A 57,671-nucleotide genomic window follows, 5' to 3' on the forward strand; every position below is an offset into this window, starting at 1 on the left:
TGATTGTGATTATGCTAGGTCTTGCTATCGGTGCGATGTTTGTGCGTTCGATGACGATCTTCTTGGTAGACAAAGGCACGCTGGATGAGTTCATCTATCTTGAACACGGCGCGCATTATGCCATCGGGGCTTTAGCCATTATTATGCTATTGTCAGTAAAATTCCATGTGCCAGAGCTTATCACTGGCCTTATCGGTATTACCTTTATTGGCTGGGCATTCGTTGCGTCACTTAATTATCGTAAGCGAGAAGCAAAGTCGATTACTTAATCTTAGTTTGAGTTTTAGTAATAACGTCAAATTAAGTAAAAAGTGCTTTGGTAGAAAATCGTAGTAATGACAGGTTATATCAAACAATTGGTATAACCTGTTTTTATTTTCTAAGATGGCTCTTATTAAACCGCTTTTATCCAATAGCTTTTAAAATTATAAATAGCGCTTAAGAAAAAGCTGTTAGAGAATCATTCTTATAGTTAATTCACTGTAAAACCGATACGAGTGCTACTGGAATAAATTTTTCGCAGCCTCTGTCACGCTTGCGAACAACCAGCAAGAAAATTTTATAACAGTAGCACGTGGCTACCAACGTATCGATTTTATGTAGAACTGCCTATAGTCTCTTCAAGCTTTTCGCACTACCATCTATCTATAGCAGCTGATAATTAACTCACTTCGCTTTTAATAACAATACCTTACTTACTATAGCTTAGCGTGTTAAAAAAGTATCTGCTATACAAGGCTTTTATGTTGCTTAGTAAGCACACAAAATTCACCTTGCTTACTATCAATCTGCTTAGTATAGTAAAACGTAACGATATGCAGGACGTGGCTTAGCATTCATGTAATATTGTTTTTGAGCTCAATTCTCATACTATTAAAAAATAAAATCATTTAATTAATAAACCAAAGGACATTCATATGGCTATTAGCTTAACGAAAGGCGGCAACGTAAACTTATCAAAAGAAGCGCCAGGCTTAACCAATATTACCGTCGGTCTAGGCTGGGATCCACGCGCGACCGACGGTCAAGATTTTGACTTAGACGCTATCGGCTTCTTGGTTGATGAATCTGGCAAAGTCCGTAATGACCAAGACTTTATCTTTTTCAATAACTTAAAATCAGACAACGGCGCGGTTGAGCATACCGGTGATAACCGTACTGGCGAAGGTGACGGCGATGATGAAGCCATCAAAGTCAATTTAGCGAGCATCCCAGCTGACGTTAGCAAAGTTGCCTTATGTGCCATCATTTATGAAGGTCAGACCCGTAACCAAAACTTTGGTCAAGTTGGCGATGCTTACATCCGTGTCGTGAATGACAACGGCGCAGCTGAAATTGCCCGTTATGACTTATCAGAAGATGGTAGCACTGAAACGGCCATGATTTTTGGTGAATTATACCGTCATGGTAGTGACTGGAAATTCCGCGCAGTGGGTCAAGGCTTTAGCGGCGGTCTAGGTCCATTAGCTGCTTCTTATGGCGTCAATGTCTAAGTTTGATTGAGCTAAAAAATATCCTATAGTAAACGGATACAAGCAGACGACTGAATGTATCCAATAAGCTATCAAGTGTGCTCTACTATCACATTTGATGGCTTTAAAATTAATTGGCTATCGAAATTATATGTAAAAAACATATTAAAGAATTAAAATAAGGATTTGCACCCCATGGCCGCAACATTTAGCTTAATCGGTACGATTGAACCCTTTTTACATTGTAACCTTAAAAAAGGTGATTCGATATATTGCGAAGCCAATGCAATGGTGATGATGGAGTCGAACCTTGAGCTTAAAGGTAAGCTGCAAGGGGGATTAATGCAATCCTTGATGCGGCGCTTTGCCAATGACGAATCATTATTTCAGCAACAAATTGAGGCTGTGAATGGCGAAGGTGATTGTCTACTTGCACCAACGCTCGATGGTGATATGCAGATACTCGATGTTGGCTCACAACAATATACACTCAGTGACGGCGCATTTGTAGCAGCACAAACGGGTGTTGATGTGAAAGCTAAGATTCAGCGCAATCTAGGCGGAGCTGTATTTGGCGACACCGGCGGCTTTATGGTGATGCAAACTCAAGGTAATGGTCAAGTGGTGGTGTCAGGCTTTGGCTCATTGTTCGAGATTGATGTCGAACCCGGTAAAGATGTCATCATTGATAATGGTCATGTGGTCTGCTGGGACTCGCGTTTGGAATACAAGCTATCGGTCGCAACCAGCAAGAAAAAAGGCTTTATGGGCAATATCATCAATTCGGTCACCAGTGGCGAAGGTATGGTTTTGAACTTCTCTGGTACGGGCAAAGTTATTATTTGCTCGCGTAATCGTGACAGTTATCAAGGTTGGCTACAAAGCATCTTGGGTACTAGCTCAGGTGGTCGCGGCGGCAATAGCGGATTACTTGGCAATATTCTATAGCACTTTTTTAAATAACTATGATTTTTAAATAACTATTATAAGGACAGTCACATGGCAGTTAGCTTACAAAAAGGTCAGAAAATATCCCTAAGCAAAGAAGCTGGTGGTACGCTTACCCAAGTAAAACTAGGTCTTGGTTGGGATGTTGCGCAAGGTCCACAAGATAAAAAAGGTGGTTTTTTAGGTAAATTATTCGGCGGCGGTAGTGGTGGCGATTCTATCGACTTGGATGCCTCTTGTATCATGTTTGATAGCAATAAGCAGCCGGTCGATGCTATTTGGTTCAGTCAGCTTAAGTCAAAAGACGGCAGTGTCGTGCATACCGGTGATAACCGTACTGGTGACGGCGATGGCGATGACGAAGTGATCAACGTTGACCTATCGAAAGTGCCAGCTAGTGTGGTGTCATTGGTATTTACCGTTAATAGCTTTACCGGACAGACGTTTGAGACAGTCGAGAATGCATTTTGCCGTATCGTTAACGCCAATAATAATAGTGAAGTCGCGCGTTATAACTTATCGTCACAAGGTACTCATACGGCGATGATTATGGCAAAAGTTTATCGTCATAATGACGAATGGAAAATGCACGCGATTGGCGAAACCGCTTCAGGTCGTACCTTTCATGACTTAATGCCTGCTATTACACCGCATGCTTAATTAGCTTAATAACGTTTATAAGCACTGTTAGTTATCAATAAGCAATCAGCCCCTCTATTATTAGTAATAGAGGGGCTGATTTTTTGGTTTTAATACTTTACTTTGACATTAATATCGAAAAAATTATTTACTACCACGCTTCCAGCTAAAGCCCCAATTAAAGGCCTTATCCATCTCTTGGTGTCCTTTAAAGTATTCGTTAATACGCTCAACGTTAATACTACCATTTTGATTGACCAAACGAGCAATGGCACACATAGGCAAATTACCCGCACCTTCTGTCAGGCGTGTTTCAATCGGTGGCTGTTCAGGGACATGAATAGTGACCACGCCATCCGTTTGCGCCCAATTGGGTGCGCCTTCATAAATGAAAGCAAAGATAAAGACCTCTTCAATCTGCGACCACTGTTGACCATTAATATCCAGCCATTCGCCGCCACTGGTCTGCCCCGTTCTATCATCTGCGCGCAAACACACATACGGCGCTGACGTTAAACTACCAAAGCGATTGCCCAATGCTTGAATGAGTGTTTTCTCACCATTTTTAAGATGAATCATCGCGCCAACATCAAGATCAATCCCGCCAGCTTTGTGTTGTTTAAACAAATCGCCTAATAAGCCTTTTTTAGGTGCCTGCTTGCTGGTATCTGGACGCTGATTCCAGTTAAGATTGACAGAGATTTTACCAAAGTCATCACGCTTAGTTAGGTTAATACTAGATTGATTTTTAGTTAAGGTGATTTTGCTTAAGTTAATCGAAGATGCGCTGGTATTACCAGCAGGAATCGGTGGTGGACTGCTAGCTTGCCCTGTACTCGCTGGCTTTTGCGTATTGATAGACGCATTATTAGCGGGCGACGCTTGAACCGGAGCCTCATCAGCAATTTCAACGCCGAAATGCTCCGATAACGGCTTAAGACCGCCTTCAAAACCTTGGGCAATAAAACGAAATTTCCAACTGCCCTGTCGGCGATAGCATTCTGCTAGGATAATGGCTTTTTCGTTGCGACCAGCAGCATTAAGCTGACAAGTCAGCAGCACTTGACTGCCTTGCAAGACTTGGATATCAACATCACCCAGCTGCGCTAAAGTTTGACTGCTAGAGAATGCTAAGGCAATCTTGTCAATAGCAGCAGATTGTGCGGGCAAATTAATATCAAAAAAACCGTCGCTATCATGACCACGGAAGCTGACACTACCATCATCACTACGTGTCTGACCATAAAAAATCATATCGCCGTCACCGCGAACGCGACCAGCTGTCGTCAAGCGGTAGGCTGCGCAATCGATAGAGTTTTGGCTCATAATTCGGATACTGATATTATCGTTCGGTAGCGGTGCGTTTGCTCCGGCAATCAAGGTTTGGCTCATTATTTATCCTTAATATTAATTATAATTTGTTATGTTGACTATCGCCATATAGTAGCATGGATATTGGCTATTTTTTAATCGGTACTGTGGCTAAGACAATCCTATTACGCCATTAACGATATTTCTGACAAGTATTTATATCTTGTCGCATTTGTATATAATGGCGATCATATAAAGTATTGAAAGAATTATCAAAAAAATATTTTTACTAATAACTGACGATAGCGCTGAGAGAATTATGGATAATCAAATCAATAATAATAGCAATGATAATGGAACTGGAACTGGAACTGGAACTGAGAATACCCGCACCAGTAACCGCCAAATTAATCCATCAGCGGTTTGGTTGGCTGAGGGTCAGTCAAGCCAGCGCGATATGCTAGCCAGTCTACAGGCACTAAAAGCCCAATCTAATACACCCTTTACCATCATTGCTTCACACCGCCACGATAGACCGGAGATTTTTGAATTTGCGGACAAAATTTATTATGAACCTTCTAATACTGTCGCTGATAGCGATGAATATTTAGGCATTGAACCGCCAATTTTACCTACAGCAACGATACCGCGCTGGCAGTTCGTATTAGAACAAGCTAAGCAAGATAAGGTCAAAGTATTATTAACGGGACGCAATGGTATTGATTATGAAGCCCATCGTGCGGTATTTAGCGCAGCTGGCATTCGCTTATTAACAGGTGCGAACAGCGTTGGCGCATTAGAATCGATAGATGATAAGTTTGCCTTTATGCAGCAGTGTCATCAGCACGATATCCCTGTCGCAGATGCTTGGCGCTTTGATAATGTCGCAGAGCTTGAAGCATTACTCGCTCAGCATGGTCATCAGCCATTGTGCGTTAAACCAGTCACAGGTATCTTTGCACAAGGATTTTGGCGTTTGGGCAAGGATAAGGAAGCGGGTAAAGAAACAGGCGAGCAATACGATAGCTTTGAGCATTTATACTTTACTGAAGAGAAAAAAATCAGCACTGCTCAGTTTATAAGTGCCTATACAAACAGTCAAATGGTCCATGAGCGCCCTATCCCCATGCTACTGATGCCTTATCTGGCAGGGCAAGAATACTCTATCGATGTGGTGTGCGAATATGGTGAAGTATTGGCCGCCATCACTCGTTATAAAACAGGGAAAATCCAGCATATTGGCTACGAGCAATCGGTCATGGATGTGGTCATTCCACTCATTAAAGCATTCGGCTGTGATGGTATCGTCAGCGTACAGACCAAGGCCGACGATGACGGTCAGCACCGTGCGCTTGAGATTAACAGTCGCCCCTCTGGTGGCATCGATTACACTACCCATAGCGGTGTGGACTTAACGCAAGTAGGATTTGGCTACTGGCTGGGCTTAACTGATAAACCTAAGCTAGCAGACATCATTCAGCAGATTATACCTTGTCAGGTACGCTCAGTTATGGTGAGTGTAAAGATTGAAGAACAATCTATAGAATGAATCTATTAGATGAAGTGATGAGTTGAATAAAGTTATGAAATAAAACCATTAATTACTATCAATCGTAATCAAGATAAAAAATCTATAGTGCCTAAAATCTTCTCATTTCACATCGTATAGCATCGCTAGATGATGTGAAAATTCTGACCCACGCCGTTTATAAAACCGTTACTATAAGCGTATATTAACAGTACTACTCACCAGAGTAACCACTAAAAAACCTTATTATAATATGGCATAATATTGACTAGAGGCCGGGCGATGACAGCACAGACGACGTTAGTGTTAGGCGCGAATACAATTATCGAGCAAGCGCAATGTTCAGTCGCCTTTGCTACTACAAATCAGCTAAAATTTGGTCAACAGCTGGGGCTAATATGGCTACCTTTAGATGAGCAGCGTAAGGCTGCCTGTAGTCCAGCCTACTTGCATGAACCCAAAGACTGGGCGCGTCTTGATAGTACCGACACACCGAGCGAATGGCAGCTAAATTTGCAGATGCTGTTCGGTACACAAGGCATCAGTTTTTTACAATTAATAGTCTATGTCTATGCAGAGCCAAGCCTCAACTTGCCTGCGGTCGAACTAAATGCTGTTAGCTTGAACCTAAATAATAGCGCTATCTGTTATGACTTTACCGCGATGGAACGTCATGTGAAAGCCGCTATCGTGCTTGAGATATACCAGCGTAACGGCCAGTTTAAATGTCGTGCTCTTGGTGAAAGCTCGACCCAAGGGCTGGTAAGTTTGGAGCATCGGGTGCAAGTTAGCCTTGATACCCGTCCACCAGATACCCATGCACTGATTCAAGAAGCCCAACGTCAACAAAATCAGCAGGGACAAAATAATAACGAATCACGCCCTCCTCGGCAAGTACAAGCCGGTGAAACATGGACGGGCACTGCCTTTGCCATAGACGCTTATCACCTGCTAACCTGCTATCACGTGATTGAATCAGCCGCGATGATTGGTATACGTCAGCAAGGACAGCCTGACCGTGAGGCACAAGTAGTGCTCAGCGATATCGGTAGCGACTCGGCGATTATTAGGGTGAGCGAGCCGCTGTCAAGTTATCTACCATTGGCGCAACAGTGTGCTGATATCTTGGGCGAGACCGTGACTACCTTGGGTTTTCCGCTATCTGGCGTGAGCAGTCAGTTACAGGTAACTCAAGGCTGCGTCTCGGGTCTGACCGGCTGCGGCGATGATATTCGCTATATGCAATTCACCGCGCCCATTCAACCCGGCTCTAGTGGCAGTCCTCTGCTATTACCAACGGGTGAAGTTGTCGGCATGGTAACGGCGAGCCTTAATCATGAACATGCACAAAATATGAACTATGCCGTGAAATTTCAGTTATTATCTGCGCTCTTGACCAGCGCCGGAATTAGCCTTGCTGATTTAACTAATAATCAAAACTCGTCCTCAATGGTTGCAAGTGTGCCATTGTCGACACCACAGCTCAGCAAGCAAAGCCGCGGGGCGCTATGGCTGGTCGGCTGTCAGGGTTAGTAGCTGTTAGTTAATAATTTTGCTAACAATAATAACAACACCTAAAATAATATGAGAACAGCGACTTCGTCAGAAGTCTGTTAAGGAATATGAATGTCTAATGAAAAATACACTGCGACCATCACCCTACCACGCGGCACTCTTGATCTAACCTATCAAATAAATACTGCCACCAAACGAATAGAAGATGAATCATACCAGCTAGAAGACCTGCTTGGTTTTGCCCAGCGTATTAACCCCAAACGGGCGTTTTTGTTTGTCTCAAAAGTACTAGGTCGTCATATTCCAGTTGCGCCCAGCACCATGCGTAGTGCCTTTACTGATTTGGCTGACTTAGTCCCTAATGATTTACCTGAGCCTATTTTGGTCATTGGTATGGCCGAAACTGCCGTTGGCTTATCTGCTGGCGTTCATCAAGCACTTCAGACGCGATACCCGAATGCATTACTGCTCAACTCTACTCGTCACGCACAGCATAATGACAGTGATATCGATGCTTTATTGACAACTTTTAGCGAAGACCACAGCCATGCCAGCCAGCATTTAATTTATCAAAGTAAAGATAAAGTCACCCAAGCGCAACTACTTGCCAGCAAAACCCTTATTATGGTCGACGACGAAGCATCAACAGGTAATACTTGCGTCAATGTCGTCACTGCGCTACGTAACGCAGGGCTGACGCAATTGGAGCAGGTGCATTTAACGACATTGGTTGATTGGTCACTAGCTCAGAATCAGGGTGAAGCCGACGCGGATGATGCTGTGTCTGATCAAGTCGCGAAACGCTTGCCAAATATTGATTTTTATCGTCATCATCTGCTATCTGGCGCTTGGACATGGACGGATGCGCCCAATCCTGAGCCAATTACCATGCCGTCGGTCGATACGACCGAAGCTGGCAGTCACGCTTTAGGTAATACCGGTAATTGGGGACGTTTTCCAACGCTAAATAGCAAAGATGGTTTTGATAATTATCTGGCGAATTTTCAAACTACATTTGAATTATTTAACAAACAAACGCCGTTTGATAAAGCTCAGTTACCAAAAAAGATATTAGTATTGGGCAGCAATGAATTTGTTTGGTTACCATTCTTATTGGCTGAATGGTTAGAAAACCAAGCAATAGCGCAATCTCAAGACTCTGGAACTATCTCTATTGTTAATTTTAGTGCGTTGACGCGCTCGCCGATTGCCATTGGTGGTGCGATTACCACCATGTTAAGCTTTAGCGATAATTATGGACTTGGCATGACCAACTTTGCTTATAATGTTGATCCCAATGAATGGGACTTAATTGTGTTGTGCGTAGAGACGTCAGCTGATAGCGTCGATGGCATGTGGAAAGGTTTGGATAATGTGTTGGTGGTGAGTCCTTAGTCTTAAGTCACGCTCTAATCTTTCAACCCATCATTTACGGACAACTTAATGACTACCCCATTTTTCCAACCCAATCCAAATATCATCAAACCTTACGCACTAATGGATTTGGACGATACTTTATTTCAGACCCAGCGGAAAATTGACGCATGGGAATTACCAACGACTGAGCCTAAAAACTTAGTTTGCGCCACAGTCAATAAACAAGATGAGCCGTTAAGTTTTATGAGTCAGCGCCAAGCAGTATTTTTTAACTGGCTCCTTGCCAGCACAGAATTAATAGCCGTCACAGCACGTGATCGTCATGAAATTAAGCGTGTTAAGTTGCCCTTTAATAGCTGGCAAGTATTGACCCATGGCGCAGTAATTTTAAAGGCTGATGGCGCGTTACTAAACACATGGCAACAGCATATGTATAGTGCCCTTGCCCCGCTACAGGATACCTTAAATCAGCTGACTGATTGGATTCATAAGTATAGTCAAAAAAATGATCTTGCCAATGATGACTTAAAATTTACGCCGCATACAGATACTTTTGTTGACCGCGAACTAACCATTTATCTGGCGATCAAACACGTAGAAAAAAACCATCAAATATTGGCAGATCTGGCCGAACAGTTACCAATATTTATACCAAATTTTGATGAACACTTTTATGTGCATGTGAATGCTAATAATTTAGCGATATTGCCGCATGGAGTTCATAAACGCCATGCAGTACAGTTTTTATTAGAACAGCATTTGGACAGTCAGCGCCCAAGCTTCGGTTTTGGCGACAGTCTGGCAGACTTACCATTTTTGCAATTACTTGACTGGTACGGTATGCCCAATCATGGGCAGCTCCATGAGCAATTTTAAGCTTAATAATATACCCTTTATTCTCATTGCAATCATACCGTCATCACCATTCCATCATATTGTCATTAAGTGAGTGCTAATATTTCTACCATGACCTCAAATAACCCTAATACAAAAACAGTCGATTTAAAACGTTACGGCTCAGGTAGCTATCTTGCCAGCGATGTCACTGTGCTGCTCGATATTGTCGATAAAGACGCCGTTGCCGATGTGCCTGTTAGCCAAAAAGAAGCGTTAATCCAAAGTGGTCAGCGTCATTATTCTGATATGTTAACGTTAGAGAGCTCACCAAGTGCCATGCACGAGCAGCTATATATCGAGGCGTTAGAGCAAGGCAAGATAAGAGCAGCGACTGATATTGCCAATTTGGCTTATACGCTAAAGCATGTTTTTCAGAAAACAGTCAATAATGAATGCCCGTTAATATTGGTTAGCTTAGTGCGAGCAGGTTTGCCGATTGGCGTATTATTACAGCGCGCGTTGGCAGATATTAATAGCAGCTATTCTTTACCAAGTGTGCATTACGGCGTCAGTATCATTCGCGATCGCGGTCTTGATCCAGTTGCTTTGCAGATGATATTGGACAGACACCCAGACAGTCCCATCGTATTTATCGATGGTTGGACCGGTAAGGGAGCCATTTATCAAGAGTTAGCGCATAGCTTAGAAGCATTTGCCGATCCTAGCCATACCAATTTTGCCAACATTTTCCATCAAGGGGCTGCTGATCAAAGCAATCCTGATAATACTGCGGTTATCCCGCTGCTTACCCTTGCTGATCCGGCTGGTGTTGTTTGGCTTGCCGCTAGCGAGGAAGACTGGTTGATTCCATCAGGTTTATTAAATAGTACGGTGTCTGGATTGATCTCACGTAGCTTATATACCGAGCCGCAATCGGGGCTACATCGCAGTGTCTTTTATGATAACTTAATAGAGGTAGATCATAGCTTAGCATTCGTCGATCATATCGATGCCGTAAGGTGTACATTGAGCACGCCTTTACAATGCTTGCCAACATATAAACAACCTCGCTACCAGACCGCGGACTTAATCGATAAGCTGGCAGCAGAATACAACATCACCAATCGCAACCGTATTAAACCGACCATTGCCGAGGCGACAAGAGCGATATTGCGCCGCGATCCAGAGCGTATTTTGCTGGCCAGCGCTGAGCATCCCGATACCGTATTATTACGACATTTATGTGCGCAACGACATATCGCTATCAGTGTATTAGGTGATAAAATACTACCCTATCAAGCAATTACCCTTATCAAGCAGCGCGCCACAGATCGTTAATAATTTATCGTCTTAGCGCTGGCGTTTTTACCGTATCACTTTCTCTCTCTAATCATTCATTTATCACTATTTACGATGCCCATTATGTCAGACATACCAAACAACGAGTCCAACCTTTATCAGAATACCCAGTCTTATGCGCATCTCATCACTGAGCGTCATGCCATGATCAAGCCTCATGCGCATCATCCGTACCAGTTGGGCGCCAGCTTATATATGCCAGCGACGCGCCAAGATATTTGGCAAGTGATTAAGCGTGATAAATTACCGACGATTAACAGTATTATTATCTGCTTAGAAGATGCCGTCAGCCACAATGATGTTGAGCTGGCACTCATGCGTCTGCAAACCTTGCTGCATACATGGGCGGCGCATGTCGATAGCATCAATGAGCCATCAAAAGAGGCGGATATTCATACCGAGCAACCAACCAGACCATTGGTATTTGTGCGCCCGCGTCATCCGGCAATGTTAGAACAGCTATCGCATTTTGCGCATATCGATTTGATTGATGGTTTTGTCATGCCCAAAGTCGATATGTATAGCTTGTCTAATTGGCGTATGGCTTGTCAGAATTTAAATACTGACATGCTATTGATGCCGACACTTGAGACCGCAGCGCTATTTAATCCGCATCATAATCAAGAGTTGGCCATTGCTTTTAAAGAAGCATTTAGCCAGCCCGTATTTACCTTGCGTATCGGTGGCAATGATTTGTTTGCGGCGCTGCGTTTGCGTCGTCCTAAGAATAGCATTGTCTATGACACGCCCGTTGGTACGCTAGCCTACCAGCTACTTGGCTGTTTTGTGCCGCATGGTTTTTATTTGTCTGCACCGGTATTTGAATATTTGGATGAGCCAACGTTATTTATGCAAGAGCTGACCCGTGATGTGAGCTTAGGACTGGTTGGCAAAACCGTTATCCATCCAAGCCAAATTGCTTTGGTACAACAAGCCTATTGCGTACCGCTTAGTATCTTAGATGAGGCGCAGGCAATCTTGCATAGCGAGGCAAAAGCAGTATTTAAATATAATAATACGATGTTAGAGCCTGCTACGCATCGCGCTTGGGCAACTGAGATAGTTAATAGAGCCGACGTGTTTGGCACCATTAACGATGGCAATAATGACTATACTTCGCGGCTATAACTCAAAGCTATTAGTCGAATCTATGAATTAAAGCTTTAAAACCCCTGAAAAAAAGCCGTTATCAAATCAATGATAACGGCTTTTTTCTAATAAACTTTACCTATACTGATAAATGCTGTACCGATAAATACTATACAAAATTTGCTAAGAATTTATTAATGACTTTATTCACCTGTTCAGGTTCTTCGACTGTCGCCGTATGCCCAGCGCCTTTAATCACCACCAACTTAGAGCCTGCTATCGCAAAATGCATGCGCTCAGCTTTTGCATACGGTGTTGCTGCATCTTCATCGCCAACGATAATGAGTGTGGGCGTTTTAATATCACTTAGCTGATCATAAGTTGCCGTGCGCTCAATGACACCCGTGGTCGCCTTAATGACCCCATCTTTACGGTTGCTTTGTAATATAGACAACCATTCTCTACGGTCAGCCTTACGCGACTTATCAGCTAAAAAACTGCTGCCAAACATAATAGGCATCACTTTTTGGCTGACACGCTTCATACCCAACCAACGAATGGCCTTCATAAGCTTGCGGTACTGTGGCACGTTTTTTGGGTCTTCAGGATCGGCTGATGTTTCAAGTAGCGTGAGCGATAGCAATAATTCAGGACGTTTTAGAGCGATACGCTGGGCGACAAAACCACCCATTGACAAGCCTAAAAAATGACACTTATTGATATCTAGCGCATCCAGTAGCGCAAGCGTGTCCTCCGTTAGTGTCTCCATATCATAGCCAGACTTGGTAATTTCAGACTGACCTTGTCCACGAAAATCAAAGGCAATACAGCGGTAGCCGGCTTTAAAATATTCGACTTGCTTGTCATACATACTCGTATTCCATAGCAAACCATGAGCAAACACCATGACTGGCTTTTGCTTGTCATTGGGCGCACTGTCTTCATAATAAATATCGACATTATTCACATTAATCGTTGGCATAACCACTTCCTTGTTTGTTTAATAAATTAAAAATAAGCACATTATCGAGCAAGTCCCTCACCCTTATAACCTACAACCCTTTAAAACACAGCCTTTTGAAACACAGCCTTTTGAAACACAGCCTTCTAGCATAATTTAACCACCCTACAGTTAGTAGCCTTATTTTTGAACGGTAAGGTTTTATACCTTTATCAATAAATATAACTGCAAATAAAAAAATTGCTTTAAGCGTGTCTTCAGCGCCCACAAAACCAGCTTTTATAATAATCCCAAACTGCTATAGTAATCAGCATTGCATTATTTGTCACACTTATTGCCAACCTCTATTTTTTACCAACAACGTTTATATAGAAAATTTAACTAAGGATATCGAAATGTCACAAGCTCTCGTTGAATACCAAGCAGAAAATCATATCGCTACCATCACGATGAACGACCCAAAAACGCTTAATGCTTTTAGCACTCTACTCAAGAATGCGATGGTAGATGCGCTTAATAAAGCAGATGAAGATGAGCAAGTACGAGTCATTATTTTACAGGGCGCAGGTGGTCATTTCTCAAGTGGCGGTCATATCGGTGAGATGTTAGAGAATGGCATGGAAAGCGACGCATTATCTGACAAGCTAAATTTTATGGTCGGTGAAGTGGCTGAGATTAGCTTAAAGCTGCGCAATATTCATAAACCAATTATCGCCAAACTAGAAGGTGCTGTCGCTGGCGCTGGTATGAATCTTGCCCTTACTTGTGACTTTCGTATCGCTGCTGATAACGCTAAGTTTGTACAAGCTTTTGTTAATATTGGTCTCATTCCAGATGCTGGCGGTATTTATTTATTGAATCAGTTGATTGGTGTGGCAAAAACCACTGAGATGGTCATGCTCGGTGATAAGCTTAAAGCGGAAGATATGGCACGCTTAAACTTGGTCAATGAAGTCGTCAGCGCAGAGGATTTGGATGCAAGTGTACTGGCTTTAGCAACACGTCTAAGCAATCTACCTGGAAAAGCATTGGCATCAATGAAGCATATGATTAACACGCATGCGTATATGGGGTTGAATGAAGCGCTCGATATGGAAGTGGATCAACAAACCATGCTCGCCAAAACAGATGACTTTAAAGAAGGTATTACCGCCTTTATGGAGAAGCGTAAGCCGGTTTATCAGGGTAAGTAAGACCTTAGTTAAGGTAATACTGGCGCTTCCTTAACGCCAGTATTCAACTTTTTTTAATTAAGTAATTTACTATGTGAAAACTCACTCGAACCCAGTTTCTTTATTTTGGTTTATTTTATATTTAAATGATACAGATGATTTTTCTGCTCCATGGCTTCTAGCTTTTATATTACCAAATTTAATAGTAGCAAAAAAACCACTTCGGTTGACCAAAACAACAAATTCACCTGTTTTAGGGGTTATTGAATCTGATGTATAATCAAACGCTAAAGCATCATTTATATCTGAAAAACAACTAACTCCATATGCTAAAGCTAGGCCTTCTATATTTGCTGGATTCTTATAAACATGTATTGATCCATTGCTTGCACTAGAAAACTTTAACTCAAATTGCATATTACCCGCGCCAATTATGTAATGACCATTATTCTTGTCATAATCAAATTCAACCACACCCCTAAAATTCGGATTACAATGTTGGCTTTTACTAATTTCAATCGAAGATGCTATTTGACTCTCAGATATTTCAAAAGGATTATTACCTAGTGCCGGACGAGCTTTAATGGATTCTCCATGTATTTCTTTTATCAATTCGATATACTTTTTTTCGTAATCAGTTTCATTACGAAAATCTAGATAGTTTTTCGTCTGAAGAAATACTGGAGTAACTTCAATTGCAATATTATTCTTTATAAGAGGTATGATTTTTTCAGAGTTTATATTTTTCATCAGTCCTGATGTTAAAATCATTTTTTCGTAGCCAACACCACCAGAACTCATATTAGCTTTTGAAACATACGTCTCTGTACAAACACATATCACTCGATCTACTTCAGTTAATCCACGTTCCATAAAAAATGGAAGGTCACCACCTAATCTCATATCCCATTGATCTAGTATTACATCTACTCCGTTATTTACTAATCTTGTAGCAAGCTTTAATACCCATTCTTTATGAGCCTCATCATCATGGGAATACGAGATAAAACACTTTGGAATTAGATTCATTTATTTCTCTTTTTTCATAATAGTTGATAGAAGAATGATGCACTCAGAAACACTTTTTGTATTGCCATACATTTTACTCCATAAAAAACCCCGCATCATGACGATACGGGGCTTATTTTTAAAAACTAAAAACGTTTAAATTAACGGCTTAGGTTAACTGAGCAACGTTGATTTTATCCGCTTCTTCAGTATAGGTTTCCATACGGTCGAAGTTCATGTATTGATACACTTCTTCGCCCATGCTATCAAGCATACCAGCGTACTGCTGATATTCTTCGTTGGTTGGTAATTTACCCAATACCGCAGCGACAGAAGCCAATTCAGCAGAGGCTAGATAGACGTTAGCACCTTGACCGAGACGGTTCGGGAAGTTACGCGTTGACGTCGAAACGGCTGTAGAGTTCGGTGCGATACGTGCTTGGTTACCCATACATAATGAACAACCTGGCATTTCAGTACGAGCGCCGGCTTGTGCATAGATGTTGTAGTAACCTTCTTCCATCAACTGACGCGCATCCATTTTGGTTGGTGGCGCAATCCATAGACGAGTTTGCAAGCTACCTGCTGGAACATCTTTTAGCAATTTACCAGCAGCGCGGAAATGACCGATATTGGTCATACATGAACCAATGAATACTTCATCAATGGTATCACCAGCCACATCTGCCAATGTTTTTGCATCGTCTGGATCATTCGGGCAGCAAAGAATCGGCTCTTTGATCTCAGACATATCGATGGTCATATCGATGGTATATTCTGCATCTTCGTCAGCGCGCATCAGGCTTGGATTAGCCAGCCACTCTTGCATACCTTCGATACGACGGCTAATAGTACGCGCATCGCCGTAACCTTCTGAAATCATCCATTTTAACAAGGTGATGTTCGAAGTCAGATACTCGGCAACTGACGCTTCAGATAGAGTAATCGTACAACCAGCCGCACTACGCTCAGCTGAGGCATCAGATAATTCAAACGCTTGCTCAGCGGTTAAATCCTCTAAACCTTCGATTTCTAGAATACGACCGTTAAACTCGTTGATTTTACCTTTTTTATCAACGGTCAACAGACCTTCTTTAATCGCTTGGTAAGGAATGGCATGAACTAGGTCACGTAGCGTGATACCAGCTTGACGCTCACCGATGAAACGTACACGGACAGACTCAGGCATATCCAGTGGCATAACACCAGTCGCAGCAGCAAAAGCAACTAGACCAGAACCCGCTGGGAACGAGATACCAATTGGGAAACGCGTGTGCGAGTCACCACCAGTACCAACGGTATCTGGAAGTAGCATACGGTTCAACCATGAGTGAATAATACCATCACCTGGACGTAAGCTCACGCCGCCACGATTCATGATAAAGTCAGGAAGCGTATGCTGAGTTTCGATATCAACTGGCTTTGGATAAGCAGCGGTATGACAGAATGACTGCATCACTAAATCTGCTTGGAAACCTAGGCAAGCTAAGTCTTTTAGCTCATCACGGGTCATCGGACCAGTGGTATCTTGACTACCGACAGTGGTGATTTTTGGTTCGCAGTACATACCAGGACGTACGCCTGCTAGACCACACGCTTTACCAACCATTTTTTGCGCTAGGGTAAAGCCTTTACCCGTATCTGCTGGCTCTTCTGGCTTAGCAAAGACGTCTGAATGACCTAGACCCATATATTCACGAGCACGATTGGTCAAACCACGACCAACGATTAATGGAATACGACCACCCGCACGAACTTCATCAAGCAAGGTTGGTGAGTTTAGTTTAAACATTGACAATACTTCGTCAGAATCATGCTTAGTAATTTTGCCATCATACGGATAGATATCAAATACATCACCCATATTTAGGTTATCAACCGCAACTTTTTCGATTGGTAATGCGCCAGAATCTTCCATAGTATTAAAGAAGATAGGTGCAATGTTATTACCTAATACTAGACCGCCACCGCGTTTGTTTGGCACGTTCGGGATATCATCGCCCATCAACCATAGTACTGAGTTAGTCGCAGATTTACGGCTAGAACCGGTACCTACCACGTCACCAACATAAGCAAGCGGATGACCTTTTTCTTTTAACGCTTCGATCTGCTTCATTGGACCAATTTCACCCTCAACATCGGCAGTAATGCCGTCGCGAGAGTTTTTATGCATGGCTAATGAATGCAATGGGATATCAGGACGGCTCCACGCATCTTGCGCAGGAGACAAGTCATCGGTATTGGTTTCGCCCGTTACTTTAAACGTCGTATATGTGGTCTTTTCTGGTACTGCAGCACGGCTCAAGAACCACTCAGCATCAGCCCAAGATTGAACGACTTCTTTGGCGATAGTATTGCCCGCTTCGGCTTTTTCAGTCACGTCATTGAACGCGTCAAATACTAGCAATGTTTTTTTCAAAGCTTCAGCGGCTTCTTGTGCGACTTCTGCGTCATCTAATGCAGCAACGAGTGGCTGTACATTATAGCCACCTTGCATAGTACCCAAAATTTCGACAGCTTTTTTCTTGCTTACTAATGAAGAGGTCGCTTCGCCTTTCACGATAGCAGCTAAAAATGCCGCTTTAACATAGGCAGCTTGGTCAACACCGGCAGGAATACGATTTTCTAACAAATCCATTAAGAACGCATCTTCGCCCGCTGGTGGGGTTTTAAGTAGCTCAACCAATTCTGCTACCTGCTTCTCATTTAGTGGAAGTGGTACAGTACCTAGCTCAGCACGTTCTGCGACATGTTTACGATAAGCTTCTAACACAATAGTCGTCCTCGTCGGTTGGTGACCAGTACATCACGTGAGTAGTCAGGATGACAGCCTACATCGATGTACTGCATTGAATAATTATTCGTGCAATCATAGCTTAAAACGCTCAAAATGTTAATGGCTCAGCCAATAAAAGGCTCAGAATAGAGCCATATTGGACATTTATTATAAAAATAGTGCCATAAATAATATGACTAATGGTGCCTATATCATAAATTCTGAAATTTTCATACTGAGGATTTATTTTGCCGCTCAACATTCAAAATATATGTTCGTAGTAAAGTGCTGTTAAGACCGTTTATTCACTTAAAAAAGAATACGGCATTGCTACTTTAGGACATTGTTATTGTTACACGTTGTTATCGCTGTATGAAATAAACTATATCTCGATTAACAGTTAAATAAAACGCGCTCGACTGGTATACTATTTAATAACTAAACCTCAATGAGGCGCACTATATTTACTCACAACATCAAGGATGATAATGGAAAACAAAGAGACGGAAGCTAATAGTATTAGTCACAATGCCAATCAAAGCACCAATCAAAATGCCAATTATGAAAACGGTTTAAAAGTTCGCACCGAAGTAATGGGCGCAGAGCATGTCAAACGCTCTCTTGACTCAGCCACAGCGTTTACTCAACCCTTGCAAGACTGGATTATTGAGCACGCTTGGGGCAGTACGTGGCAAGACGATTCAGTTTTACCGCGCAAATATCGCTCCTTAATCACCATCGCTTTTTTAATTGCACAAAAGAGCCCAAGTGAGCTAAAAGGGCATATCCGAGGTGCGATTAATAATGGCGCCAGTGTCGCTGAGATTCGAGAAGTCTTGATGCATAGTTTGCCTTATTGCGGCGCACCTACCACTCAAGAAGCGTTTCGTGCCGCCATAGAAGTGCTGAATGACTTAGATATTGATATCAATAATTAAAACTACGCTAAAGAGTTCATCCATAGTAGCCTTAACAAGGTCGCTCTCATACGATTGTCTAAAAATTACTGACCTGATATCTGCTATAATAACTCGATTCATAAAACATTCTAATAATGCCATAAACCCTTATCCTATCAAGGGTTAAGAGATAATTTGATTATGACAAACGCCGCCGTACAAACGCACACGCCTGCTGCTCGGGCAAAACCAAAAAAAGCCATCCAAGGTGAAAAGCTACGTGGCTATGATAAAGTTGCACGCATCCCAATTAAAGTAATCCCGACCATCGAGGCGAAGAAAAAGCCAGATTGGATTCGGGTTAAGCTGTCCTCACCTGCTGAAGTAGCACGTATTAAAGCCACCTTACGTGAGCAAAAGCTCTATACCGTTTGTGAAGAAGCCGCCTGCCCTAACTTAGCGCAGTGTTTCTCTGATGGTACAGCCACCTTTATGATTATGGGTGATATCTGTACGCGTCGTTGCCCGTTCTGTGATGTCGGTCATGGTCGCCCAAATGAGCTGGATAAAGATGAGCCGCGCCATACTGCCGAAACTATCTTAGGTCTCAAGTTAAAGTATGCGGTTATCACCTCAGTTGACCGTGATGATCTAAAAGACGGCGGCGCGATGCATTTCGTCGAAGTGCTGAATGAATCTCGCGCACTTAGCCCAAATTGCTTGATTGAAATATTGGTGCCAGATTTCCGTGGTCGTATGGATATCGCCTTGGACTTATTAACCGAAACCGCGCCGGATGTCTTTAACCACAATATCGAAACCGTGCCTCGTTTATATAAAGCCTTCCGTCCAGGTTCTGATTATCAACATTCATTAGACTTGCTAAAAATCTATAAAGAACGTCGCCCTGATATCGCTACAAAATGCGGCTTTATGGTTGGACTTGGTGAAACCGAAGAAGAAATCTATGCACTACTTGATGATCTAAAAGCGCATAATGTGGATATGATTACAGTCGGTCAATATTTGCAACCAAGTAAAAACCACGCACCAGTCGACCGTTATGTGCATCCTGATGAATTTCAGCGCTATATGGACTATGGCAAAAAGATTGGCTTCTTTAACATTTGGGCGGGCCCTATGGTACGCTCAAGTTACTTTGCTGATCGCCAGTATTATGGCGAAGATTGCCCTGCACCAATTCGTAGCAAAAAAGCACTGATTGCTGAAGGTAAACTTGGCTGTTAAAATCATTTAGCAAAAACTTGTATCACTATAAAAAAAGAGGCTTATGACAGCCTCTTTTTTTATTCTTGTTTTTTATCTTTACTTTTATATCGTTAAAACGCTGTAAAATAGCACCGCTAACAATACCAACAAACATCAAAGGGAATATCATGAAAAAATTACTTATTTCAACGGCGTTAATGGCTACTTTTGCCCTAGCTGGTTGTGCGACAACCGGTGGAAACACCAATGCAGGCAATACAATGGGTACTGCAAGCGAAATCGGTATGAACGTTTTTAAGGCTGCTATTGATAATCAATGTCGCAGTCAGATTGAAAACCAAAATGCGTGGCGTATTGCTAGTGTCGCTATGACAGACGCCCAAGAAGAAGCGGTAAAAGGTAGAGTTTGTGGTTGCGTAAGTGAGCAAGCACCACAGCAAGTGACTCTCATTGAATTGGGTAATGCAGCCATAGATCCACAATATCGTACCCAATTGGTGACCAGAGTCGTCGCCAAATCACTACAAAGTTGTTACTCTAGTATCGTTAAATAAGTAGTGGCTTTAAAAAGCTGCCTCGTTAAGCATGACGGATAACTCAATCAAAAAGAGAACGTTATTAACCATAACGTCCTCTTTTTTTATCAAGCATAATAATACTTATTCATTTATTCTTTAACTCTTTATAAGCCCCCACCACTCGATAGGCTCTGAGGCACTGCTACCGGTAGAACTCTGCGGTGGAAATATTTAGATTTACCATCAAGGATTTTATTCACCTCTTTGACCAAGTCATGAATGATGTCATCATAAATTCCGTGATTCAGTTCTGTCTCAAAAGCAGTAAATGGATGCTTACGAGCCGCTGATCTCACATCCGTGATTCCTTGCTTAGTGTAAAAAATATTGACTCGACCATCACTGTTTAAGATGCATTTTAATTGACCATCATCAACCATAATCTCTATACTCTCAGGCATGAAAATATAGTCATCCACATCGAGCAATTCTTTCTCTATCCCTCTTTTTAATAATGCTTTGATATCAAACATGGCTATATCCCTTTCAAAAACTTATAAACGTAATTAATTCAAAATAGCTGTCAAATAGGCCATCTTTTATTAATTTATACTACACAAAGTAGGTGTCTATTTTAAGTTAGAAAGTGTAAAACTACGTGTGATATTGGCAATTATGACACTCAGGTCAGTATCGAAACAAATAAGGCGAGCTAACTATCCGTTAACCCGCCCTACTGTTTTTACATTCTACACCTTACTTTCTAAATCAAATGCGCTTTTAACTCTAGCACTTTATCGCGAGTTTTTGCTGCATCTTCAAACTTCAAGTCACGCGACATTTGCTTCATCAGCTTTTCAAGGCGATTGATTTCTTTGGCCAGCAAATCAGGACTGCGTAAGATGCTGATATCGACATCAGGCAGATTGCTCTTAATGGGAATCATCTGATTATCGTTGGCATCATGGTCATCGCCTGTATCAATTTTATCTGTGATACTACGGCGCGCGCCTGTTGGCGTGATGTTATGTTCAAGGTTAAAGGCGACTTGTTTTTCACGGCGACGATCCGTCTCATCGATCGCTTTTTGCATACTATTGGTAATGCGGTCGGCATAGAGAATGGCTTTACCATTAATATGACGCGCAGCACGACCAATGGTCTGAATCAAGGCACGCTCAGAACGTAAAAAGCCCTCTTTATCCGCATCAAATATCGCCACCAATGATACTTCAGGCATATCAAGACCTTCACGCAGCAAGTTAATACCGACCAACACATCATGCACACCAGTACGCAGCTCATGAATAATCTGCATACGCTCAAGAGTATCAATATCCGAGTGTAGATAAGCGACTTTGACGTCGTATTCTTTTAGATAGCTGGTCAAATCCTCTGACATACGCTTGGTCAAGGTCGTTATTAATACCCGCTCATCTTTTTCACGGCGTTTGGTAATCTCCGATAGCACATCATCGACTTGCGTCAATACCGGGCGAATCTCAATCTCAGGGTCAATCAGACCGGTTGGACGCACGACTTGCTCGACCACTTGCTCGCTATGTTCAAGCTCATACAATGCAGGCGTAGCGCTAACATAAATAGTTTTGGGCTTGATACGCTCCCATTCTTCAAACTTCATCGGACGGTTATTCATCGCACTTGGCAGACGAAAGCCATAATTCACAAGGTTCTCTTTACGCGATCTATCGCCTTTATACATCGCGCCAATTTGCGATACCGTTACATGCGATTCATCAATGAATAGCAGCGCATCTTCTGGAATGTAATCAAACAGCGTCGGCGGCGCTTCTCCCGATGGACGACCAGAGAGATGCTGTGAGTAGTTTTCGATACCGTTACAGTAGCCAAGCTGTTGAATCATCTCAAGGTCATACTGAGTACGCTCTTTAAGACGCTGTGCTTCAATCAGTTTATTATTGTCGCGGAAATACTCTAAACGTGGCTCAAGCTCAGCCCGAATCGTATGACTGGCAGCCTCTAATTTATTGCGCGGTGTCACATAATGCGATTTTGGATAAATAGTAATACGCGGCACGCTACGCACCGTTTTGCCTGTCAAAGGATCAAACCACGTGATCTTTTCCACTTCATTATCAAATAAGTGCACACGCACAGCTAACTGCTCAGACTCAGCAGGATAGATATCTAGCAGCTCGCCGCGCAGACGATAAGTACCACGCCCAAAGTCCAGCTCGTTACGCGTATATTGCATCTCAACCAGACGCTTAATCGTCGCAGTACGGTCTATTTTGTCACCGACCACAACATGCAACAACATTTTTAGGTAACTTTCTGGATCACCCAAACCATAGATACACGATACCGAAGCGACGATAATCGCATCACGACGCTCAAGTAATGCACGTGTGGCTGATAGACGCATTTGGTCAATATGATCGTTAATGGCACTGTCTTTTTCGATAAAGGTATCGCTGGCAGCAACGTAGGCTTCAGGCTGATAATAGTCATAATAGCTGACAAAATACTCAACCGCGTTATTAGGGAAAAATGATTTAAATTCACCATATAACTGCGCAGCAAGCGTCTTATTATGCGCCATAATAATGGTAGGACGTTGGCACTCAGAGATGACCTTGGCCATGGTATACGTCTTACCAGAACCGGTCACCCCAAGTAATAGCTGCTCATCCATCCCAGAATTGATGCCGTTAACCAGCTTTTTTATCGCTTGCGGCTGATCGCCTGCTGGCTCAAATTCGGTAATCATCTCAAAGGCGCGACTTGAGATTTGTGTCCCTGACGCATTAACACCACTAATTTCAGCTTCGCCTTGCAGCTGAGTGGCCAATTGGTTTAACTGACGCGACGAGCGCGGTTCAGGCATTCGCATAATGGCTGTCTTCCTGGTATTTATAAAAGGTTAGATTTATAACAATATGGGGTTAAATCATTATTTTTAAAGGTCATTTATTAAGTTAAACGCCCACAGATGGATGCAAAAACACTCAATAAAAATCATAAAAACTCAGGTATAGTTCAATGACAATTAATCAAGGAACGAGTTATGAAAGGTCACTGTCTGTGCGGTAACGTCACCATCGAATTAGAAGATATCAATACTTTTGAGGCGTGCCATTGTACGATGTGTCGCCGTTGGGGAAGCGGACCATTAATGGCGATACATAGTCACTCAAAACCTGATATTCAGGGCGAAGACTCAATGACGGTCTATCCCTCTTCTGCATGGGCGGAGCGTGCGTTTTGCCATAAATGCGGCACCAACCTATATTATCACCAGCTTGGCTCTGAGACTTATGTACTATCGCTTGGATTATTTCAAGAAAATCCGAACCTTAGTTTCGAGAGCCAGATCTTTATAGACAAGAAGCCCGACTATTATGAATTTGCCAATGACACGGTAAACTTAACCCAGCAACAGCTGTTTGATAAATTCGCAGAAAAAGGTATTAGACCAAAAGACAAGAAACTTTAAGCCGATTAAAACCCACATGTCTATGTTAAATAATCGTAAGTTAAATACGCCTAAGTTCAATAAGGTCAAAATATTGGTGTGTTCACCGATTGTTATCAGATCGTCCATTTTAACCACTATGTTTACAAAGGTTTTCACGATTAACAAACTCATTACACGACCTCTGTATAAAGCCTAAATGTCAGGGTTTCATCTCTTGTTTAAGCTGTTATTATCGATAGTGAATTCATAAGTAGTCAGCAACAACTTAATAAATAGAAACTTAAAGAGCTGTTGATAATAGTTATTAATTGAAACTCAAATATCAGTAAAATAAAATAATGGAGCAAAATATGAGAGAACGTTACGCAAGTGGAATAGATGATGCAACCGCAAAAAAAATGACTGATCTGTTAAACGCCAACCTAGCAAACGTCATCGACTTGACTCTAGATGGCAAGCAATGTCATTGGAATCTACAAGGTACTGGCTTTATCGGTGTGCATCAGTTACTAGACGATACTGCCGAGCGTATTCGTGAGGTTTCAGATGCGATTGCTGAGCGTATTGTCATTTTAGGTGGTGAGCCAAATGGTACAGCCCGTCGCGTGGTAAAAGATTCTATTTTAGATGACTACCCGACTGATATCACCGAAGTGGAAGATCATGTTCGTGCGATTACTGATCGTTATAAAAAAGTAGCTGTTAAATTGCGTGAAGCAATTGAAGCTGCAGGTGATGCTGGCGATGAGGATACTGCTGATCTATTCACCGAAGCAAGTCGTATCATTGATAAAGACGCATGGTTCATCGGTGCCAATGCCCCGAAAAAAGATACGTCTAAAAAATAAGACTGTAATAAATAAGATTAACTTATTTGCTAAACATAAAAAAAGGTCACCTCTATGGTGACCTTTTTTTATGTTTGCTTATTTTTAAGCTGGCTTCAAAATATCGAATTTAAAAACGACTAAGTTGAAAATAATTAGGTTAGCAGCAGCAAGCTTAGAAAATACCTTTCACGATTTGCTTCATCTGCGGCAATAGCTCGCCTAGTTGGGCTTCAGTTTCAGTAGTATCATCAGGTAAAGAGTGCTTCAAAAAAGCAGCAGTAATTTGTGGCTGTTTTGCTAAGATGTTTTGACCGACAGCTGTATCATAAAATTTGATTTGGGCATCAACTTCCGCTTGCGTGTAGTAAGTTTTGGCTGCACTGATATAGGCTTGTGTCAAGGTTTGAATATCTGCCGCATCACCAATACCGTTGCTCATGATTTTGGCATACTGACCTAAAACGTTTTGAATTTGATCTTGTAACTCGCGTTGACGCTTGTTTAATTGCTTATCGTTTACTTGTTGATGACTACGGCTTTGAGCTTGACTATTAATCGCCTCAATAGCAGCTTGCTGTCCATTGACGATAGATTGTATTTGTTCATCAATATGCATCACCTGCATAAGCTTAATAATAGAGATATCAGTAGGTAACAGGCTGCTGACACTTTGTGCATCATCAATATTATTCACGCTATAAGGTACTGACTTGACTGTTTCTGATTGTTGAATTTGATTTGCGTCACTGTGTACGATTAATTCTGCATTGGCTTTTACAGCAGTACCTGCCATCAGAGTTGCTACTACCAATGCCAGTAAAGGCGACACTATTTGTGTATGATGGTTGGGATTTTTCGTTAGAAGTTTTAAAGGAATTTTCATATTATATTCTCATTATTATTATGGATTTTCAGTGTCAGGCAAGCGTAATATTTCGGCATTAGGGACCGACAAGGTTAAAATAGCTTCTTGGAACAACGCCTGACTACGAAACTGATTTTCTATACTTTCAAACTTGTGCGCAATTTCTTGCTCATGCTGATTGCCAGCAATATCGACCGCCGCGACCATAAATATTTTCTTAGGACCTACCCACTCTAAATGCAAGTAAGAAACGCTATCGATATCTGGATGCTTGAGCAGTTCTGCTAAAATATAATCGTGCATTTTTTCTGAGACTCTATAGCCCACTAAAAAATCGCGATTACGACTGATTAAAAAGACTGCCACAACGGCAAGCAATATACCAACAATGATAGACCCAAGCGCATCCCAAAATGGCTCACCAGTATAGGCATGCATTGCCATCGCAGCTGCCGCCACAACCAACCCGATGACTGCCGCCAAATCTTCAAAAAATACTCCACGCAAGGTAGGATTAGACGTATCAATCACATAACCTATGGCACTGACATTAATCGCTTCGCCATGTTTTTTACTTTGCAAATACGCCTGTGTTAAAGAAAATCCTTCTAGTACAAAGGCGACTGCTAAGATAATAAAACCGATGGTATAGTTGGTTTCAGTCTCAGCTGCATTCCACTCGGTAATACCAGTATAAATAGAAACCACTGACCCTGCCATGAAGACGCCAAACGCTGCAATCATCGACCATACATACGACTCTTTACCGTAGCCGAGTGGATGGCTTTTATCAGCAGGTTTGATTGACTTTTTTTCTGCAATAATCAACAAAGTACCATTGCCCGCGTCTGCCCAAGAATGCGCAGATTCCGCTATCATAGAAGCAGAGCCTGTCATAAATGCAGCGACTGTTTTGGCAATGGCAATAATGAGATTGGCACCAACTGCAATCAGAACCGTTACCAATGAGCTCGATTTTTTGTCATCAGGATTAGGCACAGATCTAGGTTGGTCAGAATGAATGTCATCTGGAGCATTGAAAGGATTTGGAGCGCGAGGGCGACCAATGCCGCTCGTATCAGCGTGCGGCATTGGCTCGGATTTTGCATCAGATTTTGACGGTTTTAAACTCATCTGAGCCTCAATAAATGAATGGTTTAAGGTATAAAACCAGACTAGCTATATATAGTCGCTAGCTGATTTTATTAGACACTTTAGCTTTCATTTAATGTAGTCAAAAACCTTGTATATATCAGTAATGTTTTGGTGAGAGTATGTTCATTGTCTGCATTAATGAGCAGACTCTGCACTTGCTACTTTATTAGTGAATTTACTGATGTCGCAGCTGATACGTTGCGAGCCTTCCATACGCAGCTTTTTACGCTCTAAGCCTGCGTCAAAGCGGCATTGTTGCAAGGCATCTTTAATCTCAAGCTCAGGGATTAGCGTTGGCTTGCGGTTCTCATCAATCGCCACCATCGTAAAATAGCAGCTGTTGGTATGTCGAACGGTACGTGCACGTACATCCTCTGCCTCTACTCGAATACCGACTTCCATCGAGGTTTTGCCGACATAGTTCACACTAGCCGCAAACGTCACTAGCTCGCCGACATGAATAGGTTCACGGAACATTACTTGATCGACTGACAGTGTCACCACATAACTACCGCTATAGCGACTGGCACAAGCATAAGCGACTTGGTCCAGCATCTTGAGCAAATCCCCACCATGAACGTTGCCAATAAAATTGGCCATATCTGGCGTCATAAGCACTGACATATATAGCTCATGGTTTAATGGGACTCTTTTAGCGGTGGAGCTGGTATTGTATTGCGACATAGTGTTCCTTAACGGGTGTAAAAACTATTTAAAGTGTTATTTATACAGCAGCAATTGCCACAGCGCAAATATAGTCGATTCACTTTAACTAATAGATTAGCTTAACCAATGAAAACGATAAGCAAGCCAAGCCACGATAGCACTTACTGAACCCGTTAAAATGCCGCCCCAAGCAAAATCGACCAAAGCGGTGTCCATAGTAAAACCTTTATACAACGCTAAACTGGTAAAATCATAAGTGCCGTAAGCCATCAGTCCTATTAAAGCGCCCAATAAGAAAATATGGTGAAGCGGCGCATTTGCTTTGATTTGTGGGTATAAAATAATAATACACAGCGCCAGCAGATAGAACATATAAAACACGCCAGCTGCAATCATATTGGGCTCATCGGCGAGCAAATGCCCAATACGCTTTTCATAAAAAAGACCAGTCATTGTCTTGAGCCAAACCGCATCGATGCCCAAAAATATAGCAACGGAAGCAAGATAAATATATATATAACCCATGATAATATCCTTTTATGATGCTCGCTAAATATGAAATATGAGTTACATATATGCGATTCAAACTTATTGTTTGATTAAGCAGTTATGCTCTCGGCACTTGGTAAATCAGAAAAATGTAGTGTATCGATATTGTCTGGCTTAACCGCCGTGACTTGTACCACGCCAATCGTCCGCTCCAAGAATCCGCCTTCGCAGTAGCAAAAATAAAACGCCCACAAGCGAATAAAAGCCTCATCATAACCGAGCGCTTTAATCTCTTCGCGCTGCGCCATAAATGCTATGCGCCAATCTCGCAAAGTATGTGCGTAGTCAAAACCATAATCGTGCAGCTGCTTAATGACCATATCTGTCTGTTCTGTGAACTGTGTATTCAGCTCTTGATTGGACAGCAAGCACCCACCTGGAAAAATATGAGTTTGGATAAAATCCACCGATTCTATATAGCTTTTATAGTTTTGATCATTAAAAGTAATTGCTTGCAGCACCATCAAACCCGTTGGTTTGAGCAAGCTATTACATTTAGCAAAAAACGTCGGCAAATATTCATGTCCGACCGCCTCAATCATCTCAATACTGACCAATTTGTCGTACTGCCCTGCCAGCTCACGATAGTCTTGCTTGAGTAGGGTGATTTTATCAGAGAGTCCAGCCGCTTCAAAACGGCGCTGCGCCTCTTCGTACTGCGCGTCAGAGATAGTCGTCGTCGTTATTTGACAGCCATAATGCTTGGCGGCATAGATAGCAAAACCACCCCAGCCTGTCCCAATTTCTATTACATGATCTTCAGCTGTAAGTTGTAGGCGTTGGCAAATAAGCGCCAGTTTATGCTGCTGCGCCTCAGCCAATGTCGCCTCTGGGTTTTTATAGACCGCTGATGAGTACATCATCGTATCATCTAAAAACCGCTGGTACATATCATTACCCAAGTCGTAATGCGCTAGAATATTGGACTTTGAGCCAGACTGATCGTTACTACGCAGCTTATGATTTGCCCTCTCAAAGGTTTTACTGATCCCAGCAAAGCGGTTCTCTAATTTATTGAGCACGGCTAAGTTACGCGCCGCCAATCGAATCAATCCCGTTAAATCGTCCGTATCCCATTCGCCATTGATATAGCTTTCCGCTAGCGCAATAGAGCCACCAAACAGTAATTGACGATAAACGCTACTGTCATGAATCATGAGCGTCACGTCTAATGGATGACGACCAATGGCTGAGCTACTTTGGGTGTTAGAAGATTTACTGCCAAAATGATGAGTCTTGGACGGCTGTCCAGCAAAGTCTTCAATAATAGTGATACTGCCAAATTGAATATGTTTTAGAGCACGAAATATGGCTTGTTTTGCTAAATAACTCACGCTGTTGGTTACTGGTTGCAAAATCGTACTGTCATTGACCGTTCGGCGCATGCTCGCGGTCATTTTTCCTAGTTTTGAAGCGGGTGCTCGATCGGTCGGTCGTGCTGACATTATTTATTCATCCTTGTCTAAGTGCTCTAAATTAAGCGCTCTAAATTTTGGCATTGAGCTGGCGGTGGCTAGCTGTTGAAATAGTTATCTAGCCATTATCTAAAACTCTAACTATCAAGAAATATCCTTTTGAGTACTCTCATTTTGCTGTTGGCTATCAGCTAACTTTTCATCGTAATTAATATAAGGTACTTTTTTAATCGCGTAGAGTTTAAAAGCATGCCAATAAATACGTGTTAAAGAAGTCACATTCATCAGCGGGTTTTTACGCAAGCTCTCGCGGATCGTCGTCGCTGTCATTGGAGTACCTGACATCTTTATGCCGGTTTTTAATACCTCACCGCGTTCATCACTGATATTAATAGCAATACGAACTTGCAAGCCGTTATCTGACTGTTTTTTATTCTCATTTTTGACTGTATACTTCACTGCACTTTTTATCGCCACTTGCCAGCAATACTGCTGGTCAATAGGATTAAAAGGTGACACATGAAAGTCTTTATCGTGACAAAACTCAGTATTCGCGCCATCTAATAAAAACCCATAATAATGACGTTTATCCCATGGCGTATTCGATACTTCAGCCAATAAATGGGTTGGCTTTTGCTCCATATCAAAACCCAAGTAGAAGTTTACTGGGCTAAAATAGATACCGGCATTGCGGCAAACAACCATACCAATCATATCGCCTGCTGGCGCACTACCTGTTTGTTCAATAAATGCTTGGCTCAAACGATGGTTAAGTGCTTGAATAGGGTTTAAACGGCTATCGTCATTTTCATTATTACTTAGGCTATTTGGTTGTTGTACATTTAGCCCTTGTAAATAATCACCAGGATAAAATTGCTGCAATGCTTTTTTCTTTGCTGAAAATAACGGCAATCCTTTTGACAGCATTTTTTGTGATAAGAGATTTTTTGCTAACAATGCATTTAACGGCAATTTTCTTAGGATTTTATGACTACTAAGGAATGCCACATTTACTTCTGGAAGTGCTTGTCCTGCTACTAGCGCACTAATATTGACGCCCCAATAGCGATAAGGATAAGCAAATTTATGCATACTCGGTAACAGCCGACTATGCCATGTCGTTCCATGAAACAGTTGGTGCGGCAAGCTTACATTATCATGAGGCGACGCTTGCTTTAATATCCTGTCAGACGGAGGCGTTGAACCAGTCATAGTGCTCTCTCCCATTAATTCTGCTATATATTTTTGGCTTTACGACGAGCAAAAAAACCCAGTTTTTTCTTATTAAATGCTTCAGCATCTGGCTGTAAAGTCGCGATATATTCCACCAATTCTTGATTAGTAGTGGCAGTCACTACCTGACGTTTTTTGAGTTTGCGCGACTGTTTGTCAGCTTTTATCGGCAAGTCTTTATAGCGAAATGGTGTATGCGCACTCTCGGCATCCGGCAGATGGCTTTGGTCAACGCTATCCTTAATATCAATGTTGCATTTTAATGCCTGACAAACACGCAGAGCGCTGCGCACCCCATCTTCATGAAAGCCATTAAACCAATAAGCACCGCAAAAATGAGTATGCAAGCCAATACCAGAAATACGCGACCACTGAGCTTGCGCGTCAATCGTCTCGTTGTTAAATACAGGATGGCTATAGTCAATTCGCTTGATAACTTGACTCTCATCCACCTCGTGATTTAGCGTCACTAAGTAATTATGCTGCTTGGTTAAACGCTGCAAGATATTCATATGATAGGTCAATACTGGTTTCACTGAAGCTTGCGTCTGTCCTTTGATATTTTGAGTAGAATTTTTATCATCAATTAAATAGTTCCAACTTGCCCATGCAAGTGGCTTTTTCGGCAAGACGGTCGTGTCGGTATGCAGGACAGCGGTATTATTCGTAAACTTGAAATGACTCAGTACTTCCTGCTCAGCAGGACTGGCGTCTTTTATTATTTTAAGCGCCGTATCCGCATGACAAGCAAAGATAACTTCATCGAAAATCATTTGTTGCACAGATTTATTGTCTTTAGTAACGGCCTCATTACTATTAATGACGGTCAAAGTGACTGTCTCATCATGACGAATAACAGACTGCACCGGACTGTTGACTCGAATGCTGCCGCCAGCTTTCACAAAGCGTGTTACCAGCTTATTCACGTACTGTTTGGAGCCGCCTTTTATCGTGAACCACTGCGGACGATTGACTACATCCAGCAAGCCATGATTATCAAAGAATTGAGCAAAGAAAACCAAGGGGAAGTCTTGTACCTCGCTCAAACTGGTTGACCAAATAGCGGACACCATTGGTAATAGATAATTATCGGTAAACAAATCACCGAATTTACTGATATTAAGATAATTGCCTAGCGTTTGCTCGGTAAAGACACTGAGATCGTGTCCTTGCGCGCGAGCCCCATCATAATCTTGGCGCAGCTGACGAACCTGTTTATTGAACCGCAAAATATCAGTGATAAATGCCCAAAACTTAGGGTTAAGAATATTTTTGCGCTGCGATAATAAAGTATTGAGTGTATGACCATTGTATTCAAAATTACGCGCGGTATTTTTAACTGAGAAACTCATATCCGTTGCTTGAAACGGTACTTGCAGCTCGTAAAGTAAACGAAAAAAGTTAGGATAAGTACGCTCATTAAAGACAATAAAGCCAGTATCTATCGCACTTTTCTCTACTTTGCTTGGCTTTGCCTTTTTACCCTCTTGTAGCGTCACATCGATGGTATTCACGTGGCCACCAATATAATCGTTGGCTTCAAACACTGTGACATCATGCTGCGGCGCTAAATAATGAGCACAAGTCAGCCCTGACACGCCAGAGCCAATGATGGCGATACGCTTTTTCGCTTGAACGTTGGAAGAATCTTGTAAAACGCTGCTAGATTTTTTAGCCATTATTTCTGTATTTTTACGTTTACGGTGGATAAACGACATAAAGGCGTTCCTTGTTATTTTCTTTATTACGTTATTTTTTTACTATGTTCTCGGATCTATCACGATTTATTGTTTTTTATTCATTTTTTCACTGACTTGCTTCCAGACCAAATCTGGTAACGTCCCTAATACTTTTAAGGGTAAGGTAAGTTTTTTGGGGAATTCGATGACATCATGACCGCTCTTTATACCATCTCGAATCGCTTGACTTGCCTGCTCTGGCGTTTGGATAAATGGCATCGGAAAGTCGTTTTGTTTGGTCATCGGTGTTTCGACAAAACCGGGTACCACCAAGCTGACCGACACGTCATACGGTGCCAGGCTAATCTGTAAGGTTTTCATTAGATAATGGATGGCCGCCTTCGAACTACCATAAGCTTCAGCACGGGCAAAGGGCACATAGGCCGATGCGGAACCTATACCCACCAAACGACCTTTTGAAGCAATCAGCTTTGGCAGCACTCCTTCAATGGCATGTGATAACGTACCCATATTCACTGACATAACGTTCATAAAAGCACTGCTATCGAAGTTTGGCATATCCAAATATTCACACATGCCCGCGCCACAAATTGCCAAATCAACGTCACTAATTTTGTCAAAAGCGGCAATCACTTTATCTCGATCCATGAGATCTAAATTTATGGTTTCTGCTCCTAATGATTTTAGCTCAGACAATGCGTCCTCATCACGACCGACGGCATAAACATGCTGCCCCTCTTGCAGATAGTCTTTTGCCAACTGATAACCAATGCCAGAGGTCGCACCAGTAATAAGAATGTGCTGTTTTTTAAGCGTCGCTGTCATCGTAAATATCCTTTTATTGACTTGCTGTCTTATATACAATTTGGTTTTGATAAATGCCTATTTAATCTATCTTTAGTCATTAAAAACTGACGATCAAGAATAATCGATTATCACTGTTTAATTAACCAATAGCTTCGTTTATTTATCAAATCTAAATAATTATAGTATAACTAAGCATCTCAATTTGTTGTTACTTCGCAAACGGGCATATAGATAAAACGGTAGACAAATTTGGTGTATAAAATATTTTGTCATCGTTTATCGCAGTATCGACGTTTTTATAAAAAAATATGCAAATAAAGCTTGACCTATTTTTTATCTTTGCTAGAATACGCCCCACTTAGCAAGAACTCGTTAGAGACTTCCTAAGCTCGTTGTAAGCAATTAGACACTTACAGCTTATTCTCCAATAGCTCAGTTGGTAGAGCAACGGACTGTTAATCCGTGTGTCCCTGGTTCGAGCCCAGGTTGGAGAGCCATATTTTAGTAGTAAATTTTTTGAGTCATCTTTGATTCGATTATGGCATTTGCCAAGACCCTCATCACTTTGATGAGGGTTTTTTTATGGCGGCTGTTTTTGTAATATGGGCTTAAACTACTTAATGAGAACACTTATTTGAACCAGATTAATGCACTAATGTTGCTAGAATCTATAATTAAATTGGTTGTGGCTATAACTTACCCCTATAATGACGCCATAAAATATATATAATCTATCTCATCGTATTCTTAACCATTCAAGGACTGGATTCTTATGAGTAACTCTGAACAAATCACCTCCTCTGATAATACTCATTATCTACATCACAATTTTTTTGAGCCAAGTGATAGTGATACCACTATTACCGCCACCCTGCTGATAGTTCACGGCATGGCAGAACATAGCGGTCGTTATGCAGATTTCGCACAGTTTTTAGCCGATCACGGTATCGCAGTTGCCACTTATGATCAGCTTGGTCATGGAAAAACTGTCAAATCTACCAAAGACTTGGGGTTTTTTGGGCATGAGCATCCTGTACAGTCGCTATTAAAAGATGTCATCATCATGGCAGATAGCTTAAAAGCTCGTCATCCAACTGTTCCTCACTTTGTGATGGGGCACTCGATGGGTTCGTTTATTGTACGCAACGTACTTAAGCACCATGCACGAGACTTTACAGGCGCAATCCTCATGGGCACAGCGGATGCCAATCCATTGACTAAAGTATTACTACCTGTTAATAAGCTACTGGCAAAAGCCGCGCCTAAAAAGCCAAACACCATACTTGCTAATGCGATGAACAAAGTGCTCAATAGTAAGCTTAACAATCGTATTTCTTCCTCACAGTTTGCGTGGCTAAATGAAGACCCCGCCGCCGTCGAAGCGTACGAAGCCGACCCATTAAACGGTTTTACCTTTACCAACAACGGTTTTATGACCTTGTTTGTCCTAATGGAAGCTGGTTTAAATAAAAATTGGGCCTCAACGATTGCCAAAGACTTCCCAATGTTACTGATAAGTGGAGAAAATGATCCTATCGGTGATATGGGCCGTGGCATTCGCAAAATTGCTAGCCGTTTAGAAAAACAGCATTTTAGCAAGGTATCTGTAGAGCTATACCCTCACATGCGCCATGAACCACTCCATGAAAAGAACAATAATGTGGTCTATCAAGATATCTTAGATTGGCTAAATAGTAATGCCGCAGATAATTAATAGCAGCGTTGTCGCTTAACGTTTTTGCTAAAAGTTGCTAAAAGTTGCTAAAAGTTGCTAAAAGTTGCTAAAAGTTGCTAAAAGTTGCTAAAAGTTGCTAAAAGTTGCTAAAAGTTGCTAAATCAGCGACTTTTAGCAAAAATAAAGCAAGCAATTTTTAGTCCAGACCGCGCTAATTACAATATCTATATTTATTTACCTTTCATCAACTTTAGGAATGTTTATGTCATTACAACAGACTATCGAGCAAGCTTTTGAACACCGTAACGAATATAGCCCAAGTACTATGCCGCAAGAGGTACGTGATGCTATTGAGCAAGTGCTTAAGCAACTAGATAACGGTACATTGCGCGTTGCAGAAAAAAAGGATGGCGAATGGGTCGTTAATCAGTGGGCAAAAAAAGCCGTACTACTGTCTTTCCGCCTAAATGATAACTACGTCATGGCAGCTGGCGAACATGTACAGTTTTATGACAAAGTTCCGACTAAATTTGCTGACTGGACTCAAGCACAATTTAAAGAAGCAGGCGTACGTGTTGTGCCACCAGCGGTTGCTCGTAAAGGCTCATACATTGCAGCCGGTGCAGTATTGATGCCGTCGTATGTCAACATCGGTGCTTATATTGATCAAGGCGCCATGGTAGATACGTGGGCGACTGTTGGTTCATGCGCCCAAATCGGTAAAAACGTCCACCTATCTGGTGGCGTAGGTATCGGTGGTGTTTTAGAGCCAATACAAGCCAACCCGACAATTATTGAAGACAACTGCTTTATCGGCGCACGCTCTGAAATCGTTGAAGGGGTTATCGTAGAAGAAGGCGCTGTTATCTCTATGGGCGTTTATATCGGTCAGTCTACCCGTATTTATGATCGCGAAACAGGTGAAATCCATCGCGGCCGTGTACCAGCTGGCTCAGTTGTCGTTCCAGGTAGCTTACCGTCTGAAGATGGCACACACAGCTTATATGCTGCTATTATCGTGAAAAAAGTCGATGCACAAACCCGTGCTAAAACATCAGTAAATGAGTTATTACGTTTAGCCTAAATGCTTAGTTACTATATTTAGTTACTACATTTAGTAACTATATTTATTCAATACATTCGCTGTTTTGAATAATAAAAAGATGCTGGGGTTTACTCCGGCATCTTTTTTGTTGCTGAATAGCAGCTTAATAACAGACATTACGTTATAATCCTGTTCTTGTTTTAGCCTTATTCAGACATAAAGCGACACGTACCACAAACCGCCTTTTTATTACGATTGATAAAGGCTTAATCACCTTGTCAACATCTAATTGTATTTGAAATATTATGAGTGAGTTATCTTTACGCACTTCTGCGATTCCTGTCACTGATCCAGAAGCTGGGTTACGTTTGACCGAGATTTTTTATTCCTTGCAAGGTGAGGCGCTGACCTCAGGTTTGCCGACCATATTCGTCCGCCTAACTGGCTGTCCACTACGCTGCGTCTACTGCGATACCGAATATGCTTTTAGTGGTGGCGAGCGTCAGTCGCTTGAGACCATCATGACGACTATCGCAAGCTTCCCGTGTAAGCGTATTTGTCTAACTGGTGGCGAGCCTTTAGCCCAGCCAAATGCCATTGAATTGATGAAACGTTTGCTGAATGACGATTATGAAATCTCACTTGAAACCGCAGGTGCACTGACGGTCGAAAACGTCCCACCAGCGGTCAGCAAGGTGATGGATCTGAAAACCCCAAGCTCAGGCGAAGTTGATAAAAACTTATGGTCAAACCTTAATTATCTGACTCAGCACGATCAGCTTAAGTTTGTCATTATGAATCGTGAAGACTATGACTGGGTAAAGGCCAAACTTATCGAGTATAAGCTAGATAAGCTGGTCGGTACGGTTTGGTTTTCACCGATGTTCAATGTCGCCGAGAATGACAGTAGCCCTGATGTGCCTGTATTAGCGCGAGAGCTTGCTGAATGGATATTAAGCGATGCCTTGCCGGTACGTTTCCAGTTGCAATTACACAAAATTATTTGGGCGGATGCTAAAGGTAAATAACATCCAAAAATCCGAATAAACGCTCCAAATAAATAATCTGTATGGATAATATAAATAAATAGCTAGGCAGCTATAAGGACACATGGATGGTCAAACTAATTTTATTGGGCTTATTGGCCGGTGCGTTCTTTAGCTCCACGTTTATCTTAAATGAGCTGATGAGTAGTGCCGGTGGCCATTGGTTTTGGTCAGCGAGTCTGCGCTATTTATTTATGTGGTTAATCATCACCGTCATTATTACGATGCAGCATGGCTTTGGACGCATTAAAGAATTGAGCGCCATCTTCTTTCAGCATTGGCGATTTTGGTGTACTACCGGTAGTATCGGCTTTGGTGTATTTTATACTGGCATTTGTTATGCTGGCGACCATGTTGCCGGCTGGGTCGTCGCGGCGACCTTTATGTTTACCGTAGTTACCAGTCTGTTGGTATTATTGGCATTTGGGCAACGCTTTGATAAAAAATTCATTCTTTATGCGCTGCTGGTCTTTATTGGCGTCGTACTCGTCAACGTCAGCGAGGGATTACGTGCCTCTGCCCTAGCCGATATCAATACCGTTCCAATGGCTGATATGCTGCTATATGGCGCTCTGCCTGCACTGGTTGCGGCGTTTAGCTACCCCATCGGTAATCAACTGGTTTGGCAAGTCTCCCACAACTCTCGCAAACATACTGCTGAGCGACAACAAGCAAGAGAAAGCGCCGACCATCAAAATAATATCGATAATCATAACCAACCGCTCATATCAGAAGCGTATGATTTATCTACCGTAAGCTATGATGCGACTAACCTCGATGCTAATAAGTCTCACCAACAAACCAATACATCTATAGCTGAGCCGACATCTGCCTTACAGAATCTAATCGCTCGCATTCCTGCTATTGAGACAACCTTACTGCAAAATGCCTTTAATAAAATATGGCTAATGACCCTTGGTAGTTTACCATTTTGGCTAATTTTAGGCCTGATAGTGCGCCCTGAAGCGCCTGCTACCTCGCAGCTATTCAATACTTTGCTGGTGGCTTTATTGGCAGGCGTTGCGGCGACAAGTATATTTTTATATGCCCGTGAGCAAGCAGTGACGTCAAGTGAAGTCGCTGGCGTGGACTCTACCCAAGCAAGTGAGGTTATATTTGCTTTAATTGGCGGTATATTACTGCTAAATAATGCGATACCTTCGGCATTGGGCTTAGTCGGTATCGGGCTGATTATGCTAGGGCTGATATTATTTGCAAAAGATGGGTGAGGCTAAAAAACATCAATGATAAATAGTTTCATTTTCCCCGATATTCTACTATATTTATTAGATATGGTTGGGGTGATTGCTTGCGCTATCGCTGGTACGTTGCTCGCTCAGCATAAAGGCTTTGATGTTGCGGGCTGTATCCTAGTGTCTATGGTCAATGCCATTGGCGGTGGTACGCTACGTGACATGGCGCTCGATCGCCATCCGCTATTTTGGATGACCGATCTTAACTATGTGATTGTTATTACCCTCACTTCGCTTATCTTACAAATATTTTTTCATCTGTATCATAAGATTGATAATGCGCTCAAACTCTTTGATGCCATTGGTTTGGCAGCATTCAGCGTTATCGGTTTTAAAGTGGCATTGGCGCAAGATATGTCACCGGTTATCGCTGTCATGATGGGGGTTTGGACTGCTATTATCGGTGGCTTATTACGTGATATTATCTGTAATGAAATACCTTTGTTACTCCAGCGTGAGATTTATATCACTGCCAGTGTCGCAGGGTCATTGACGTATTTGGTGCTCGACTACTGGGGTTTTGACGCTATAGCAAACGAATTTACTATGCTGTTTGTCATCTTTGCCGTGCGCATGCTGGCATTGAGATTTGATTGGCATCTTCCTTCCATTCGCTTAGTAAGTTAACAGGTGACTAAACGCTTAGCCGCCTGTTAATTTACTAAGCGAATTTTCTGTGTGAATCCTTATGATCAGTATTATGAGTGTCAATGTCTATGCGTGGCTGAATGCCTGCTGTATTACTTTATTTGGTCAACCTTTTGATCTATTGTTCGCCGCGCCCTTAAGCGTGACTGCTACCTCTAACATTGCTGCTACTGCCACTTCGGCTGTTAATGCAGTAACGCAGAATCCGCTTGCCCTCACCCCTGAGTTTGTCACACGATTTGAGCCAACCTCATTTATGTTTTGGCTGGAAATGTTTGGCATTTTTGCCTGTAGCGTCTCAGGAACGATTTTAGCAAAGCATAAAAACTTTGATGTGTTCGGCTGCATTTTAGTAGCTATGATTGCCGCTATTAGTGGTCCTACCGCACGTGATATTATTCTTGATCGCTATCCATTATTTTGGATGGTCAATATGAATTATCTATTAATCATTACTATTACTTCCGTTGGCTTTCAGATATTTTGTAACCCAAAGGCGCGCCATGTGGATGGCTTATTAAAACTCTTTGATGGCTTGGCACTAGCAATTTTCACCTTAATTGGTATACAAGTGGCGCAAGAAATGGGTGCAAATATTCCTATCTGTATCTTACTTGGGGTATTGAATATTTTGTTCGGCGGTGTCATTCGTGACATGCTATGTAATGAGATTCCATTAGTATTGCAACGTGAGATTTATGTGACGGCAGCGATTATCGGCGGGATATTGTATTTTGTCATGGAAAGCATGGCTATTACGCCTTGGATAAAAGAAGCGTCGACGATGATGACTATTTTCGTGATTCGCATGCTAGCAGTACGCTATGATTGGCACTTCCCAGATATTAGTCTGATGAAAAAACATTCGCTTTAATATAATTAGTTTTATATTAAAAACAACAAAACGTAAAGTCAGAAAAAGGGCATTAATCTTTATGATTAACGCCCTTTTTAGCTCAATAGCGACAAGAAATAATTTTAGACCTCAGTAATAACCGCCAAATCCTTAACCATTAATTGCAAGCTTTGTTTGCCATTCCACTCATTGATGTCCAGCTCAAACAATATATGCACTTTTTCGGCGCGGTAATCCCAAGCACTGCTATCAAAGTTAAATTGAATGGCCTCAATTGGGTACTGCACATCGGGATAACGCAGAGATAACTTAAGATGTTTGTCTTTTAGTATTTTAAAGTTTAAGACTTCAAATACACCATCAAATATCGGCGGCGCGAATCCATGTCCCCAAATGCTGGCATCCGCTAAATGCTCAGCGAACCATAAGCTAAAGTCGCTTGCTTGCAAAGGACCATCGGTAAATTTCTGCTCGGCGAATACCTCATCATCCATCTGTGCCAGTACGTCGTTAAAAGCTGTCACAAAGCCATCAAAGTTACCACGTTTCAACGTCAACCCTGCTGCCATCGCATGACCACCAAAATGACTGATTAAGTCAGGATTTTGCTCGGCAACTTGTTCAATCGCATCGCGAATATGCACGCCTGCGATAGAACGCGCCGAGCCTTTAATAGCATCATCGTCACCCGTGCGCTTAGTATCCGCTGGCGCAAAGACAATACTAGGCAAATAATGACTCTCTTTTAAGCGACCTGCAACGATACCGATAACGCCTTGGTGCCAGTCATCTTGATATAACACAATACTGCGATTGTGATTATTAACAACCGGTTTCTCAGTTTTATGCTGAATAATCATATCAGCGCTTTCGTGAGTATCACCATTGGTATTAACATTAGCATCGATATCTGTAGCAGCAGTAGCTAACGCTTGGACGATGCTATCCGCTTGCTCACGCATCTCGCCTTCTACTTGGCGACGAGTACGGTTAAGTTGCTCAAGCTCTTGCGCCAATCGTTGCGCCGTCTGCCAGTCATCCGCTAGTAAACACTCGATACCGATGCGCATATTATCCATACGACCAGCAGCATTGATACGTGGACCTAAGACAAAACCAAAGTCTTGCGCCTGTAGTTTTTTGGGATCACGACCTGCTTGCTCAAGTAACGCCAATATCCCCAAAGAGCCACGTCCTTGTCGAATGGCGTTCAACCCATGATGCACTAAAATACGATTGTTTTTATCGAGTACGCCAACATCAGCAATCGTCCCAAGTGCCACCAAATCTAAATATTGGCTTACTTGTACGGTAGTTTTACCCGCTTCACGGCGCAGTTTTGCCAGTCGTCCAAGTACATAAAATGCCACCCCAACGCCCACCAATGCTTTACTAGCAAAGTTGCAATCAAGCTGATTGGGATTGACCACGGCTTCAGCAGGTGGCGTCTCTTTAGTCGTGAGGTGATGGTCAGTGATAATGACAGTGATACCATCAGCCTGCGCACGCGCCACACCTTCATGGCTTGAGATTCCATTGTCTACCGTGACGATCATTTGCGGCTGATAAGTCTCAATACCCAATTCGACAATCTCTGGCGTTAGACCATAACCGTATTTAAAACGGTCAGGCACCAGAAAATCAACCTTGGCACCCATGGCGGTCAGCGCGCGCATCATTAGCGCCGTACTGGTTGCCCCATCGCAATCAAAGTCGCCAACGATAAGAATACGCTGACCCTCATCAATGGCGGCATCTAGTAAGCGTATAGCCTCAGTAACGCCATGCAAGCCTTCAGCAGCTAACAAACTGGATAGCTGAGTCTCAAGCTCAGCAGGCTCAGTGATACCGCGCCCCGCATATAGGCGAGCAAGGGTAAATGATTGGGCGGCAAGTGGTTGCAACGCGGCGGGCAACTCGTCGATACGAGCGCTGGTATAACGGGGGGTTAAATTTAGCATATCGGTATTCTACTGGCTTTGGCAGGCGGTCACAATGTTAATTTTCAGCACGTCAGTATAGAGTTATTAATTATTTAGGCGGTCACAATGACGTAACTTATAGCATAATTTAAGCATATCGCCTCATTTACAAAAACTGTTCACAGTGACCGTAATTTTATGCATTTTGCTACAAAGCAATGATTGTATGGCGCTTATAAATCCATAAAATGGTAAACATCTTATAAGCACATCAGATGCTTGCCATCTAATTTAATATTTGATGCTTTATTATTCACTGTTTTTCTTTTAATTGCTTTTTCTTTTAATTACTTTAAGGATATTTTATGAAAACCACCCCCGCTGCTGAAAAACTATCCAATACTATTGATCCAAATTTAGATCTTGAGCAAGTCAAAAAAGAATGTATCGCTATGGTCAAAAAACGCGCCAGAATCTCTGCTGGTGTTGCCATCGTTCCTGTGCCATTTTTTGATGTGGCAGTTGACGCTGGCATGCTGACGATGCTGCTACCTGAGATTAGTGAGCGCTTTGGTTTGCTTGAGGACCGTAAGGCTGCTGTAGATCTAGAGTCACGCGCTATTCACTGGAGTGCGCTAAAAGATCGTACGGTTGATTTTGCAGGACTGATGGCAACTCGTGGTATCGTTAAAAAGACCGTTCAAGGCTTTGGTGGTCGTATCGCTGCGAAGCAAGTTACTAAGTTTATCCCATTAGGTGGTCAACTGGTCGCAAGCACAATGGGCTATATGATTTTTAAGAAGATTGCTACTGACCATATCAATGAATGCTATAACTTAGCAAAAGATATTCAGCAAAAGCAACACGGTAAGAATGTTTAAAAGATATTTAATCAGGGCTTGAAAGCTTAATAACTTGCTAATAATAAACCCCGCTAAGAATTTCTTAGCTGGGTTTTCTCTTTATTATTCAAGCATAACAAGATATCGATAAACACTTTCTTTCACGTATCTTTTAAGAGACTAACCTACTCAGTTTGTTCAATCACAATAAGTATATGTGGTGTTTCATCCTCTCTATCAACGTGCACGATGGCTTGCCAGCCACTATATAAGAGTATTCTCTCAGCAAATTTTAGCGACGAACGTTTTTCTAACGTTTGTAACGTTTTTAGCTGCTTAGTATGATGCGCTAGAGGTATGAGAGTCTTTAAAACCTCTGAAAATACCGGTAATGACTTGCCTTGTTGTGGATTAATATTGTATGAAACACTACTTAAGTCGCACCCTGATAACGTCGCTTCAATACTTAGCCCATTTGCCTGAATGGATTCAGTGATCACTTGGGTATAGTCATGTATATCAATATCTTCATGACTCGTCCCACCAAGACTAAGGTCTAACAAGCTCTTATCTTTGATACGAGATAGTCGGCAATTATCCCGATAAACACTGCTAATAGGACTGCCCTTTTCCCAATTTACCGTAAACTCAAGTACCGGCTCTAGCAGCTCACCATCCTCATATGCTTCAGGATGCGAGCGATAGTTAGGCACTGCGCTATAATAAATTTGTTTACCCTTCACTTCGTACTCAACGATATGCTCGCTAAAGGGTGCATAGAGCAATATCTCATGTTCATTGATAATGCTCTTATTCTTAGTTAATAGCAGATAATAAATCGTACTATTGGAATAAACACTCCCTCCCAATGGACCCATAGATTCGACTTCTAAAGCTATATCTTCAATGCCATCACGATTAAAATCCTCTTTTATCAATGGCAGTAAGCGCAGACTATAATCCATGCTCTGCTCGTCACCATCAGCATCTTCGTACTTATCTGAACAGCGATACTCAAGAGCAGGACTTACTTTGGGATTAGGCTTTGGTGAAGAACAGCGTTTTTCTACCAATTCAACAATGAGCTTTTTGGGCAGCACAATATTATTAGTCTTGTTGCTGGTATCATTACTACCTTTAGTACTTGCCTCAGCCAGTGATAGCGGCATGATCGATAGCAAAAGCAAAACACCTAAATAGCGTAACCCTACATAACGTAACATGGTCATCTCCTTTAGCCTGTGAGCGATAAAATTAGAATAGCATGGCTGTATAAACTAAATGGTAAATATAGACTATTCTAGTGATATCGAATGAGGTAATCGACGTTGTCTTCTATAACATCATGAATTCTCAAAAGACTAAATGATCAAAGACTTTTAATTAGCCAATAAAAAAGCCCTGCATTGAGCAGAGCCTTTTGTTTTTACAATATTTTATTAATGAGCACTTTATTGATTTACATTTTGTTAATCATTCACGGGATTATCAGGTTGGTAGTTTGCATGTGATGGCTTTGCAAAAGCAAACTTGACCACCTGTAACGCCACACAAACCGCACCAACGATAAAGATGACGTCAGCAAAGGTACGAATCCAGCGTAGTGTTTGTAAGAAGTCCTGTTGTAAGAAGCCTTCACTACGAGCGTACCATAGGCCTTCAGTCATTGAAGCGTACGCTTGGTAAATACCAATGGGTAATAAACTGGTCACAAGCATCAATACCAAGCCTATATTTAGCGCCCAAAAGCCCGTTTTAATGAGGTTTTCATTGAAGATATAATCTGGACGAATATAACGCATGACCAGTAAGATAAAACCAATCGCTAAGAAGCCATACACGCCAAATAATGCAGCATGAGAGTGAGCTGCAGTCGTATTTAAACCTTGTAAATAGAACAATGACACCGGTGGGTTAATCATAAAGCCGAGCACACCTGCACCCAACATATTCCAGAATGCAACGGCAACGAAGCACATGATAGGCCATTTGAGTTTGTTCATCCATGGCGCTTGACGCTGTAGCGACCAATGCTCATAGCCTTCATAACCTAATACGACTAAGGGTACAACTTCTAGCGCGCTAAATGAGGCACCGATTGCCATCACTGGGGTGGTAGTACCAGAGTAATACAAATGATGGAAAGTACCGGGTACACCGCCGAGCATAAATAGTGCCGCAGAAGCAATGGCGGAACCAGTAGCAATCTTTTTATTTACCAAACCTAAGTTATAGAAAATGAAGGCAAGCGATACCGTAGCAAATACTTCAAAGAAGCCCTCTACCCATAAATGTACCACCCACCAGCGCCAGTATTCCATAATGGTTAAGTGCGTACGTTCGCCATAGAACAAGCCTGCACCGTAGAATAAACCCACGCAAACCACAGAAGCAAAGAATATCGCCAGTAAGTTCTTATCGCCTTCTTGTTTAAATGCCGGTAAACAACCACGGGTCATTAATACCAACCAGAATAAAATACCGACCCATTTTAGAATCTGCCAGAAGCGCCCAAGGTCAATAAATTCATAGCCTTGATGACCAAACCAGAAATTGTATTTTGCTGGCATGATACCGGCAATGGCAAAGTATTGGCTAACAAACGAACCAACGACCACGATAATGAGCGCAAACCACAGTATATCAACGCCCAGTTTTTGATATTTAGGATCTTTACCGCCATTGATAAATGGCGTCAAGAACAACCCTGCCGTTAAGAATGCGGTGGCTATCCAAAATAATGCGGCCTGAATATGCCAAGTACGTACGAGTGAATAAGGGAAGAAGTCAGCAACTGGAATACCATAAAACTCTTGGCCTTCGACGGTATAATGCGCGACAAAGCCACCAATAAATACTTGAAAGACGAACAATGCGACGACTAAAACCCCATATTTTGCTAACGCTTTTTGCGAAGGCGTTAACGCAATCCTAGTTAATGGATCAGTATCGGGTGTTACTTGCTTCACGTCTTCTTCTTTACGTAAGAAAGACCAACCCCAAATCAGAAAACCTACTCCAGCGATTAAAAATACCACACTAGCGATAGACCACATGATATTTTCTGATGTCGGAACGTTATCAATAAGTGGCTCATGTGGCCAGTTATTGGTATACGTGGCATCAGTGCCAGGACGGTTAGTAGAAGCCATCCAAGTCGTCCAAAAGAAAAAATTGGTGAGCTTTTGTCTGTCCTCAAGATTTGGCAAAGTGTTGTTCTTCATTGCAAAGTTTTCACGCGACTTTTGTAACGAAGGCTCATTACCATACAAACCTATATAGTACGGTGCAATCTCATTCATCGCGGCGATCCGAGTATCAGATAACACCACTTGGTCTTTATCATTGACAGCACTACCACGATATTCTTTCTTCAGCTGCGCATTTAGCACCGCTTTTTGATCGTCAGTAGCAGCAGCAAAATCATGCCCATAGAGCTCTTCTGCTCTGATATCTAACCATGCTACAAGCTCTCTGTGTAACCAGTCCGCTGTCCAGTCGGGGGCTTGATAAGCGCCATGACCCAGTACAGAACCAAGCTGCTGACCACCAGTACGCTGCCAAGCAGACTGCCCATCTAAGATATCTTCTTCTGTGATTAAAACTTTCCCATTAGTATCAATATACTGATCAGGTATGGGGGGTGCGGTACGATAGATTTCTACGCCGCCCCAGCCTAGAAAGGTAAAGGTAATGATGAGGACGGCAAGTAAGCCGAACCAATACTTCTTATACTCGCCCATATCTTGCTCCTATTGGCTAGATAGATTGAACCCCTTAAAGGTATATTTAAAATGAATGTTTGTAAATATAATCATGCTTCCAAAATTAACAATAATACTGCCCGTTGATATAAGTTTATTAATAACTGCCTAAAAGTTCTCTGCCGATTAGCATCAAGGTTGAGATTAGGGATTTGGCAGCTAAGTAGACTTTATCGGTTAATTGGTTAAATTCATTTGACGATAATTTACATATAGCATCAAATTGGAAACATAATAACATTCATTTAATATGAATGTTAATGATTATTTCTATTTATTATTATCATTACTATAAACTCCAGCGTTCACTATTAACAAAAAAGCCACCTATTTAGGTAGCTTTCTTGCCAATCAATACGTAAAAGTTAAAATTTGCTTTAAATATTGGTTATTAAATAATAAAGCCAGATTAGGATTCATCTGGCTTATCAAACAACTTTTCAATAGGTTTGGTATGTATCGTTGAGCTATTGAACATCGACTTGTTGCCTGTATCACCTTCTGTCCAAAAGTTGATATTGAATTGGGCATCATCACTTAACTCTACACGATGCCAATATTGAGGTGGGCTGACAGCAAATTGTCCGGCTTTGATGACAATGGTTTTTTCGGGTTCAGTGGCAGCTTCATCAGCAAACCCATAAAAGGTCACCGTGCCTTGCATGACACAGATTTGCCCGTATACACCCTCTGCCGTATTGTGATGGGTCAATAAGGCAGAGGGGACTTTACCCTTGGTAAAGAAATGGGTCGAACGTTTTATTTTCCAATGGCTTGGAACGACTGGGTTGGTGGTGGTGGCGTCACTCATGATAGCTCCTTGGTTTATTTAATTATATTAGGCTTGCTTATCCTAGGGTTATTTATCTTAGTACTTTTTATCTTTAGCTGTCTTAAAAAAAGGTCTTATAGATAAAGGAAAAACTGTTAATGATAATAATTATTGTTTATACAAAATAACATTTTTTGAAATGTTTTGCTACTCTCATGTGTTCGTGACTATGGATGAATAAGTAAAATGAATAGGTAAAAAGCTAAAACCACTCATTACTCCCTATTAAGTAGTAGGGAAAGGAGTACTTATACTGCTTTCGCTCAATAGTTATGTAGCCCCCTTATTGCTATCTTGTGCCCATTACCAGCATCAGAATTTATAATGGGGACATTATTATGCATGCAAAAGAGTTACTTGAGCTTGAACGCCGTGATATCAGAGCACTTCACTATACGTGGATTGCTTTTTTTCTGACCTTTTATGTCTGGTTCAATATGGCGCCGCTCGCCACGTCGATGCTACAGACTGAAAGCTATTTGACCCCTGATCATATTAAGTTATTCCTGATTGCCAACGTCGCTTTGACCATTCCTGGTCGCGTGATTGTTGGAATGGCGTTGGACCGTTTTGGTCCTCGGCGCGTTTTTTCCATACTTATGGTGGTGATGGCGATACCGACTTGGTTCTTCGCTTTTGGTGATTCTGCCATGCAGCTATTCGTCGCGCGGTTATTCATGTCTATCGTTGGCGCAGGTTTCGTCGTCGGTATTCATATGACAGCTTTATGGTTTAAGCCAAAAGACATTGGCTTTGCCGAAGGCTTCTATGCAGGTTGGGGTAACTTTGGTTCCGCTGCCGCAGCTATTACCATACCCACTGTAGCCTTACAGTTTTTTGGTGGTGACGATGGCTGGCGCTGGGCAATTGCGTTATCTGGCTTGCTATTAGCTGTATATGGCGTAGCTTATTGGTTTTTAATCACTGACGGACCAGAGGTTGGTACACATAAAAAAGCACGAAAATCAGGGGCTTTAGAAGTATCTACTTGGAAAGATTTGTGGTTATATTGCCTATTTATTATTCCATTATATGGCGTATTGGGATTGCTGGTTTATCGTACCCAAGCGATGAATTTTTTAAGTATGACAGGCGCTATCGTCTGCTACAGCGTGCTTGTATTGATGATTATTTATCAAATTTATAAAGCCATCAGTGTGAATTTACCTATAATCAAAGCCGGTATTCCAGAAGATGATAAATACCCCTTTAAATCGGTTGCTGCTTTGAATGTGAGCTACTTTGCTAACTTTGGCGCAGAGCTAGCGGTTGTCTCCATGCTACCGATGTTCTTTGCGGCAACTTGGAAATTGGATCCAACCGCAGCAGGTTTGATTGCGTCAACGTTTGCATTTGTGAATTTATGGGCGCGTCCACTTGGCGGCTATATCTCTGATAAAGTCGGTAATCGTCGTTTAGTGATGTTGGTTTATATGTTTGGTATCGCTATTGGCTTTGTGCTGATGGGCTTGCTCAATGCCGAATGGCCGCTGTTTATCGCCGTCGTATTTACAATTCTATGTTCGGTATTTGTGCAAGGTGCTGAAGGCGCAACCTTTGGTATTATCCCTTCCATTAAGCGTCGTCTGACTGGTCAGATATCAGGAATGACAGGCGCTTATGGTAACGTTGGGGCGGTATTCTACTTATTCATTTATACCTTTGTTGAGCCCAATCAATTCTTTTATATTATCGCTATCGGTGCGCTGATTGCGTGGATTGTGTGCTATTTCTGGCTAGCAGAGCCTGAAGATGCCTTTGGTGATGAGTATAAAATGTCATCGGTCGATCGGCAGATTGCAGCAGAAAGTCAAAGCTAAAATGCAGACCTTTTGTCTGTCTGTCTGTCTGTCTGTCTGTCTGTCTGTCTAAACATAAAAACCCACCTAGCGAAAGTTAGGTGGGTTTTTATGTTTAGACTATAAATACCTTTAGCTTAGTGACCATTATTTTAAGAGATCGCTATTTAGACAAATGGTTTACTGTCCAAACCGCTGCTTCGACACGCGTGCGTAGACCCGTTTTATTAAGAATATGCTTTACGTGTACTTTCACTGTCGATTCAGCAATATCTAAACTATTGGCAATCATCTTATTACTGAGCCCCTCAGCGATCATTTGAATCACTTGTAGCTCTCGGGTGGTCAGATTGCTGGCAATATCTTGAATACTTGGCGTGCGTAGCGTTTGTGCCAATATCGAAGCCAGATTTGGGCTGATGACCAGCTCGCCGCGTAGTATTTTTCTAATATCAATAATAATCAACTCAGGCTCCATATCCTTTAACAGATAACCATCGACGCCTAATTTTAAAGCTTCTTGTACGTCTTCACCACTATCAGAAACCGTGAACAAAACGGTCTTGGTACTGATATTTCTTGCTTTGATTTCTCTTAAGGTTTCAATACCAGTGAGTACCGGCATTTTATGGTCGAGTATCACCAAATCTACTTCATTATTTTCTAAAAACGCTAGCGCCTCTTGACCATTGCTGGCTTCACCAACGACTTTGACATCGTCCTCAAGACTTAATAACTCGAAGATGCCTCGACGTAGCATAGGATGGTCATCGACCAATAATAGCCTAGCTGGAGACGTACTGGTATAAACTTTGGTGCTCATAACATACTCGCAAATAAAAAATGGTACAAGAGTTTAATTACTCGAAAATGATACACTCAAAAATGATACATTCAAAAATAACCAGCTAATTGCTCAAAACTAGCATTTTTTTGATTACAAATAAGCGTCTTTATTGCTATCTTCATCAAAGAAGTTGGGTTCAAATCTCACAGTAATGATAGTGCCGCGTGGTTGGTTGTCAGTCACGATCAATTCGCCGCCGATATCATGGGCGCGCTCTTTCATAATCATCAAACCGTGATGCTGTGTCTGATCGACACTGCCTAGCATTGACATCCCAACCCCATCATCAATAATATTCATCACGATATGTTTATCACCATCCTCATAGCCCAGCTGAATCTCTACGTTTTGTGCTTGGGCGTGGCGGCTAATATTTGACAACGCTTCTCTGGCAATTTGAATCAAATCTATCTGTTCGGTGGCACTTAAATTAAGCGTCATAATACGATTGTGGACTGTCACATTAAAACTGCCTTTTAGGGCAAATTCACTGGCAGCTTCGTGCAATGCTTCATCAAAATTGTCGTTATCAATCGTTAGGCGAAACGTCACCAATAAATCTCTTAACTGCTGATAAGCCGAACCTAGCCCCACTTTTATCTGTTCGATATTTTGATAGATGGGCGCTTCAACTGGCTCGCTGGCAGCATTTTTAAGATGCCTTTCTAAGACGCTAACTTGGATTTTCAAATAGGACAACGACTGCGCTAAAGAGTCATGCAACTCTCTGGCAATGGTCGATCGCTCTTCAAATAAAATAAGCTGATGTTCTTGCTGTCTTTGTTTGCGCAGCGATAACGCTGCACTGATTAAGTTGCTCAACGCAACGATTAACTCGTCATTTTGGGCATCCAACTCAACACTCGAAAATGGGAAAATACTGCCTGTTGCTGTCATCTGAATACGCTGTGAGGCCGTTATCTCGCTACTGTCATCATCCGAGATAAAAGAACGATTCATCACTAGCATAGACTTTGGTCTAACGCGTAACTCACCAAACTCTTCTTGTTGATGGCTGATAGGATAAGACTTAGTGAACTCACCATTTTTGGTCACGCAGTTATCGCAATTAAGCTTTTTGCACAGCTCTTTCATTCTTTCGCCATGTAGAACGATGGCGTTTTTATTGGTTATATATTTATTCTGTATACATAAAGTGAATTCTAAATGCGGCAAAGTCTTACTGAAATCAGCAACCAACTTATCGAGACGATATAAGCTGACTTGGTTGGTGGTGATCGATTTGGAAAAGTCATAAAACAGCGACAGGACGTGATTGGCTTTTGTCAGATGCTGGGTTTTTATCTGCACCTCACTCTCAAGCGAGCGCTGATAGGTCTCAATCGTACTTGCCATGTCATTAAAAGAATTGCCAAGCACCTCAAACTCTCTATAACCCGTTATAGACACTCTGGTATTAGTCTTGCCTCTTTTAAATTGGTTATTGGCTTTGATGAGTTGCTTGATAGGCGTTAGTACTGCTTGATGCAGTCGGCGCATGCCAATCAGCATAATAATGATGGTTAATATCAGTGATAATATTTGTAAGTTTTGCTGCCATGTCTGACGCTGCTCGTTTCTGTACTGCAACTCGCTAACCAAGCGATTAACATCGTCAATATACTTGACTGAAACGCGATAAAACGCCTGCTTATCTTGCCCTAATAACGCAGGCTTTAAAGCCTGAAACCACTGGGATTTTATCTGATTGAGTTGATTGGTAATGGGCGTACTTCTGTTAGCACTCGTCAACTGGTACGTCTGTAATTCTTCCAGCCGACTTTCCATATCTTCAATAAGAATTTCGACCTTTTCAGAGGTGTCTTTATTAGAAAAATCTAATTTACCCTGTTTTTCAACTTGCTTGTCATGAGTAAGATTAAGGCTGTCTTGCCGAATGTTTAAACTTGAACTAAAAGGATTGTCATCAGAAAAATCCGTCGCGAGCTGAAAACTTATACGATAAGCTGCCATACGTATCGAGCCTGCCGTATTAATAGCCTCAGCATCTGACTTCGCTACCCAAGCAAGCGCACCACTTCCTATCGCTGACATGAAGCATAGGATAGCGACGATAAGGACGGCGCCCCAAGCATGAAGTGATAAAGAGTGTCTTCGCAAGCTATTCATCATTTGTGGCTTTTACCTGTTATTAAACCATCTCAACTACAAATTAAAGCGTACCAACAAGCAAAAATTATTCGCTCAAATCTTATTTTAGACGCTAAATTTTTGCCTGCCTCCTACCCCTTTTAGCCATCAGTATACCACTATGTATGAATACTAATAACCGTCATATCACAGTACCGTAAGTCATCATTTGCAACAAATATAGCAAATGCCTGTGAATAAATCCGTTAGCGCTATGCCGTCATTGCTCAAGTTTACTGACTGATTATTGGCAATCTAAACGATAGTCTATGGCGATTTCAATAGCGACTTAACGTGATAAAAACACCCATTATAACTAAGCATAGACGATATTAAGTGAGGAATCGTATGGGCAGTCATTACAACTTCAAAGGTGGTAAGCTCATTACTGACTGGCGTCCTGAAGTAGAAGAATTTTGGGAAGGCGGCGGCAAAAAAGTCGCTCGTCGAAATTTATGGATATCCATTCCATCATTGCTATTAGCGTTTGCGGTATGGATGGTATGGAGCGCGGTCATCGTGCGCTTACCAGAAATTGGTTTTGATTTTGATGCAGGACAGTTATTTTGGCTCGCCGCGCTACCCGGTCTATCTGGTGCGACGCTGCGGATTTTTTATTCTTTTATGGTGCCTATTTTCGGTGGACGACGTTGGACAGCGATATCGACAGCCTCTTTATTAATTCCAGCACTGTGGATGGGCTTTGCCGTTCAAAATCCTGATACGCCATTTATGATATTTGCCATTATTGCGCTACTTTGCGGCTTCGGTGGTGGTAACTTTGCGTCATCCATGTCTAACATCTCTTTTTTCTATCCAAAAGCTGAGCAAGGCACTGCGCTTGGGCTAAACGCGGGTCTTGGTAATCTTGGCGTCTCTGTTATGCAGTTTGTCGTACCGATGATTATACTGGTTGCCGCATTTGGTAGCTTGGGCGGCGATCCACAAGTTTCTGCAAGCGGCAAATTGTTTTATCTGCAAAACGCTGGTTTTATTTGGGTGCCCTTTATCCTGCTATTTTCAGCATTAGCTTGGTTTGGTATGAATGATATTGCCACCGCAAAAGCTTCTTTTAAAGACCAATCGATCATCTTTAAACGTAAACACAACTGGATCATGTGTATTCTTTATATGGCAACCTTTGGCTCATTCATTGGCTTTTCAGCAGCGTTCCCGATGTTGATTAAAAACTCATTCCCAGCCATTGATGCACTCAAATTTGCTTTCTTAGGTCCTCTAGTCGGCGCATTATTTCGCCCATTAGGTGGCTGGATATCTGATAAAACCAGTGGCGCAAAAGTGACATTTTGGAACTATGTGGTCATGGTTTTGGCAGTGTTGGCGGTGATGTACTTCTTACCTAGTGAAACCAATGAGGGCAGTTTCGTCGGCTACTTTATCTCCTTCATGGTGTTATTTATTACGACAGGTATCGGTAATGGCTCTACCTTTACGATGATTCCTGTGATTTTCAGAACGTTTCATGATCGCCGTGAACCTGAAAAAGCGGGTACAGAAGAGTTATTCATCGAGATACGTAAAGAGTCAGCGGCCGTGGTTGGTTTCACCTCAGCAATAGCCGCCTATGGCGCTTTCTTTATCCCTAAAATGTTTGGTTCTGGACTGGGTGTTGATGGTACTTTTATTGCCTTAATCATTTTTTATATTCTCTGTATTATATTAACTTGGTGGTATTACAGCCGTTCTAACGCTGAAATCCCTTGTTAAAACTATTTTCTTAAAAGCTGTCTTTTAAAAATGGTCTTTTAAACCGCAACTTTTTAAGCTAAAAGACCCCTCTTAATTGTGCTACTTACCCATGTAAGTAGCACTTTTTTTGTCTAAATTTTGCCAACTACTTTTTAGGATTTTGATGAGTGCCGTTGGTTTTTTATTAAAAAACTTTAATAATCTTCTTAATGTTTTTCTTAATAATGTTTTTAATACTGCTTTAAATGACCGTCTTAACCGTTTTTTGATGAGATTTTATTTTTTACAGCTACTACTAAGGTGGTAGTGCTCTGCTCATGTTAGCTAATAGTAAGACTGTGATGGCTTACTTAAAATGACACCATCGAAAAATATTTACAGCGTGGGCAGCGATTATTTGTACTGCGCCATTCAGCTTTAGATACACCATAGGCAATAATACAGAGGATAGCGAAATGAGCCATTTACTCGACCAATTCCGTTTTTTTAAACGTAAAAAGGGCGAATTCTCCGATGGGCATGGCGAGACGCGCGATGAGTCTCGTGATTGGGAAAACGTGTATCGTAGCCGTTGGCAGTATGACAAAGTGGTGCGTTCAACGCATGGTGTCAACTGTACCGGTTCTTGTTCGTGGAAAATCTACGTAAAAAACGGCTTAGTCACGTGGGAAACTCAGCAAACCGACTATCCAGAAACCCGTCCAGACCTACCAAACCACGAACCGCGTGGCTGTCCTCGTGGCGCAAGCTACAGCTGGTATATGTATTCTGCCAACCGTGTGAAATATCCTAAAGTTCGTAAGCCGCTCCTCAAATTATGGCGCGAAGCCAAAGCTCAATATCCTGATCCAGTCGACGCTTGGGGCAGTATCGTACAAGACCCTATCAAAGCGGAGCAATATAAATCCAAGCGCGGCTTAGGTGGCTTTATCCGCTCAACGTGGGCTGAGGTCAACGAAATTATTGCCGCTAGTAACGTCTATACTGCCAAAACCTTTGGTCCTGACCGTATCATCGGCTTCTCTCCGATTCCTGCGATGTCGATGGTCAGTTACGCCGCCGGTAGTCGTTATTTATCGTTGATTGGCGGCGTCTGTTTATCGTTTTACGACTGGTATTGTGATTTACCACCAGCGTCACCAATGGTTTGGGGCGAGCAGACTGACGTGCCAGAATCAGCTGATTGGTACAACTCTGACTATATTATCGCTTGGGGCTCAAACGTCCCACAAACCCGTACACCCGATGCGCATTTCTTTACTGAAGTTCGTTATAAAGGCACCAAAACGGTCTCAATCACCCCTGACTATGCGGAAGTCTCTAAATTAACGGACTTATGGCTAAACCCTAAACAAGGGACCGATGCCGCCGTTGCGCAAGCATTCTGTCATGTCATTATCAAAGAGTTTTATCTCAAGCAGCCAAGTGATTATTTCCTAGGCTATGCCAAGCGCTATACCGACTTACCCGTCCTAGTCATGCTAGAAGGTGAAGAAGGCGCACGCCATGCTGGTCGCTATCTACGCGCTTCTGACTTAATTGATAACTTAGGGCAAGAAAACAACCCAGAATGGAAAACCATTGGACTGAACAGTGATGGTGAACTGGTTTCTCCACTCGGTTCTATCGGCTATCGTTGGGGTGAAAAAGGTAAGTGGAATCTTGAGCAGAAAAATGGTACCACAGGCGCAGATATTGATCTAACACTGACGTTAAAAGACAGCAATGAAACCTGCCTAGTAGGCTTTGATTACTTTGGTCATGTTGAACACCCACATTTTGCGTCAGTACCAGGCGAAGCCATACAACAAAAAACCGTTCCTTGTAAAACAATCACCCTTGCCGATGGTACAACCGCTATCGTTGCCACTGTATTTGATTTAACGGTTGCCAACCTTGGTGTAGATAATGGTGTTGGTGGCGAGCATGTTACTGATGACTATGACGATGCGACTGTACCAGGAACTCCTGCTTGGCAAGAAGTTATCACTGGTTTGAGCCGTGAGCGTGTCATTCAAGTTGCCCGTGAGTTCGCAGAAAACGCGCATAAGACACATGGTAAATCGATGATTATCATCGGCGCTGGTATGAATCACTGGTATCACCTCGATATGAATTATCGCGGCGTTATCAATATGCTCATGCTTTGTGGCTGTATCGGTAAATCGGGTGGCGGCTGGGCGCATTATGTTGGTCAAGAAAAACTGCGTCCACAAACAGGCTGGTTACCTCTTGCCTTTGCGCTCGACTGGATGCGTCCACCACGCCAAATGGCTGGTACCAGCTTTTTCTATGCGCACAGCTCACAGTGGCGTCATGAAACTATTTCTGCCCATGAAATACTCTCGCCACTTGTCGATAAGAAATTTTTCCCAGAACACATGCTGGACTACAACATTCAAGCAGAGCGCGCAGGCTGGCTTCCTTCTGCCCCGCAATTTAACTGCAACCCACTGACTATCGCCGCTAAAGCCAAAGCAAGTGGTAAAGACGTGGAAGAGTATGTCGTCGACTCTCTTGAAGATAGCAGCCTACGCTTTGCTTGTGAATCACCAGACAACCCAGACAACTTCCCGCGCAACATGTTTATCTGGCGCTCAAACCTTTTGGGCTCATCGGGTAAAGGTCATGAGTATATGCTCAAGTACTTCTTGGGTACCAAAAATGGCTTGCTCAATGAAGAAAATGCCGCAGGTCACCTGCAACCAAAAGAAGTCGATTGGGTAGAAAAAGGCCCTACGGGTAAATTAGATTTGGTTGTCACGTTAGACTTCCGTATGTCATCGACCTGCATGTATTCAGATATCGTCCTACCAACGGCGACATGGTATGAAAAAGATGACATGAATACCTCAGATATGCATCCTTTTATTCATCCTTTAACCGCCGCAACCGACCCTGCTTGGGAATCTAAAACGGATTGGGAAATTTATAAAGGCATTGCCAAGACCTTCTCTGAAGTGTCAAAAGGACATTTGGGCGTTGAAACTGATGTCGTGACCTTACCAATGCAACATGATAGCCCGGGCGAATTGGCGCAGCCATTCGGTGGTACTGACTGGAAAACAGCAGGCGAAAAACCAGTACCCGGCAAAAACTGCCCTATGATTATGGTGGTTGAGCGTGATTATCCAAATACTTACAAGAAATTTACTTCTATGGGTCCTGCCTTAGAAAAACTAGGCAACGGCTCAAAAGGCTTAAATTGGGATATGAAAACCGAAGTCAAACAGCTCGGTGATTTAAATCATAGAGTTACTGAGCCTGGTATCTCTGAAGGTCGACCAAGCCTTGACACTGCGGTTAATGCGTCTGAGATGATTTTGATGCTGGCTCCTGAAACCAATGGTCATGTCGCCGTAAAAGGTTGGGAAGCATTGTCTGAGTTTACCGGACGCGAGCATGCCCATCTTGCCAAATCTAGCGAACATGAAAAAATTCGTTTTAAAGATATCGTCGCACAACCCCGTAAAATCATCTCAAGCCCAACGTGGTCAGGTATTGAGTCAGATGAAGTGAGTTATAACGCCGGTTATACCAACGTCCATGAGCTGATTCCTTGGCGTACCCTGACTGGTCGTCAACAGTTCTATCAAGATCATCCTTGGATGCAAGCGTTTGGCGAGCAAATGCAGCAGTATCGTCCACCTATCGATACCAAAACCACGGCGATGGTAAAAGATGCCAAACCAAATGGTAATAAAGAGATTGTACTGAACTTTTTAACACCGCACCAAAAATGGGGCATCCATAGTACGTACTCTGAAAACTTATTGATGCTGACCCTAAGCCGCGGTGGACCTTGTGTTTGGATGTCAGAAGTTGATGCCGCCAAAGCAGGTATCGTCGATAACGACTGGATTGAGCTGTTTAATGCGAACGGCGCGCTTACCGCTCGTGCCATTGTCAGCCAACGGGTCAAAGAAGGCATGACCATGATGTATCACGCTCAAGAAAAACTG

46 protein-coding genes and 1 tRNA gene (1 of these 47 running past the window's edge) are annotated in these 57,671 nt (G+C 42.2%); 27 read left to right on the plus strand and 20 right to left on the minus strand.

From position 1 onward, the window contains the following. From EPB74_RS12070 to EPB74_RS12085, 4 genes are all read left to right on the plus strand, one after another. Positions 1-269, plus strand: a 269-nt coding sequence (locus EPB74_RS12070; RefSeq protein WP_274904390.1) for a DUF475 domain-containing protein, incomplete at its 5' end; no start/stop codon positions are given. A 648-nt stretch (positions 270-917) separates the two neighbouring features. Then, the gene (locus EPB74_RS12075; protein ID WP_079691289.1) at positions 918-1,493 is read left to right on the plus strand and encodes a TerD family protein; all 576 of its coding nucleotides are present in this window, start codon (positions 918-920) and stop codon (positions 1,491-1,493) included. Positions 1,494-1,667: 174 nt separating this feature from the next. Next, a complete protein-coding gene (locus EPB74_RS12080; protein WP_089555014.1) occupies positions 1,668-2,420 on the plus strand; it encodes a TIGR00266 family protein in 753 nt (250 codons plus the stop codon). Positions 2,421-2,471: 51 nt separating this feature from the next. Continuing rightward, positions 2,472-3,080: a TerD family protein gene (locus tag EPB74_RS12085; RefSeq protein WP_274904391.1), complete on the plus strand. Its 609-nt coding sequence runs from the start codon at positions 2,472-2,474 to the stop codon at positions 3,078-3,080. A 123-nt stretch (positions 3,081-3,203) separates the two neighbouring features. Here the strand turns inward: EPB74_RS12085 and EPB74_RS12090 are convergent, their stop codons facing one another. Beyond that, complete coding sequence (locus tag EPB74_RS12090; protein WP_274904392.1) at positions 3,204-4,451, minus strand: TerD family protein; 1,248 nt, start codon at positions 4,449-4,451, stop codon at positions 3,204-3,206. 376 nt (positions 4,452-4,827) lie between these two features. Here EPB74_RS12090 and EPB74_RS12095 point away from each other — a divergent pair, with 376 nt between their 5' ends. The 6 genes from EPB74_RS12095 (at position 4,828) to EPB74_RS12120 (ending at position 12,114) form a co-directional block, all read left to right on the plus strand. Next, on the plus strand, positions 4,828-5,919 hold the full coding sequence (locus tag EPB74_RS12095) for an ATP-grasp domain-containing protein (RefSeq protein ID WP_274904442.1): 1,092 nt from the start codon (positions 4,828-4,830) through the stop codon (positions 5,917-5,919). A gap of 261 nt (positions 5,920-6,180) precedes the next feature. After that, a complete protein-coding gene (locus EPB74_RS12100) occupies positions 6,181-7,431 on the plus strand; it encodes a S1 family peptidase (RefSeq protein WP_274904393.1) in 1,251 nt (416 codons plus the stop codon). A gap of 93 nt (positions 7,432-7,524) precedes the next feature. Continuing rightward, complete coding sequence (locus EPB74_RS12105) at positions 7,525-8,808, plus strand: phosphoribosyltransferase domain-containing protein (protein WP_274904394.1); 1,284 nt, start codon at positions 7,525-7,527, stop codon at positions 8,806-8,808. 48 nt (positions 8,809-8,856) lie between these two features. After that, positions 8,857-9,666 (plus strand): HAD hydrolase family protein, encoded by an 810-nt coding sequence (locus EPB74_RS12110; protein WP_274904395.1) that lies wholly within the window; start codon positions 8,857-8,859, stop codon positions 9,664-9,666. Between the two features lie 90 nt (positions 9,667-9,756). Further along, positions 9,757-10,965: a cysteine protease StiP domain-containing protein gene (locus tag EPB74_RS12115; protein ID WP_274904444.1), complete on the plus strand. Its 1,209-nt coding sequence runs from the start codon at positions 9,757-9,759 to the stop codon at positions 10,963-10,965. Between the two features lie 84 nt (positions 10,966-11,049). After that, positions 11,050-12,114, plus strand: a complete 1,065-nt coding sequence (locus tag EPB74_RS12120) for an HpcH/HpaI aldolase/citrate lyase family protein (protein ID WP_089555022.1) — start codon at positions 11,050-11,052, stop codon at positions 12,112-12,114. Between the two features lie 130 nt (positions 12,115-12,244). On the opposite strand, the gene EPB74_RS12125 is transcribed toward EPB74_RS12120, so the two are convergent. After that, positions 12,245-13,057 (minus strand): alpha/beta fold hydrolase, encoded by an 813-nt coding sequence (locus EPB74_RS12125; RefSeq protein WP_274904396.1) that lies wholly within the window; start codon positions 13,055-13,057, stop codon positions 12,245-12,247. A 374-nt stretch (positions 13,058-13,431) separates the two neighbouring features. Here EPB74_RS12125 and EPB74_RS12130 point away from each other — a divergent pair, with 374 nt between their 5' ends. Continuing rightward, complete coding sequence (locus EPB74_RS12130) at positions 13,432-14,229, plus strand: enoyl-CoA hydratase/isomerase family protein (RefSeq protein ID WP_274904397.1); 798 nt, start codon at positions 13,432-13,434, stop codon at positions 14,227-14,229. Positions 14,230-14,310: 81 nt separating this feature from the next. Here EPB74_RS12130 and EPB74_RS12135 read toward each other — a convergent pair whose 3' ends face one another. Both EPB74_RS12135 and acnB read right to left on the minus strand, forming a co-directional pair. Then, complete coding sequence (locus tag EPB74_RS12135) at positions 14,311-15,237, minus strand: toll/interleukin-1 receptor domain-containing protein (protein ID WP_274904398.1); 927 nt, start codon at positions 15,235-15,237, stop codon at positions 14,311-14,313. Between the two features lie 148 nt (positions 15,238-15,385). Then, positions 15,386-17,989 carry a bifunctional aconitate hydratase 2/2-methylisocitrate dehydratase gene (gene acnB, locus EPB74_RS12140; protein WP_274904399.1) on the minus strand — a complete coding sequence of 868 codons (2,604 nt, stop codon included), beginning with the start codon at positions 17,987-17,989 and terminating at the stop codon, positions 15,386-15,388. 596 nt (positions 17,990-18,585) lie between these two features. Here acnB and EPB74_RS12145 point away from each other — a divergent pair. From EPB74_RS12145 to EPB74_RS12155, 3 genes are all read left to right on the plus strand, one after another. Continuing rightward, entirely contained in the window at positions 18,586-18,930 is a 345-nt protein-coding gene (locus EPB74_RS12145; protein ID WP_274904446.1) for a carboxymuconolactone decarboxylase family protein, read from the plus strand. Positions 18,931-19,092: 162 nt separating this feature from the next. After that, positions 19,093-20,139 carry a lipoyl synthase gene (gene lipA / locus EPB74_RS12150; protein WP_089555027.1) on the plus strand — a complete coding sequence of 349 codons (1,047 nt, stop codon included), beginning with the start codon at positions 19,093-19,095 and terminating at the stop codon, positions 20,137-20,139. 149 nt (positions 20,140-20,288) lie between these two features. Next, on the plus strand, positions 20,289-20,675 hold the full coding sequence (locus EPB74_RS12155) for a hypothetical protein (protein WP_274904400.1): 387 nt from the start codon (positions 20,289-20,291) through the stop codon (positions 20,673-20,675). Positions 20,676-20,803: 128 nt separating this feature from the next. On the opposite strand, the gene EPB74_RS12160 is transcribed toward EPB74_RS12155, so the two are convergent. Continuing rightward, on the minus strand, positions 20,804-21,172 hold the full coding sequence (locus EPB74_RS12160) for a hypothetical protein (RefSeq protein ID WP_274904401.1): 369 nt from the start codon (positions 21,170-21,172) through the stop codon (positions 20,804-20,806). A 230-nt stretch (positions 21,173-21,402) separates the two neighbouring features. Then, entirely contained in the window at positions 21,403-23,514 is a 2,112-nt protein-coding gene (gene uvrB / locus EPB74_RS12165; protein ID WP_274904402.1) for an excinuclease ABC subunit UvrB, read from the minus strand. Positions 23,515-23,688: 174 nt separating this feature from the next. On the opposite strand from uvrB, the gene EPB74_RS12170 reads away from it, so the two are divergent. Both EPB74_RS12170 and dps read left to right on the plus strand, forming a co-directional pair. Continuing rightward, the gene (locus EPB74_RS12170) at positions 23,689-24,117 is read left to right on the plus strand and encodes a GFA family protein (protein WP_274904403.1); all 429 of its coding nucleotides are present in this window, start codon (positions 23,689-23,691) and stop codon (positions 24,115-24,117) included. Positions 24,118-24,449: 332 nt separating this feature from the next. Continuing rightward, positions 24,450-24,947 carry a DNA starvation/stationary phase protection protein Dps gene (gene dps / locus EPB74_RS12175; protein ID WP_079691263.1) on the plus strand — a complete coding sequence of 166 codons (498 nt, stop codon included), beginning with the start codon at positions 24,450-24,452 and terminating at the stop codon, positions 24,945-24,947. A 154-nt stretch (positions 24,948-25,101) separates the two neighbouring features. Here dps and EPB74_RS12180 read toward each other — a convergent pair whose 3' ends face one another. From EPB74_RS12180 to EPB74_RS12215, 8 genes are all read right to left on the minus strand, one after another. After that, positions 25,102-25,812 (minus strand): DUF2059 domain-containing protein, encoded by a 711-nt coding sequence (locus EPB74_RS12180; RefSeq protein WP_274904404.1) that lies wholly within the window; start codon positions 25,810-25,812, stop codon positions 25,102-25,104. 18 nt (positions 25,813-25,830) lie between these two features. After that, positions 25,831-26,928, minus strand: coding sequence for a cation diffusion facilitator family transporter (locus tag EPB74_RS12185; RefSeq protein WP_274904405.1), 1,098 nt, complete (start codon positions 26,926-26,928; stop codon positions 25,831-25,833). 156 nt (positions 26,929-27,084) lie between these two features. Next, positions 27,085-27,633, minus strand: coding sequence for an acyl-CoA thioesterase (locus EPB74_RS12190; RefSeq protein WP_079691260.1), 549 nt, complete (start codon positions 27,631-27,633; stop codon positions 27,085-27,087). Positions 27,634-27,729: 96 nt separating this feature from the next. Beyond that, complete coding sequence (locus tag EPB74_RS12195; protein WP_274904406.1) at positions 27,730-28,140, minus strand: DUF2177 family protein; 411 nt, start codon at positions 28,138-28,140, stop codon at positions 27,730-27,732. A 74-nt stretch (positions 28,141-28,214) separates the two neighbouring features. Continuing rightward, positions 28,215-29,609, minus strand: a complete 1,395-nt coding sequence (locus tag EPB74_RS12200) for an SAM-dependent methyltransferase (protein WP_274904407.1) — start codon at positions 29,607-29,609, stop codon at positions 28,215-28,217. Between the two features lie 114 nt (positions 29,610-29,723). Next, positions 29,724-30,791, minus strand: coding sequence for a DUF1365 domain-containing protein (locus EPB74_RS12205; RefSeq protein WP_274904409.1), 1,068 nt, complete (start codon positions 30,789-30,791; stop codon positions 29,724-29,726). Positions 30,792-30,814: 23 nt separating this feature from the next. Then, positions 30,815-32,530 (minus strand): NAD(P)/FAD-dependent oxidoreductase, encoded by a 1,716-nt coding sequence (locus EPB74_RS12210; RefSeq protein WP_274904410.1) that lies wholly within the window; start codon positions 32,528-32,530, stop codon positions 30,815-30,817. Positions 32,531-32,596: 66 nt separating this feature from the next. Next, positions 32,597-33,337, minus strand: coding sequence for an SDR family NAD(P)-dependent oxidoreductase (locus tag EPB74_RS12215; RefSeq protein WP_274904411.1), 741 nt, complete (start codon positions 33,335-33,337; stop codon positions 32,597-32,599). Between the two features lie 403 nt (positions 33,338-33,740). Between EPB74_RS12215 and EPB74_RS12220 the strand changes: the two genes are divergently transcribed. The 7 genes from EPB74_RS12220 to EPB74_RS12250 all read left to right on the plus strand — a co-directional run bounded on the left by EPB74_RS12220 (position 33,741) and on the right by EPB74_RS12250 (position 39,860). After that, positions 33,741-33,816, plus strand: a tRNA-Asn gene (locus EPB74_RS12220). A 275-nt stretch (positions 33,817-34,091) separates the two neighbouring features. Further along, on the plus strand, positions 34,092-35,033 hold the full coding sequence (locus EPB74_RS12225) for an alpha/beta hydrolase (RefSeq protein WP_274904412.1): 942 nt from the start codon (positions 34,092-34,094) through the stop codon (positions 35,031-35,033). 223 nt (positions 35,034-35,256) lie between these two features. Then, positions 35,257-36,078 carry a 2,3,4,5-tetrahydropyridine-2,6-dicarboxylate N-succinyltransferase gene (gene dapD / locus EPB74_RS12230; RefSeq protein ID WP_274904414.1) on the plus strand — a complete coding sequence of 274 codons (822 nt, stop codon included), beginning with the start codon at positions 35,257-35,259 and terminating at the stop codon, positions 36,076-36,078. A gap of 266 nt (positions 36,079-36,344) precedes the next feature. Continuing rightward, positions 36,345-37,067 (plus strand): 7-carboxy-7-deazaguanine synthase QueE, encoded by a 723-nt coding sequence (gene queE, locus EPB74_RS12235; RefSeq protein WP_274904416.1) that lies wholly within the window; start codon positions 36,345-36,347, stop codon positions 37,065-37,067. Positions 37,068-37,153: 86 nt separating this feature from the next. Continuing rightward, on the plus strand, positions 37,154-38,314 hold the full coding sequence (locus tag EPB74_RS12240) for a multidrug resistance efflux transporter family protein (protein ID WP_274904418.1): 1,161 nt from the start codon (positions 37,154-37,156) through the stop codon (positions 38,312-38,314). Between the two features lie 15 nt (positions 38,315-38,329). Beyond that, complete coding sequence (locus EPB74_RS12245; RefSeq protein WP_274904419.1) at positions 38,330-38,965, plus strand: trimeric intracellular cation channel family protein; 636 nt, start codon at positions 38,330-38,332, stop codon at positions 38,963-38,965. A 73-nt stretch (positions 38,966-39,038) separates the two neighbouring features. Then, positions 39,039-39,860 (plus strand): trimeric intracellular cation channel family protein, encoded by an 822-nt coding sequence (locus EPB74_RS12250; protein WP_274904420.1) that lies wholly within the window; start codon positions 39,039-39,041, stop codon positions 39,858-39,860. 104 nt (positions 39,861-39,964) lie between these two features. Here the strand turns inward: EPB74_RS12250 and recJ are convergent, their stop codons facing one another. Continuing rightward, positions 39,965-41,803 (minus strand): single-stranded-DNA-specific exonuclease RecJ, encoded by a 1,839-nt coding sequence (gene recJ, locus EPB74_RS12255; RefSeq protein WP_274904422.1) that lies wholly within the window; start codon positions 41,801-41,803, stop codon positions 39,965-39,967. A 326-nt stretch (positions 41,804-42,129) separates the two neighbouring features. Here recJ and EPB74_RS12260 point away from each other — a divergent pair, with 326 nt between their 5' ends. Then, complete coding sequence (locus EPB74_RS12260) at positions 42,130-42,645, plus strand: hypothetical protein (RefSeq protein WP_274904424.1); 516 nt, start codon at positions 42,130-42,132, stop codon at positions 42,643-42,645. Positions 42,646-42,791: 146 nt separating this feature from the next. Here the strand turns inward: EPB74_RS12260 and EPB74_RS12265 are convergent, their stop codons facing one another. The 3 genes from EPB74_RS12265 to EPB74_RS12275 form a co-directional block, all read right to left on the minus strand. Then, positions 42,792-43,829, minus strand: a complete 1,038-nt coding sequence (locus EPB74_RS12265) for a hypothetical protein (protein WP_274904426.1) — start codon at positions 43,827-43,829, stop codon at positions 42,792-42,794. A 246-nt stretch (positions 43,830-44,075) separates the two neighbouring features. Continuing rightward, the gene (locus EPB74_RS12270; RefSeq protein ID WP_274904427.1) at positions 44,076-46,349 is read right to left on the minus strand and encodes a nitric-oxide reductase large subunit; all 2,274 of its coding nucleotides are present in this window, start codon (positions 46,347-46,349) and stop codon (positions 44,076-44,078) included. A 430-nt stretch (positions 46,350-46,779) separates the two neighbouring features. After that, on the minus strand, positions 46,780-47,181 hold the full coding sequence (locus EPB74_RS12275; protein WP_079691223.1) for a DUF1971 domain-containing protein: 402 nt from the start codon (positions 47,179-47,181) through the stop codon (positions 46,780-46,782). A gap of 359 nt (positions 47,182-47,540) precedes the next feature. Here EPB74_RS12275 and EPB74_RS12280 point away from each other — a divergent pair, with 359 nt between their 5' ends. Next, entirely contained in the window at positions 47,541-49,022 is a 1,482-nt protein-coding gene (locus tag EPB74_RS12280) for an MFS transporter (protein WP_274904428.1), read from the plus strand. Between the two features lie 142 nt (positions 49,023-49,164). Here the strand turns inward: EPB74_RS12280 and narL are convergent, their stop codons facing one another. Both narL and EPB74_RS12290 read right to left on the minus strand, forming a co-directional pair. Then, the gene (gene narL, locus EPB74_RS12285) at positions 49,165-49,824 is read right to left on the minus strand and encodes a two-component system response regulator NarL (protein WP_079691221.1); all 660 of its coding nucleotides are present in this window, start codon (positions 49,822-49,824) and stop codon (positions 49,165-49,167) included. Positions 49,825-49,938: 114 nt separating this feature from the next. Then, on the minus strand, positions 49,939-51,978 hold the full coding sequence (locus tag EPB74_RS12290) for a histidine kinase (protein ID WP_274904429.1): 2,040 nt from the start codon (positions 51,976-51,978) through the stop codon (positions 49,939-49,941). Between the two features lie 369 nt (positions 51,979-52,347). Between EPB74_RS12290 and EPB74_RS12295 the strand changes: the two genes are divergently transcribed. Together EPB74_RS12295 and EPB74_RS12300 are read left to right on the plus strand one after the other, a co-directional pair. After that, positions 52,348-53,727 (plus strand): NarK family nitrate/nitrite MFS transporter, encoded by a 1,380-nt coding sequence (locus EPB74_RS12295; protein ID WP_089556000.1) that lies wholly within the window; start codon positions 52,348-52,350, stop codon positions 53,725-53,727. A 437-nt stretch (positions 53,728-54,164) separates the two neighbouring features. Beyond that, positions 54,165-57,671, plus strand: partial view of a nitrate reductase subunit alpha gene (locus EPB74_RS12300; protein WP_274904430.1) — the 5' portion only. It continues 252 nt past the right edge of the window; 3,507 of the gene's 3,759 nt are visible here — the first part of the coding sequence; the start codon lies at positions 54,165-54,167; its stop codon lies beyond the right edge, outside the window.

The organism is Psychrobacter sp. DAB_AL62B (assembly GCF_028895345.1).
GTDB lineage: Bacteria > Pseudomonadota > Gammaproteobacteria > Pseudomonadales > Moraxellaceae > Psychrobacter.

Excerpts from the sequence above, each read along its gene's own strand:
- recJ (WP_274904422.1), bottom strand. The coding sequence starts at position 41,803 with ATGCTAAATTTAACCCCCCGTTATACCAGCGCTCGTATCGACGAGTTG.
- EPB74_RS12265 (WP_274904426.1), bottom strand. The coding sequence starts at position 43,829 with ATGTTACGTTATGTAGGGTTACGCTATTTAGGTGTTTTGCTTTTGCTA.
- EPB74_RS12200 (WP_274904407.1), bottom strand. The coding sequence starts at position 29,609 with ATGTCAGCACGACCGACCGATCGAGCACCCGCTTCAAAACTAGGAAAA.
- EPB74_RS12260 (WP_274904424.1), top strand. The coding sequence starts at position 42,130 with ATGAAAACCACCCCCGCTGCTGAAAAACTATCCAATACTATTGATCCA.
- EPB74_RS12250 (WP_274904420.1), top strand. The coding sequence starts at position 39,039 with ATGAGTGTCAATGTCTATGCGTGGCTGAATGCCTGCTGTATTACTTTA.
- dapD (WP_274904414.1), top strand. The coding sequence starts at position 35,257 with ATGTCATTACAACAGACTATCGAGCAAGCTTTTGAACACCGTAACGAA.
- EPB74_RS12080 (WP_089555014.1), top strand. The coding sequence starts at position 1,668 with ATGGCCGCAACATTTAGCTTAATCGGTACGATTGAACCCTTTTTACAT.
- EPB74_RS12095 (WP_274904442.1), top strand. The coding sequence starts at position 4,828 with ATGCTAGCCAGTCTACAGGCACTAAAAGCCCAATCTAATACACCCTTT.
- EPB74_RS12100 (WP_274904393.1), top strand. The coding sequence starts at position 6,181 with ATGACAGCACAGACGACGTTAGTGTTAGGCGCGAATACAATTATCGAG.
- EPB74_RS12290 (WP_274904429.1), bottom strand. The coding sequence starts at position 51,978 with ATGAATAGCTTGCGAAGACACTCTTTATCACTTCATGCTTGGGGCGCC.
- EPB74_RS12280 (WP_274904428.1), top strand. The coding sequence starts at position 47,541 with ATGCATGCAAAAGAGTTACTTGAGCTTGAACGCCGTGATATCAGAGCA.
- uvrB (WP_274904402.1), bottom strand. The coding sequence starts at position 23,514 with ATGCGAATGCCTGAACCGCGCTCGTCGCGTCAGTTAAACCAATTGGCC.
- lipA (WP_089555027.1), top strand. The coding sequence starts at position 19,093 with ATGACAAACGCCGCCGTACAAACGCACACGCCTGCTGCTCGGGCAAAA.
- EPB74_RS12110 (WP_274904395.1), top strand. The coding sequence starts at position 8,857 with ATGACTACCCCATTTTTCCAACCCAATCCAAATATCATCAAACCTTAC.
- EPB74_RS12225 (WP_274904412.1), top strand. The coding sequence starts at position 34,092 with ATGAGTAACTCTGAACAAATCACCTCCTCTGATAATACTCATTATCTA.
- EPB74_RS12115 (WP_274904444.1), top strand. The coding sequence starts at position 9,757 with ATGACCTCAAATAACCCTAATACAAAAACAGTCGATTTAAAACGTTAC.
- EPB74_RS12170 (WP_274904403.1), top strand. The coding sequence starts at position 23,689 with ATGAAAGGTCACTGTCTGTGCGGTAACGTCACCATCGAATTAGAAGAT.
- EPB74_RS12295 (WP_089556000.1), top strand. The coding sequence starts at position 52,348 with ATGGGCAGTCATTACAACTTCAAAGGTGGTAAGCTCATTACTGACTGG.
- EPB74_RS12180 (WP_274904404.1), bottom strand. The coding sequence starts at position 25,812 with ATGAAAATTCCTTTAAAACTTCTAACGAAAAATCCCAACCATCATACA.
- EPB74_RS12210 (WP_274904410.1), bottom strand. The coding sequence starts at position 32,530 with ATGTCGTTTATCCACCGTAAACGTAAAAATACAGAAATAATGGCTAAA.
- dps (WP_079691263.1), top strand. The coding sequence starts at position 24,450 with ATGAGAGAACGTTACGCAAGTGGAATAGATGATGCAACCGCAAAAAAA.
- EPB74_RS12155 (WP_274904400.1), top strand. The coding sequence starts at position 20,289 with ATGAAAAAATTACTTATTTCAACGGCGTTAATGGCTACTTTTGCCCTA.
- EPB74_RS12085 (WP_274904391.1), top strand. The coding sequence starts at position 2,472 with ATGGCAGTTAGCTTACAAAAAGGTCAGAAAATATCCCTAAGCAAAGAA.
- EPB74_RS12075 (WP_079691289.1), top strand. The coding sequence starts at position 918 with ATGGCTATTAGCTTAACGAAAGGCGGCAACGTAAACTTATCAAAAGAA.
- EPB74_RS12245 (WP_274904419.1), top strand. The coding sequence starts at position 38,330 with ATGATAAATAGTTTCATTTTCCCCGATATTCTACTATATTTATTAGAT.
- EPB74_RS12090 (WP_274904392.1), bottom strand. The coding sequence starts at position 4,451 with ATGAGCCAAACCTTGATTGCCGGAGCAAACGCACCGCTACCGAACGAT.
- narL (WP_079691221.1), bottom strand. The coding sequence starts at position 49,824 with ATGAGCACCAAAGTTTATACCAGTACGTCTCCAGCTAGGCTATTATTG.
- EPB74_RS12275 (WP_079691223.1), bottom strand. The coding sequence starts at position 47,181 with ATGAGTGACGCCACCACCACCAACCCAGTCGTTCCAAGCCATTGGAAA.
- EPB74_RS12145 (WP_274904446.1), top strand. The coding sequence starts at position 18,586 with ATGGGCGCAGAGCATGTCAAACGCTCTCTTGACTCAGCCACAGCGTTT.
- EPB74_RS12105 (WP_274904394.1), top strand. The coding sequence starts at position 7,525 with ATGTCTAATGAAAAATACACTGCGACCATCACCCTACCACGCGGCACT.
- EPB74_RS12125 (WP_274904396.1), bottom strand. The coding sequence starts at position 13,057 with ATGCCAACGATTAATGTGAATAATGTCGATATTTATTATGAAGACAGT.
- EPB74_RS12215 (WP_274904411.1), bottom strand. The coding sequence starts at position 33,337 with ATGACAGCGACGCTTAAAAAACAGCACATTCTTATTACTGGTGCGACC.
- queE (WP_274904416.1), top strand. The coding sequence starts at position 36,345 with ATGAGTGAGTTATCTTTACGCACTTCTGCGATTCCTGTCACTGATCCA.
- EPB74_RS12160 (WP_274904401.1), bottom strand. The coding sequence starts at position 21,172 with ATGTTTGATATCAAAGCATTATTAAAAAGAGGGATAGAGAAAGAATTG.
- EPB74_RS12120 (WP_089555022.1), top strand. The coding sequence starts at position 11,050 with ATGTCAGACATACCAAACAACGAGTCCAACCTTTATCAGAATACCCAG.
- EPB74_RS12195 (WP_274904406.1), bottom strand. The coding sequence starts at position 28,140 with ATGGGTTATATATATATTTATCTTGCTTCCGTTGCTATATTTTTGGGC.
- EPB74_RS12270 (WP_274904427.1), bottom strand. The coding sequence starts at position 46,349 with ATGGGCGAGTATAAGAAGTATTGGTTCGGCTTACTTGCCGTCCTCATC.
- EPB74_RS12190 (WP_079691260.1), bottom strand. The coding sequence starts at position 27,633 with ATGTCGCAATACAATACCAGCTCCACCGCTAAAAGAGTCCCATTAAAC.
- EPB74_RS12185 (WP_274904405.1), bottom strand. The coding sequence starts at position 26,928 with ATGAGTTTAAAACCGTCAAAATCTGATGCAAAATCCGAGCCAATGCCG.
- EPB74_RS12205 (WP_274904409.1), bottom strand. The coding sequence starts at position 30,791 with ATGACTGGTTCAACGCCTCCGTCTGACAGGATATTAAAGCAAGCGTCG.
- EPB74_RS12240 (WP_274904418.1), top strand. The coding sequence starts at position 37,154 with ATGGTCAAACTAATTTTATTGGGCTTATTGGCCGGTGCGTTCTTTAGC.
- EPB74_RS12130 (WP_274904397.1), top strand. The coding sequence starts at position 13,432 with ATGTCACAAGCTCTCGTTGAATACCAAGCAGAAAATCATATCGCTACC.
- EPB74_RS12135 (WP_274904398.1), bottom strand. The coding sequence starts at position 15,237 with ATGAATCTAATTCCAAAGTGTTTTATCTCGTATTCCCATGATGATGAG.